This is a genomic window from Exiguobacterium sp. PvP048 (genome assembly GCF_040549175.1).
GTDB lineage: Bacteria > Bacillota > Bacilli > Exiguobacteriales > Exiguobacteriaceae > Exiguobacterium_A > Exiguobacterium_A artemiae.
Window position 1 is genome coordinate 287,346 of record NZ_JBEPSU010000001.1, and the last position, 56,370, is coordinate 343,715.

At 46.2% G+C, this 56,370-nt stretch carries 59 protein-coding genes, 1 other RNA gene and 3 other annotated features (2 of these 63 running past the window's edge); of the genes, 16 read left to right on the forward strand and 44 right to left on the reverse strand.

What is annotated here, in order from left to right:
* The 4 genes from ABIC15_RS01485 to ABIC15_RS01500 all read left to right on the forward strand — a co-directional run.
* Positions 1-434, forward strand: partial view of a hypothetical protein gene (locus ABIC15_RS01485; RefSeq protein WP_012370899.1) — the 3' portion only. 298 nt of this gene lie to the left of the window's left edge; only the last 434 of its 732 coding nucleotides appear in the window; its start codon lies beyond the left edge, outside the window; its stop codon occupies positions 432-434.
* 251 nt (positions 435-685) lie between these two features.
* Entirely contained in the window at positions 686-979 is a 294-nt protein-coding gene (locus ABIC15_RS01490) for a hypothetical protein (RefSeq protein ID WP_012370900.1), read from the forward strand.
* Positions 980-1,181: 202 nt separating this feature from the next.
* Entirely contained in the window at positions 1,182-2,504 is a 1,323-nt protein-coding gene (gene brnQ / locus ABIC15_RS01495; protein ID WP_354019546.1) for a branched-chain amino acid transport system II carrier protein, read from the forward strand.
* A 63-nt stretch (positions 2,505-2,567) separates the two neighbouring features.
* Positions 2,568-3,440: a DegV family protein gene (locus ABIC15_RS01500; RefSeq protein WP_012370902.1), complete on the forward strand. Its 873-nt coding sequence runs from the start codon at positions 2,568-2,570 to the stop codon at positions 3,438-3,440.
* Positions 3,441-3,622: 182 nt separating this feature from the next.
* Here ABIC15_RS01500 and ABIC15_RS01505 read toward each other — a convergent pair whose 3' ends face one another.
* From ABIC15_RS01505 to ABIC15_RS01515, 3 genes are read right to left on the reverse strand one after another with little or no spacing between them, the layout of a single operon-like run.
* A complete protein-coding gene (locus tag ABIC15_RS01505; protein ID WP_012370903.1) occupies positions 3,623-4,117 on the reverse strand; it encodes an HAD family hydrolase in 495 nt (164 codons plus the stop codon).
* Positions 4,104-4,739, reverse strand: a complete 636-nt coding sequence (locus ABIC15_RS01510) for a phosphatase PAP2 family protein (protein WP_012370904.1) — start codon at positions 4,737-4,739, stop codon at positions 4,104-4,106. The genes ABIC15_RS01505 and ABIC15_RS01510 overlap by 14 nt, the downstream gene beginning before the upstream one ends.
* Positions 4,739-5,284: a phosphatidylglycerophosphatase A family protein gene (locus ABIC15_RS01515; protein WP_012370905.1), complete on the reverse strand. Its 546-nt coding sequence runs from the start codon at positions 5,282-5,284 to the stop codon at positions 4,739-4,741. The genes ABIC15_RS01510 and ABIC15_RS01515 overlap by 1 nt, the downstream gene beginning before the upstream one ends.
* A gap of 145 nt (positions 5,285-5,429) precedes the next feature.
* Here ABIC15_RS01515 and ABIC15_RS01520 point away from each other — a divergent pair, with 145 nt between their 5' ends.
* Positions 5,430-5,942, forward strand: coding sequence for a YjcG family protein (locus ABIC15_RS01520; protein ID WP_012370906.1), 513 nt, complete (start codon positions 5,430-5,432; stop codon positions 5,940-5,942).
* A gap of 2 nt (positions 5,943-5,944) precedes the next feature.
* Here the strand turns inward: ABIC15_RS01520 and ABIC15_RS01525 are convergent, their stop codons facing one another.
* Positions 5,945-6,148 carry a hypothetical protein gene (locus ABIC15_RS01525; RefSeq protein WP_012370907.1) on the reverse strand — a complete coding sequence of 68 codons (204 nt, stop codon included), beginning with the start codon at positions 6,146-6,148 and terminating at the stop codon, positions 5,945-5,947.
* Positions 6,149-6,275: 127 nt separating this feature from the next.
* A complete protein-coding gene (gene fabI, locus ABIC15_RS01530) occupies positions 6,276-7,049 on the reverse strand; it encodes an enoyl-ACP reductase FabI (protein ID WP_012370908.1) in 774 nt (257 codons plus the stop codon).
* 144 nt (positions 7,050-7,193) lie between these two features.
* Between fabI and ABIC15_RS01535 the strand changes: the two genes are divergently transcribed.
* On the forward strand, positions 7,194-8,363 hold the full coding sequence (locus tag ABIC15_RS01535; protein ID WP_012370909.1) for an FtsW/RodA/SpoVE family cell cycle protein: 1,170 nt from the start codon (positions 7,194-7,196) through the stop codon (positions 8,361-8,363).
* A gap of 45 nt (positions 8,364-8,408) precedes the next feature.
* On the opposite strand, the gene ABIC15_RS01540 is transcribed toward ABIC15_RS01535, so the two are convergent.
* From ABIC15_RS01540 to yjbM, 3 genes are read right to left on the reverse strand one after another with little or no spacing between them, the layout of a single operon-like run.
* Entirely contained in the window at positions 8,409-9,290 is an 882-nt protein-coding gene (locus ABIC15_RS01540) for an RluA family pseudouridine synthase (RefSeq protein ID WP_354019547.1), read from the reverse strand.
* A gap of 17 nt (positions 9,291-9,307) precedes the next feature.
* Positions 9,308-10,111 (reverse strand): NAD kinase, encoded by an 804-nt coding sequence (locus ABIC15_RS01545; protein ID WP_012370911.1) that lies wholly within the window; start codon positions 10,109-10,111, stop codon positions 9,308-9,310.
* A 10-nt stretch (positions 10,112-10,121) separates the two neighbouring features.
* Entirely contained in the window at positions 10,122-10,772 is a 651-nt protein-coding gene (yjbM, locus tag ABIC15_RS01550; RefSeq protein ID WP_012370912.1) for a GTP diphosphokinase, read from the reverse strand.
* Between the two features lie 105 nt (positions 10,773-10,877).
* On the opposite strand from yjbM, the gene ABIC15_RS01555 reads away from it, so the two are divergent.
* Together ABIC15_RS01555 and ABIC15_RS01560 are read left to right on the forward strand one after the other, a co-directional pair.
* Entirely contained in the window at positions 10,878-11,453 is a 576-nt protein-coding gene (locus tag ABIC15_RS01555) for a CYTH domain-containing protein (RefSeq protein WP_234944530.1), read from the forward strand.
* A 91-nt stretch (positions 11,454-11,544) separates the two neighbouring features.
* Positions 11,545-12,336 carry a DsbA family protein gene (locus ABIC15_RS01560; RefSeq protein WP_012370914.1) on the forward strand — a complete coding sequence of 264 codons (792 nt, stop codon included), beginning with the start codon at positions 11,545-11,547 and terminating at the stop codon, positions 12,334-12,336.
* 169 nt (positions 12,337-12,505) lie between these two features.
* Here ABIC15_RS01560 and pepF read toward each other — a convergent pair whose 3' ends face one another.
* Genes pepF through cls form a run of 3 tightly spaced genes read right to left on the reverse strand, consistent with a single transcriptional unit; the run spans position 12,506 to position 16,904 of the window.
* The gene (gene pepF / locus ABIC15_RS01565; RefSeq protein ID WP_012370915.1) at positions 12,506-14,308 is read right to left on the reverse strand and encodes an oligoendopeptidase F; all 1,803 of its coding nucleotides are present in this window, start codon (positions 14,306-14,308) and stop codon (positions 12,506-12,508) included.
* 5 nt (positions 14,309-14,313) lie between these two features.
* Positions 14,314-15,381, reverse strand: coding sequence for a competence protein CoiA family protein (locus tag ABIC15_RS01570; protein ID WP_012370916.1), 1,068 nt, complete (start codon positions 15,379-15,381; stop codon positions 14,314-14,316).
* 11 nt (positions 15,382-15,392) lie between these two features.
* A complete protein-coding gene (gene cls, locus ABIC15_RS01575; RefSeq protein WP_214763591.1) occupies positions 15,393-16,904 on the reverse strand; it encodes a cardiolipin synthase in 1,512 nt (503 codons plus the stop codon).
* A 61-nt stretch (positions 16,905-16,965) separates the two neighbouring features.
* Here cls and ABIC15_RS01580 point away from each other — a divergent pair, with 61 nt between their 5' ends.
* Positions 16,966-17,688: an SDR family NAD(P)-dependent oxidoreductase gene (locus ABIC15_RS01580; RefSeq protein ID WP_214763588.1), complete on the forward strand. Its 723-nt coding sequence runs from the start codon at positions 16,966-16,968 to the stop codon at positions 17,686-17,688.
* A gap of 70 nt (positions 17,689-17,758) precedes the next feature.
* Here ABIC15_RS01580 and mecA read toward each other — a convergent pair whose 3' ends face one another.
* The 3 genes from mecA to ABIC15_RS01595 all read right to left on the reverse strand — a co-directional run bounded on the left by mecA (position 17,759) and on the right by ABIC15_RS01595 (position 19,265).
* Positions 17,759-18,385: an adaptor protein MecA gene (mecA, locus tag ABIC15_RS01585; protein ID WP_012370919.1), complete on the reverse strand. Its 627-nt coding sequence runs from the start codon at positions 18,383-18,385 to the stop codon at positions 17,759-17,761.
* A 169-nt stretch (positions 18,386-18,554) separates the two neighbouring features.
* Positions 18,555-18,953: a transcriptional regulator SpxA gene (gene spxA, locus ABIC15_RS01590; protein WP_012370920.1), complete on the reverse strand. Its 399-nt coding sequence runs from the start codon at positions 18,951-18,953 to the stop codon at positions 18,555-18,557.
* A 174-nt stretch (positions 18,954-19,127) separates the two neighbouring features.
* Entirely contained in the window at positions 19,128-19,265 is a 138-nt protein-coding gene (locus ABIC15_RS01595; protein ID WP_012370921.1) for a hypothetical protein, read from the reverse strand.
* Positions 19,266-19,489: 224 nt separating this feature from the next.
* Between ABIC15_RS01595 and ABIC15_RS01600 the strand changes: the two genes are divergently transcribed.
* Positions 19,490-20,023, forward strand: coding sequence for an HD domain-containing protein (locus ABIC15_RS01600; RefSeq protein ID WP_214763584.1), 534 nt, complete (start codon positions 19,490-19,492; stop codon positions 20,021-20,023).
* 49 nt (positions 20,024-20,072) lie between these two features.
* On the opposite strand, the gene ABIC15_RS01605 is transcribed toward ABIC15_RS01600, so the two are convergent.
* From ABIC15_RS01605 to ABIC15_RS01625, 5 genes are all read right to left on the reverse strand, one after another.
* Positions 20,073-21,026 carry an ABC transporter ATP-binding protein gene (locus ABIC15_RS01605; protein WP_012370923.1) on the reverse strand — a complete coding sequence of 318 codons (954 nt, stop codon included), beginning with the start codon at positions 21,024-21,026 and terminating at the stop codon, positions 20,073-20,075.
* Positions 21,026-22,099: an ABC transporter ATP-binding protein gene (locus ABIC15_RS01610; protein ID WP_012370924.1), complete on the reverse strand. Its 1,074-nt coding sequence runs from the start codon at positions 22,097-22,099 to the stop codon at positions 21,026-21,028. Before ABIC15_RS01610 ends, ABIC15_RS01605 begins: the two co-directional genes overlap by 1 nt.
* Before the next feature lie 27 nt (positions 22,100-22,126).
* Positions 22,127-23,158, reverse strand: coding sequence for an oligopeptide ABC transporter permease (gene opp3C, locus ABIC15_RS01615; RefSeq protein ID WP_012370925.1), 1,032 nt, complete (start codon positions 23,156-23,158; stop codon positions 22,127-22,129).
* Positions 23,158-24,084: an oligopeptide ABC transporter permease gene (opp3b, locus tag ABIC15_RS01620; protein WP_012370926.1), complete on the reverse strand. Its 927-nt coding sequence runs from the start codon at positions 24,082-24,084 to the stop codon at positions 23,158-23,160. Before opp3b ends, opp3C begins: the two co-directional genes overlap by 1 nt.
* A 338-nt stretch (positions 24,085-24,422) precedes the next feature.
* A complete protein-coding gene (locus ABIC15_RS01625; RefSeq protein ID WP_214763578.1) occupies positions 24,423-26,039 on the reverse strand; it encodes a peptide ABC transporter substrate-binding protein in 1,617 nt (538 codons plus the stop codon).
* A 271-nt stretch (positions 26,040-26,310) separates the two neighbouring features.
* Here ABIC15_RS01625 and ABIC15_RS01630 point away from each other — a divergent pair, with 271 nt between their 5' ends.
* From ABIC15_RS01630 to ABIC15_RS01640, 3 genes are all read left to right on the forward strand, one after another.
* Positions 26,311-26,691 (forward strand): DUF3899 domain-containing protein, encoded by a 381-nt coding sequence (locus ABIC15_RS01630; protein ID WP_214763577.1) that lies wholly within the window; start codon positions 26,311-26,313, stop codon positions 26,689-26,691.
* 55 nt (positions 26,692-26,746) lie between these two features.
* Positions 26,747-26,951: a binding site (T-box leader), on the forward strand.
* Between the two features lie 52 nt (positions 26,952-27,003).
* Positions 27,004-28,005, forward strand: coding sequence for a tryptophan--tRNA ligase (gene trpS, locus ABIC15_RS01635; protein WP_354019548.1), 1,002 nt, complete (start codon positions 27,004-27,006; stop codon positions 28,003-28,005).
* 206 nt (positions 28,006-28,211) lie between these two features.
* Positions 28,212-29,150 (forward strand): IS30 family transposase, encoded by a 939-nt coding sequence (locus ABIC15_RS01640; RefSeq protein WP_354019549.1) that lies wholly within the window; start codon positions 28,212-28,214, stop codon positions 29,148-29,150.
* A gap of 51 nt (positions 29,151-29,201) precedes the next feature.
* Here the strand turns inward: ABIC15_RS01640 and ABIC15_RS01645 are convergent, their stop codons facing one another.
* From ABIC15_RS01645 to recD2, 14 genes are all read right to left on the reverse strand, one after another.
* Positions 29,202-30,848 (reverse strand): peptide ABC transporter substrate-binding protein, encoded by a 1,647-nt coding sequence (locus ABIC15_RS01645; RefSeq protein ID WP_012370931.1) that lies wholly within the window; start codon positions 30,846-30,848, stop codon positions 29,202-29,204.
* A 304-nt stretch (positions 30,849-31,152) separates the two neighbouring features.
* Positions 31,153-32,391 carry a beta-ketoacyl-ACP synthase II gene (fabF, locus tag ABIC15_RS01650; RefSeq protein ID WP_354019550.1) on the reverse strand — a complete coding sequence of 413 codons (1,239 nt, stop codon included), beginning with the start codon at positions 32,389-32,391 and terminating at the stop codon, positions 31,153-31,155.
* A gap of 1 nt (position 32,392) precedes the next feature.
* A complete protein-coding gene (locus tag ABIC15_RS01655; RefSeq protein WP_354019551.1) occupies positions 32,393-33,337 on the reverse strand; it encodes a beta-ketoacyl-ACP synthase III in 945 nt (314 codons plus the stop codon).
* Between the two features lie 111 nt (positions 33,338-33,448).
* The gene (gene mtnN, locus ABIC15_RS01660) at positions 33,449-34,153 is read right to left on the reverse strand and encodes a 5'-methylthioadenosine/S-adenosylhomocysteine nucleosidase (RefSeq protein WP_131502701.1); all 705 of its coding nucleotides are present in this window, start codon (positions 34,151-34,153) and stop codon (positions 33,449-33,451) included.
* A 58-nt stretch (positions 34,154-34,211) separates the two neighbouring features.
* On the reverse strand, positions 34,212-34,685 hold the full coding sequence (greA, locus tag ABIC15_RS01665) for a transcription elongation factor GreA (protein ID WP_012370935.1): 474 nt from the start codon (positions 34,683-34,685) through the stop codon (positions 34,212-34,214).
* Positions 34,686-34,741: 56 nt separating this feature from the next.
* Positions 34,742-35,389 carry a uridine kinase gene (udk, locus tag ABIC15_RS01670; protein ID WP_012370936.1) on the reverse strand — a complete coding sequence of 216 codons (648 nt, stop codon included), beginning with the start codon at positions 35,387-35,389 and terminating at the stop codon, positions 34,742-34,744.
* Positions 35,390-35,409: 20 nt separating this feature from the next.
* Complete coding sequence (locus tag ABIC15_RS01675) at positions 35,410-36,051, reverse strand: O-methyltransferase (RefSeq protein ID WP_354019552.1); 642 nt, start codon at positions 36,049-36,051, stop codon at positions 35,410-35,412.
* A 72-nt stretch (positions 36,052-36,123) separates the two neighbouring features.
* On the reverse strand, positions 36,124-37,272 hold the full coding sequence (mltG, locus tag ABIC15_RS01680) for an endolytic transglycosylase MltG (RefSeq protein WP_354019553.1): 1,149 nt from the start codon (positions 37,270-37,272) through the stop codon (positions 36,124-36,126).
* Between the two features lie 81 nt (positions 37,273-37,353).
* The gene (locus tag ABIC15_RS01685; RefSeq protein WP_012370939.1) at positions 37,354-37,647 is read right to left on the reverse strand and encodes a DUF1292 domain-containing protein; all 294 of its coding nucleotides are present in this window, start codon (positions 37,645-37,647) and stop codon (positions 37,354-37,356) included.
* Positions 37,634-37,921, reverse strand: coding sequence for a DUF1292 domain-containing protein (locus ABIC15_RS01690; RefSeq protein ID WP_012370940.1), 288 nt, complete (start codon positions 37,919-37,921; stop codon positions 37,634-37,636). Before ABIC15_RS01690 ends, ABIC15_RS01685 begins: the two co-directional genes overlap by 14 nt.
* 12 nt (positions 37,922-37,933) lie before the next feature.
* Positions 37,934-38,356 (reverse strand): Holliday junction resolvase RuvX, encoded by a 423-nt coding sequence (ruvX, locus tag ABIC15_RS01695; protein WP_012370941.1) that lies wholly within the window; start codon positions 38,354-38,356, stop codon positions 37,934-37,936.
* Positions 38,353-38,622 carry an IreB family regulatory phosphoprotein gene (locus ABIC15_RS01700; protein ID WP_026827846.1) on the reverse strand — a complete coding sequence of 90 codons (270 nt, stop codon included), beginning with the start codon at positions 38,620-38,622 and terminating at the stop codon, positions 38,353-38,355. Before ABIC15_RS01700 ends, ruvX begins: the two co-directional genes overlap by 4 nt.
* Positions 38,623-38,656: 34 nt before the next feature.
* Positions 38,657-41,299, reverse strand: coding sequence for an alanine--tRNA ligase (gene alaS / locus ABIC15_RS01705; RefSeq protein WP_012370943.1), 2,643 nt, complete (start codon positions 41,297-41,299; stop codon positions 38,657-38,659).
* Between the two features lie 60 nt (positions 41,300-41,359).
* Positions 41,360-41,577 (reverse strand) — a binding site (T-box leader).
* Positions 41,578-41,619: 42 nt separating this feature from the next.
* A complete protein-coding gene (gene recD2 / locus ABIC15_RS01710; protein WP_354019556.1) occupies positions 41,620-43,845 on the reverse strand; it encodes an SF1B family DNA helicase RecD2 in 2,226 nt (741 codons plus the stop codon).
* A gap of 116 nt (positions 43,846-43,961) precedes the next feature.
* Here recD2 and ABIC15_RS01715 point away from each other — a divergent pair, with 116 nt between their 5' ends.
* Entirely contained in the window at positions 43,962-44,510 is a 549-nt protein-coding gene (locus ABIC15_RS01715) for a VOC family protein (RefSeq protein ID WP_012370945.1), read from the forward strand.
* A gap of 56 nt (positions 44,511-44,566) precedes the next feature.
* Here the strand turns inward: ABIC15_RS01715 and ABIC15_RS01720 are convergent, their stop codons facing one another.
* Genes ABIC15_RS01720 through cymR form a run of 4 tightly spaced genes read right to left on the reverse strand, consistent with a single transcriptional unit; the run spans position 44,567 to position 47,926 of the window.
* A complete protein-coding gene (locus ABIC15_RS01720) occupies positions 44,567-45,223 on the reverse strand; it encodes a tetratricopeptide repeat protein (RefSeq protein WP_012370946.1) in 657 nt (218 codons plus the stop codon).
* Positions 45,224-45,236: 13 nt separating this feature from the next.
* Positions 45,237-46,361 carry a tRNA 2-thiouridine(34) synthase MnmA gene (mnmA, locus tag ABIC15_RS01725; protein ID WP_012370947.1) on the reverse strand — a complete coding sequence of 375 codons (1,125 nt, stop codon included), beginning with the start codon at positions 46,359-46,361 and terminating at the stop codon, positions 45,237-45,239.
* 12 nt (positions 46,362-46,373) lie between these two features.
* A complete protein-coding gene (locus ABIC15_RS01730) occupies positions 46,374-47,504 on the reverse strand; it encodes a cysteine desulfurase family protein (RefSeq protein ID WP_012370948.1) in 1,131 nt (376 codons plus the stop codon).
* A gap of 14 nt (positions 47,505-47,518) precedes the next feature.
* Positions 47,519-47,926: a cysteine metabolism transcriptional regulator CymR gene (gene cymR, locus ABIC15_RS01735; protein ID WP_041261991.1), complete on the reverse strand. Its 408-nt coding sequence runs from the start codon at positions 47,924-47,926 to the stop codon at positions 47,519-47,521.
* 63 nt (positions 47,927-47,989) lie between these two features.
* On the opposite strand from cymR, the gene ABIC15_RS01740 reads away from it, so the two are divergent.
* Positions 47,990-49,303 carry a replication-associated recombination protein A gene (locus tag ABIC15_RS01740; RefSeq protein ID WP_012370950.1) on the forward strand — a complete coding sequence of 438 codons (1,314 nt, stop codon included), beginning with the start codon at positions 47,990-47,992 and terminating at the stop codon, positions 49,301-49,303.
* A 36-nt stretch (positions 49,304-49,339) separates the two neighbouring features.
* On the opposite strand, the gene ABIC15_RS01745 is transcribed toward ABIC15_RS01740, so the two are convergent.
* From ABIC15_RS01745 to ABIC15_RS01755, 3 genes are all read right to left on the reverse strand, one after another.
* Positions 49,340-50,104, reverse strand: coding sequence for a tRNA threonylcarbamoyladenosine dehydratase (locus tag ABIC15_RS01745; protein ID WP_354019559.1), 765 nt, complete (start codon positions 50,102-50,104; stop codon positions 49,340-49,342).
* A gap of 97 nt (positions 50,105-50,201) precedes the next feature.
* Positions 50,202-50,391, reverse strand: a non-coding RNA gene (ssrS, locus tag ABIC15_RS01750) — 6S RNA.
* A 67-nt stretch (positions 50,392-50,458) separates the two neighbouring features.
* Entirely contained in the window at positions 50,459-51,661 is a 1,203-nt protein-coding gene (locus ABIC15_RS01755; protein WP_012370952.1) for a DASH family cryptochrome, read from the reverse strand.
* 140 nt (positions 51,662-51,801) lie between these two features.
* On the opposite strand from ABIC15_RS01755, the gene ABIC15_RS01760 reads away from it, so the two are divergent.
* The gene (locus ABIC15_RS01760) at positions 51,802-51,924 is read left to right on the forward strand and encodes a hypothetical protein (RefSeq protein ID WP_012370953.1); all 123 of its coding nucleotides are present in this window, start codon (positions 51,802-51,804) and stop codon (positions 51,922-51,924) included.
* 85 nt (positions 51,925-52,009) lie between these two features.
* Here ABIC15_RS01760 and ABIC15_RS01765 read toward each other — a convergent pair whose 3' ends face one another.
* The 4 genes from ABIC15_RS01765 to dtd form a co-directional block, all read right to left on the reverse strand.
* Positions 52,010-52,597: a DNA-3-methyladenine glycosylase gene (locus ABIC15_RS01765; protein ID WP_012370954.1), complete on the reverse strand. Its 588-nt coding sequence runs from the start codon at positions 52,595-52,597 to the stop codon at positions 52,010-52,012.
* A gap of 59 nt (positions 52,598-52,656) precedes the next feature.
* Entirely contained in the window at positions 52,657-54,423 is a 1,767-nt protein-coding gene (aspS, locus tag ABIC15_RS01770) for an aspartate--tRNA ligase (protein ID WP_354019562.1), read from the reverse strand.
* Positions 54,420-55,700, reverse strand: coding sequence for a histidine--tRNA ligase (gene hisS, locus ABIC15_RS01775; RefSeq protein WP_251139424.1), 1,281 nt, complete (start codon positions 55,698-55,700; stop codon positions 54,420-54,422). Before hisS ends, aspS begins: the two co-directional genes overlap by 4 nt.
* A gap of 40 nt (positions 55,701-55,740) precedes the next feature.
* Positions 55,741-55,964 (reverse strand) — a binding site (T-box leader).
* Between the two features lie 56 nt (positions 55,965-56,020).
* Positions 56,021-56,370, reverse strand: partial view of a D-aminoacyl-tRNA deacylase gene (gene dtd, locus ABIC15_RS01780; RefSeq protein WP_012370957.1) — the 3' portion only. It continues 88 nt past the right edge of the window; 350 of the gene's 438 nt are visible here — the last part of the coding sequence; its start codon lies beyond the right edge, outside the window; it ends in the stop codon at positions 56,021-56,023.

A 56,370-nucleotide genomic window follows, 5' to 3' on the forward strand; every position in this document is an offset into this window, starting at 1 on the left:
TATTTTTAATGCATATGAAACGTGGAATGCCCAGTCCGTTCATGACTACCGTCGACAATGAATGGGCCTATTTCAGTGAGCACAACGGGACACAAGCAACGGCTTATTTAAAAGATTGGTCAAGTATCGAACAAGTCCTGTCAACGTTGTTGCAACAAAAAATCCGCCGGGAACTCCGCATCCCGACTGCCTCACCACTTACAGCTGAAATCATCATTAATCTTCGGCAATTGCTGCAAGAAGGAATCTTAATTGATTTCACGCATACACGGCAATCGATGTTCACACGTCAAACGACCATTCCAGTTTATATCGCCGGTCGATATGAAGACATGCATGTCCTGAAAGAAGACCTGGAAACAAAAAAAGAATCCATCGTCTTGCGCGGCGAGTTGATCCACCGCAAAAAAAGCTGGAGTTTGGAGTTACAATGATCCCAATCCTATTTATGACTTAATAACAGGATAGTTTTTTCATATTTTTCAAACTGCTATTTTTGCTCGTTTTTTGCATAATCCTCTATATGACAATACCGTTACTAATTTGTTGGAATTTTCACATAAATTAAGACTGGTATCTGCTGCAGACTTCGTTATAATGAGATTAACCTTTTGGAAGCTAGAAGTTGGAACTGATTTTCTGATGATTTAATTTAAGTCTGTATCAACCGAAGGAGGAATTTAGCATGGATCAGTTAAAAGTGAACGGTATCGGTTCATTCACCAAGTTTGCAACGAACGGAAACATCCTGAAATTGAAGGATGCGACAACCGGCGAACTGAAGGTATCATTGAATGAAGCGAGCTCAATGACTATCTCACCTATTGATGAAGAAACAGGATTATTCATTATCCGTGGTCAGCAACAAGAACCGCTCGTGGAACTGACCCTCCCTCGTCAATCGTGCGAAGTCGTTCACGCTTGGCTCCTCCATAAATTAAGACGACAAAAAAAGAGTCGCTTCATGGCGTCTAGCTAAAACCATTTACTCCTTTATTTCATCATCACTGCAACATGTTGCTCACGTCACCGTTAGAGATTTTCTAACCGTGTCGTGGGCTTTTTTTGTTGAAGTCAAAAAATAAGCCTTGAAAACAAATGAATTTTCTAAAAATTCTTTCATCATCTCGCATCCGATGATATAGTGAATAACGTAAAAAAAACAGGAGGTAAGATATATTATGAGTAAAAAAGACGTATTTGCTTTAGGTTTTATGATTTTCGCATTGTTCTTTGGTGCGGGTAATTTAATTTTCCCTCCTGAACTTGGTGCTCTGGCTGGAACAGAATTTTTCCCTGCAATGCTCGGCTTCATCGTTACCGGTGTCGGGTTACCTCTGACGGGATTAATTGCTGTCGCATGGGTCGGCGGGGGCATCAGCACGCTTGCTAATCCACTTCCAAAATTCGTCGGAGCTCTATTGACGTTTGCCTTATATGTCGCCATTGGCCCTTTTTTCGGAATTCCGCGGACTTCCGTCGTCACATACGAACTTGGTGTCGCCCCTTTCTTGAATGGACCTAGTCAAACGACACTACTGATTTCTTCTTCTCTTTTCTTTTTAGTCACGTTATATCTTGTTCTCAAACCGGGTAAACTTCTTGATATCATTGGTCGTTTCATCACCCCGTTGTTACTTTTGGCACTCGCGACACTGAGCATCAGCAGTATTTTAAAGCCATTATCGGCCGTTCAACCTCCTCATTCCTCGTACAATGGTTTTACAGATGCATTCATCCAAGGATTTCTTCAAGGATACTTGACGCTCGACGCTCTTGGCGCCCTTGTATTTGGCGTCATCGTCCTGCATACGCTACATGCTCGCGGTTTAAAAAGTCGAAAAGTCCAATTGAAGACTGTGACTCAAGCCGGATTGATTGCTGCATTATCATTGACGTTGGTTTATACCGGACTTGGTTTCATTGGTCGAAACAGCTTTGGAGCAGTCGGGATGATCGACGGCCCTTCCTTATTACAACAATACGCCGAAAGTACTTTTGGCACGATTGGTTTGATGATTTTAGGAGTTGCTATTTTGCTAGCTTGTTTAACGACATCCGTCGGTCTTGTCACAGCTTTTTCAGAATATATGATGTCACTTTCGACACGTCTCACGCTTCCGCTCACGGGTACAATCACAACCGTTCTAGGTTTCTTGATTTCCATTGTCGGACTTGATGCATTACTGGCAATTGCGGTACCTGTCTTAATGTTCCTTTATCCTATTGTCATCGTATTGATTGGTTTGACCTTTATCCGTTCATTGCTTAAAAAACCGTCGTTCGTGTACAGAGCCACTTTATCGATTACTGCCCTGTTCTCGTTATTAACTGCTCTCCACACATTAAAAGTTTTGCCGGATCCGGTAGTTACTGTATATTCTGCCTTACCGTTATCCGACAAAAGCCTAGCCTGGCTTCTGCCTGCTTTGATTATATTCTTCATCAGTTCATCGATTAGACACGATTCTTCTGATTCTATTCCTGAAAAACGGATTGGCTAGTGATGCCGCTTTCATCGCATGGTATGATTAAAAAAATGAAATTCTACTGGAGGCGTCGCTTTAATGGATAAGATTGCTTGGATTACCGATAGTATGGCCTTTTTCCCACCGGGGGAAGCTGAAAAACTCGGAGTCCATGTCGTACCAACAGTCATCATCATCAACGGAGAGTCCTATCGGGAATATACTGACTTGTCGATCGAACAACTGGATCAAAAAATGCGCGAAAGCTCTTCTGTCATCCCGACGACTTCACAGCCTTCGTTTGGTGAGTTGGTTGAACTTTACGAACATTTGCAGGCAGAAGGTTATGATTATGCGTATGCTGTTCACATCACAAGCGGATTGAGCGGTACTTATGCCAGCTCTGTCGCTGCTGCAGATGCTGTCGGCTTTAAATTATATGCCATCGACTCCTATACCGGTGCTGCCAACCAACAAAATATGTTACGCCTTTCGATCGAAATGGCGCAAGCCGGGAAACAGCCGGAAGAAGTCATGCAGGTCTTGGAACAGTTCAAACACCATTCTCATTTTTATCTGATCATCGGCAATATGGAGACGATGCGTCGAAGTGGACGTGTGTCGAGCAGTCAGTTTTTGCTTGCCAACATGCTGAACATTAAACCGATCGTTAAGTTCGATGAGGTCGGTAAACTCGTTCCGTTTAAGAAAGTGCGTTCCATCAAAAAAGCTTTTCAGGAAATGTCATCCGAGATTGCTTCTAAAATCGAACAGTTCGGATTATACAATCAGACCCTCTACATCGGCCATACACTGGCGCGGTCTTCTGCCGAACAATTACGTGATTTGTTGCAGACGAAACTGCCTCAGATTTCGATCGAAATTACACAATTCGGTCCATCTATCCTGACACATGCTGGATCTGAAACAGTCGGTGTATATTGGTTCGATGATTTGACGGTCAATCGATGATTGACGACATCTTCTCCTGGAGACCCTATCATTATAATAGTTCCGCTGATCAGGCGGCTTTGGGATGATTCCGATACCATATCGGAATCATCTTTTTTAATAATCCACATAACAAAACCGGACAAAAAAAACCGAATGGGACCTTTTATCAAGTGTCCTCATTCGGTAAATGTTATTTAAGACTAGAATTTCATCTGCTTAAAGACATCATCCAGCATCTTTGCTTCGTCTTCTTCCCGCCGAATCGTCTGATGCGGACGACGGATCCGTTCTGCCCACGCTTCCGATGGATATACCGTCCAACTCAACTGTTCCACTTCCTCCAGGTAACGGAGTACCGTTTCAAGCGAAGCCTCTTCGTCATGTTGACGCAACCAGTTTTCATAACGTTTATCCGGTTTGCCGTCTTTCAGTAAAATCCTCCCGCTTTCGAGAATCGCCCATTTCGGCTTTGCATCGATTTGAAACAACTCCAACTGACGGAATGCCTCAAACGTACGACTCGTAAATGGAATCAAGCCGTTTTTTTCGACCAGACGCTTTAATCGTAAATGCGTCCGCATCGTCATAAACCGTTTTTCTTCTCCCACTCGTTCTACCAATAAAGTAGGAACGGCAATCTTTTTCATCGCGGCTTCATCAAAAAGCAGACTGTGATCGATATCAAGTAGTAACATGATGCGTCTCCTTTTGTTTCCGTCGCGGTGAAATGAAGGCATAGGACAGACAAAGGATGAAGGCAGCAAAACAAAAACCACCGACTACATCCGAGAAGTAATGAACGTTTAAGATAATACGGGACGATCCCATGGCCAAGATCAACAGACTAAGAAAGATACCTAAGATCACTTTCCCGGATCGGTTTAAAAATCGCCAACTCAGAATCAAAAAACCACCGTACACCGCGAAAGCCATTGAAGAATGACCGCTTGGAAAACTGTAGCCGACTCCGCCGACCAACTCATTGAGTGACGGACGGTCCCGGACAAAAATTACTTTAGCGACCTGATTGAGAACAGCCACTGCCAAAAAGTTTGACAGATACCAAATACTCCCTACACGATCACGCCACAGGTAATAACTGATGGCGGTCAAAAGGACGGTCATCGTCACAGCCCCTACTCCCGAGCCTAATTGCGTGAACCAACTGACATAGTCAGCCGGTACTTGTTTCGACATACGGTTCGACAGTTGCGCGTCAAACAAAAAATATCCCGTCAATCGGATCGAGATGGCAATCCCTATGAAAATGATGAACGCAATGCCTGAAACGACTAATGCTTTTCGGTTTAATTTCATCAATACGTCCCTTTCCGTTGTTCGAGTTCTTCTGCCGAATAGTCTTCTTTATCACGCAATCGGTGCGCGAGACGACCGGACGCATTGGCAGCGATCGCGGCAACGATGTCATCCATGAACGTATTGACCCGTCCGTCATTGACCTTCGTATCGAGTTCTTTAATAATTCCGACCTTCGCCTTATCCAAATAACCAAATGTTGTGACGGCAATCGATCCGTACGTATTGACGGCTCCGATCGCAATCGTCTCATCCACGCCAAACAAACCTTCATCACTGCGAATGATGGATAAAAGCGGTTCAGACAACAGTCCTTTTTCGGCTAAAATATCGAGTTCTGCCCCAACAAGAATTGCATGTTGCAATTCCCGCTTTTCGAGAACACGCTCTACAGAGCTGAGACATGTTTCAAGCGTCAGTTCAATCGTGTATGGTGCTTGCATTTGATACACGATTTCAGCAATCGCGTGAATCGTGACGCCCCGCTCATGCAGCTTATCGATTGCTGCTTGTTTTACTTCTTTAGAATGTGCTTTTTCTTTCATGACAAAATCCACCTCTCTGACAAAGTTCTTCACAAGTATACACGGATTGCTCCTCTCTCCTCAAACTTCTTTGACATCACGCGGATAATCCGTCATGATTATCCTGTAAAGCGTTATCATTTCAGGGGAAAGTAGGGGATTTTCGATGAACATCGGGGTAGTTTTGTTTCCATCGAAACGAATTCAGGACTTTGCGAATTCATACCGCAAACGGTACGATTCCAAGTATGCGTTGATTACACCACACATTACGATGCGGGAGCGGATCAATATCGATGATACTGAACTTGATTCCATCGTAACAGCTCTCAACAAAGTAGCGGAGCAAACGAAACCAGTTTCACTTCACATTCAAGGAGCTCGTTCTTTCCACCCGACGAATAATGTCTTATTTTTAAAAGTCATGCCGACGGATGAATTGGAACAATTACATCAGGCTTTGCACACGGGTGATTTGAGTCACACACCCAAGTATGATTTCTTACCTCACATCACAATCGGTCAGGATTTATCCGATGTCGAATTATTCGACGTTCTCGAACGATTGAAGATGGAGGATATCCGCTTCCAAGAAGATGTCACTAAGATGGCTCTGCTGTATGAGCTCGAAAACGGTTCTTGGAGTGTGTACGAAACGTTCCGATTTACAGGTCAATAACATCAAACTTCCCGGTCGAACTTGCGACCGGGAAGTTTTAGTTCTGGCAAAACTCCATAAGCATTAGCTTGTTCTTCTAATTCGGCATGATACGGCTCGACACGTTTAATCGGATTGATACGGGCGACCGGTTCTGTCTTTCGTTCCAAGTCGACCCTTACTTGCCGGTTCACATACTGGACCACCGTAAAATCTACCTGGTACATATGATGTCCTCCCTCTACTTCAGCTCGTTATTCTGTTATTCCCAAAATCGCTTTAAGAAAAACAAAAAACCAGAGTTTCCCCTGGTTTCAGCTGTACCGTATCGTTCAGAATGTACCCGAAATCTTATTATAAGATATGGAAACCGCTGTCGACGTGCAGAATCTCACCTGTGACACCACTCGACATTTGGGACAAGAGGAACAATCCGCTTTGACCGATTTGTTCTGTCGTGACGTTACGGTGAAGCGGAGCCCGCTCTTCGATACTTTCAAGAATTGAATTGAAATCGCCGACACCTTTTGCAGAAACCGTCCGGACCGGACCGGCTGAAATCGCATTGACGCGAACGCCCTGCTTTCCGTATTCTGCTGCTAAGTAACGGACACTTGCATCGAGTGCCGCTTTTGCGACGCCCATCACGTTATAGTTCGGAACCATTTTTTCGCCACCGAGATACGTCAATGTAATGACAGAAGCATCTTCCGTGAAGAAGTCTTTTGCCGCTTTCACGACAGCTGTCAGGCTGTATGCCGAGATATCAAGTGCTTGCGCAAACTGTTCACGTGTCACACCCGAGAATTCACCGCGCAAGGCTTCTTTATCGGCAAAAGCAATCGAGTGGGCAATTCCTGAAATCTTCCCGTGATCAGCATGAATCGTTTCAAATACCTGTTCGATTTCAGCATCGCTCGTCACATCACATGTGTAGTAAGTAGCCGGTCGTGAAAGTTCTTGACCTAACTTTTCGAGTGGTGCCTTAAAACGTTCTCCGACATACGTAAAGGCAAGACTTGCACCTGCTGCATCAAGAGCACGTGCGATTCCCCATGCGATTGACCGTTGATTGATGACACCCATTACAACATACGTCTTTCCCTCAAGCGAAGGATAAATATTCATTATGAGTTCCCCCTTAAATTAGTACCTGGTAATAACACCTATATCTAGGTTACAAAAACGTAACGCTTCTGTCAACCATCGCTCTTGATATTGCGATTTTGATAAATTACGGTAATATAGAAAGAGACAGAAAGTAGGGATGGAATGAACCGTTTTAAATCATTTACACAACGTTATGATAACACGTTGCTTTTTTTGCTCGGTTGTTTGATGGTCGTCAGTGTCATCGCAATCTATACCGCGCAACCTTTTTTACAAGGGGCAATCAGTGAAATCAATTTCATGGCTAAGCAGATTCAGTGGTATATCATCGGATTTATCGCACTGTCTGTCGTCATTCTCATCGATTATGAGCAACTGAAACGTTTCCATTGGTACTTATACGGGGCAGGAATTGTCTCCCTGATTGGTCTTGTCGTCTTACGAGGGACACCGTTGGTCGCAAATATTAAAGGAGCCTACGGTTGGTATCAGTTCCCGGTCATCGGAACCGTTCAGCCGGCTGAGTTCATGAAGTTTTTCTTGATTGTCTCACTCGCTGCCGTCATCTCGGAACACAACGCCCGGTACGTCCAGCATGAGCGGGACTTCCTGCTCTTAGTCAAGATGGTCGCTCTCACATTGCTTCCACTCGCTTTGATTATCATTCAACCCGACTTAGGAATCGGCTTGATCCTCTGTGTCATTTTGGCTTGTGCCATGTTACTGTCCGGCTTGAACTGGAAATGGTTACTTACGATGTTCGGCTTGTTGGCTGTCGCAATCGTCGGATTCTTTTATCTGTTTTATTTCCAAAATGATTTACTTGCCACCTTCTTCCCGGGGCATGCGATGAACCGGATCATGGCTTGGTTACAACCGTTTGAATATGCGGATGACCTTTCCTATCAGTTGGTCCAGTCGATTAACGCTATCGGTTCAGGACAGATGTTTGGTGTCGGGTACGGAAAACTTCAAGTATCGGTTCCCGAACTGCACACCGATTTTATCTTCACTGCGATTTCAGCTCACTACGGCTTTATCGGTGCGGCTGTCGTTCTAATTATCCTGTTCCTATTCATCTACCGGTTGATTCAAATCGCGCTGGAAACAGCAGATCCGTTTGGAACGTATATCGTGACAGGATACGTCGCGATGTTCACATTCCAGATCTTCCAAAACATCGGGATGACGATGGGGGTCTTACCGATCACCGGTCTCCCGCTTCCCTTCATTAGTTACGGAGGGTCGACGATGATCGTTAACCTGGTTGGACTCGGCTTAATTATGGCCATCGCTTCACAGTCCCGCATCTCCATGTTTGATGAAGATTAACGTCAAAAAAGAGTGGCATCCAGTCGGGTGCCACTCTTTTTCTGTTCATGAAAGACATAAGTCGTCCGGCAACGGTGCCGTAAACGTCATCATCTCACCTGTCCCCGGATGCGGGAACGTCGCAGACGCACTGTGTAATGCTTGTCTCGCAATCAATGGTGTCCCTTTATACATCGTGTCTCCGACTAACGGATGACCAAGTGCCGCGAGGTGAACCCGGATTTGGTGCGTCCTGCCCGTTTCCAATTTAATCGTTAACCGAGACAATCCATGCGAAAACGCAGTGATTGGCTCACTGGTTAAGATATGCGTGATCGCCTGTTGCCCGTCTTCCCGGACCATTCGTTCCATAAAGGAATGATCGGTTTGACCAATCGGAAGGTCAATCGTTTGAGGCGGGAGGGTTCCTTCGATCAATGCGATGTAACGGCGATCAAGCAAGCCGTTCTGTTGCATCTTACTCAACTGATGATGCGCAAGGGCATGTTTCGCAAAAACGACCAGTCCACTTGTATCCCGGTCCAATCGATTGACGATATGAATCGCATACGGGATCTGATGTTGCCGGTAATAACCGAGAACAAAATTCGATAAAGACCGCTCCGGATGAAGTCGAGACGGAATCGAGGCCATTCCCGGCGGTTTATTGACAATCAGCAACCAGTCATCTTCAAAAAGAATATCGAGTTCTCCGCTCGTCGCATGCATATCCTGTGCAGGCTGTTCTTCCGGAAACCGGACATGAATCCGGTCTCCTGCATGAACAGGTTCGTTTACGTTGACATGTTTTTCATTCCGCAAAATATCTCCGTGGTGTTTAATCGACACTAACATTTTTCGGGAAATATGAAGACGTGTCGTACAAAAATGACCGACACTCCATCCGTCTTCAATGGAAGTTACTTGTTGTTCAATTTGAAATGCCATCACGTTACCTCTTTTAATTAACTTCTTTCTTCTGCTAAAAACGACTCCCGGACCCTTTGCCAAAACGGGAAAGAACGGAATCGAGCGAATTTGACCTTTTTATCCGATACACGACAACGAATCGATTTAACGTTTTGATGCACAATCGAAGCATAATGATCGTACGTCAATTGAAAATCAATCGGATTGACCGGCCGAATCTCGACATCATGGTGCTTCGGCAATAACATCGGGGAACCAATCGTCCGGTACACGCGATTATTGATCGATGCCATTTCTGTAATCTGAATCGCTTCGAGTGCCGGATGCACGATTGCCCCGCCAAGCGCTTTATTATAAGCTGTTGAGCCGGACGGCGTGGAGATGCATAGACCGTCTCCCCGAAACGTTTCAAAATAATCGCCACGAATCGACAGATCGCAGACGAGTGTCTGATTAAAGCTTTTAATCGTACATTCATTTAATGCCAACAGTTTATTCGTCGATCCATCAGCATAATCAATCGATAATTCAAGCAGCGGATATTCAACGGTCGCTATATTGTCGTCTGCGATATGTTGAATCAATTCATCCATCTCTTCCGGTCGCCAGTCGGCATAAAACCCGAGGTGTCCGGTGTGAATTCCGACCAGTGTGATTTCCTCGACCTGGTCCAAATAAGAGTGGAAAGCTTGCAGCATCGTACCATCCCCGCCGATTGAAATCACGATTTCAGGAGTAACGACGTCTCGATGACTTCCTCGTTCGATCAACGCCTGTTCTAATTGTTCCTTCAGCATATGGGAACGTTCATCGCCCCGCGCCGTAACCGCAAAACGCATCGTCATCCTCCTACTCTTTTGCTCGATTCTTTGCTTCGGTCGCCTCTCGTTCATGTAAAACGACTTGAGCATCTTGTATCTCTACTTTCAGCTGACTCATCTCCGCATCGAGCAGAAACGCCGCTTCAGCCGCACGTCGCAAGCGTTCCCGTGTCTCTTCCGGAATATTTCCCTGGTATTTATAATTCAAGGAATGTTCAATCGTTGCCCAAAAGTTCATTGCGAGTGTCCGGATCTGAATCTCGACGAGTGTCGGGATTTCCCCTTCAATCGTTTGGACCGGATAAGCAATGATGATGTGGTACGAACGATAGCCGCTTTCCTTCTTTTGTGTAATATAGTTTCGTTCTTCAACAATCTTAAAGTCTCCCCGGGAACGCAACAATTCTAAGACATGGATGATGTCATCCACGAATTGGCACATGATCCGGAGACCTGCTATGTCCTGCATGTCCTGTTCCAGCAACTCGATATCAATCGATTTTCGTTCAGCCTTCTGTAAGATACTCTTTACAGGTTTGACACGTCCTGTGACAAATTCAATCGGTGAATGTTCCCCACGTTGTTGAAATTGTTTTCGAATGGCTTTTAATTTTACTTTTAATTCATCCACTGCGATTTGATACGGTGCGAGAAATAAGTCCCAATTTTCTTTTGTCATCGTTATTGTCACCACTTTTAGTCTAAATTGTTAGTTCAATTCGTTCCACTACACCATTCATGGTATCATATTTTCAAGCATTCAACTAGAAAGGTGTGGTCGGAAATGAGACAAGAAATGGAAATTGAATTTAAAAACCTGTTAAACGAATCTGAATACAAAAAATTAATGGAACGGTACAATACATCCGGGTCTTCTGTGTGGCAAGCAAATGACTATTTCGATACCCCGGCGTTCGAACTTCGCAATCATGGTGCCGCTCTGCGTATCCGTGAAAAGAAAACCGGATTGGTGTTGACGTTAAAAGAACCGCAAGACGATGGATTACTGGAAACACATGTGACATTGTCCGAACAAGAGGCTGAAGATTTATTCCAGTATGGTCTGATTCACTCTGCTGAGATGAATCAACAATTGGAAAAGTTTGAATTAACGACTTCGCTTGAACATTTGGGCCGTCTTGAAACCGAACGTTTTGAAAAACAATTGCCGAGTGGGTTGTTGGTGTTGGATCAAAGTACGTATTTAGGCACGACGGATTATGAGCTTGAATTCGAAGTGACGGACTACGCAGCCGGCAAACTTGCGTTCGAAGAACTGTTGCAAACAAACGAAATTCCAGTCCGTGAAACGAAAAATAAAATCGTCCGTTTCATGGATCGTAAAGCGCTTACACGTTAATCGTGTAGAAATGTACAAGCAAAACCTTTGCTCTTTCTTTTTTTTCGTTGCTAAAATAGGGTAACGATATTAAAAGAAAAGGGGTGAACGGATGGAACACGAACAATGCAACGGATCATATTGTTCATTGGACGAACCATCAATTCAACAACCGACGAAACCACTAGAAATTTATCATTTTCTAGACGTCACACAAACGGATGGTTTACGGTTGATTCCCGTTCTCAAGAAATTAGAATTAGAATACGGTCATTTATTCCGTCTCCGGACGATTGCAACCATTCCTTGCGCACCTTCACGATCAGCGTGTGATATGTCACCACTGCTGATTCTAAAGGCGATCGAATTGCAGGGAAAAACATTTGGTATGCGGTTCATGCGTCGTTTACGCATGTTGCATAACGTCGAAGGAAAAAGCGCTTATTCGCGTTCTTCCTTGATGCGGTTAGCAGAAGCATTGACGGAATTTGGTCTGGATTTAGCGGAATTCCATCGTGATATCGAATCAGATACCATTCAATTAATGCTCGAAAAAGAGACTGAACTGGTGACAGACTGGGACGTACGTATTCTCCCAACGCTTGCTTTCGTCGGGGATGAGGAAGCCATCAAAGCAGAAGGCCATTACGAATACTTGGTTTATGTATCGATTCTGAACGAATTATTAGATCAACCGTTTGAGAAGCAGGCAAAACCTCCTCTCGAACAATTCTTGAGACGGTATGACACAGCAACCACTTCTGAAATCGCATTTATTTATGATGCAACAGAAGCACAGGTTGAACACGAATTGAAAAAGTTATTGCTTCAACAAAAATGTGTTTCACTGACGTATTGTGACGGTAAAGTGTGGCGTCACTTAAAAGATTCTGCCCATGCTTAACACAAAGAAGCTGCTTCCACGTTAATCGTAGAAGCAGCTTCTTTGTCGTTTTTTGAATCTGGATGGGGGAAAAGAGAATCATCAGGGGGAATGTGATTCGCTTCACATGATTAGTATAACCGAATCTTAACCTTCCTGACACTCTTTTGTTCACTAATTCACAAAATTGTCATTCTCCGAGTAATGCTTCAAATTCATCGAGTACCCGTTCGAATTGACGAAGAGCAGCTTCAACCGGTGCTTTCGTCGTCATATCAACGCCGGCCGCTTTCAGAACTTCAATCGGATAATCACTTGATCCTGCTTTGAGGAAGTTATTGATATACCGCTCGACCGCCGGCTCCCCTTCTTCTAGGATTTGTGAAGTCAGCGCTGCGGCAGCAGAAATGCCTGTCGCATACTGATAGACATAGTAATTGTAATAGAAATGCGGGATACGTGCCCACTCCAAACCGATTTCTTCATCTAATACAATACCATCACCGAAATACGTTTTATTTAGTGCATAATACGTCTTCGTTAAGAATTCAGGTGTCAGTGCTTGTCCAAGTCGAGCTGCCTCATGAATTTGATGTTCAAACTCGGCAAACATCGTCTGACGGAATAATGTTCCGCGGAATGTTTCCAATTGATTGTTGAGGAGATACAATTTCTCATTTTTATCTGTCACACGTTTTAACAGGTAATCATTTAAAAGTGCTTCGTTTGTCGTCGACGCAACCTCTGCTACAAAAATTGAATAATCTCCGTAGGCATAGGGTTGATTCTGACGTGTATAGTAGCTGTGAACCGAGTGTCCGAACTCGTGTGCTAACGTAAACAAGTTGTTGACGTTATCCTGCCAGTTCATCAAGATGAACGGTTGCGTATCGTACGCGCCTGAAGAATAGGCACCACTCCGTTTCCCCCGTGTTTCACGGACATCGACCCAGCGTTCTGCAAGACCTTCTTCAAGAATATGTTTGTATTCAGGTCCTAGTGGCGCTAATCCGTCCACCATCAACTGTTTTGCTTCTTCGTACGAGATCTTCATTTCCACTTCACTGACCAGTGGTGTGTACATATCATACATATGCAGTTCATCGACACCTAAAATCCGTTTACGTAAAGCAACATACCGGTGTAACAACGGAAGGTGTTCATGAACCGCTTCGATCAATCCGTCATATACCTGTTCCGGAATCGTGTTTCCATGTAACGCTGATTCGCGTGCTGTTTTAAATTTCCGGACCTCAGCATAAAAGTTATCTTTTTTGACGGAACCGGCTAACGTAGACGCCAATGTATTTGTATACTGGCTATACGTTCCATACATGGCTTTAAACGCCGCCTCACGGACGGAACGATCTTTTGACTCCATGAACGTGATGAACCGCCCGTGTGTCAATTCCGCCTCTTCCCCGTCCTCGCCTTTGATTTTCGGGAATTTCATATCCGCATTATTCAGCATGCCAAACGTCGTTCCCGACTGTCCAAGGACTTCGCCTGCTTTTGCAAGAATCGCCTCTTCCGCTTCCGATAAGACGTGTTCCCGCTCACGGTTCAACTCATCGAACGCATGACGGTAAAGGGCGAGATCCGGATTCTGATCCAAGTACGAGGCAATTGTTTCTTCTGGAACTTCCAACAGCTCGGGTGTCATGAAAGCGAGCGTCGCTCCAATTTGCGAAGCGAGCGTCCGGGCACGGTCATTCATCGCCTGATAAAAGCTGTCGGCCGTGTTCTCATCGTAACGCATATGTGCATATGTATAGAGCTTATGCAGCCGTCTTGAGATTTCGTCCCGAAGTTGAAGTCCTTCAAATAAAGTGGCATCCGACTGTGCAAGACGTCCCTTATACTCGACGAGTAGCGGAAGCATCGCTTTCACTGACTCAAACTCTTCTTCCCATTTCTCATTCGTTTCGTAAATGGATTCTAAATTCCACGTCTCTTCCTGCTTGACGTCTTTTCGTGTTAATACTTCTGCCATTTAAATCACTCCTTTACTTCATTTATACCTGTTTCCCTTTCGACAAACAAACGAAGCGCACCTGCTAACTTTTGATCTTCTTCCAAACGGGTCGACAAATCAACAGTATTGGTTTGAAAAAGTTCAGGCAGATGATTTTGGAGAAAGTCGATCATAGCCATCCATTCGTCAATCAGAAGGTGAAGATTGGATAACTCATATGAAACCTTGGACCGCGTCAAACATTCGGTGAGGAAGGCAAGCAGTTGCTCTGCGAGGTAAGTTCCTTGTAAGCGTAGATAAACAGCTACTTGAATCTCAAACGGATGGACAGATAAACACAGCAACGGGGATAAGGGCAGAAAACACCAGGACGGGAGTGTAGAAACCTGGAGGTTGGAGGAATAAAGAGGAGATTGCACGTATCGGGAAGGGAGCGAAGAAAAAAATGGACGAAGCCGATATTTTTTTATCAGTGTCGTCCATGGCCGTTCGAAGAATTGCCGGGGAACCGGACTCGGAAAGAGAAATTGTTTCGCCGATAAAGACACACGTTGGCAGAATACCAAACGTTGCGCAAACGGAAGCGGATGTACATAACGAACGATTCGTCCCCGCTCGATTAAATCGATGTAACCATTTTTCATGAATGCCGCCTTCATCCAACCGTCAAGCTTAAGAAGCTGTCCACCCGACTCATGAAAACCAATCCAGCGAACTTCGTATCCCGCTTGCTGATCAATCAACGATCGCCGTTGCCATTCTTCAGCGTTCATTTTTGAACGCTGAATCTCGACCCCGATTTCTCCGGGCGAAATGAAAAGATCAAACCGCCTTCGTCCCCGGACTGCTTCTATCTCGACCTTGAATCGTAACGTTTCAAAATAGACAGCCAGCCGTGTTTTCCAAAATTGATGTTCGGACGATTCACCGGTACATGCTGTCATATGAACAAAATGAAGACGCTTCTTGCCTTGGCGGACCCGGAGTTGCGTTCGGCAATAGGGACAGTACAGTAGTTTGTCCGTTAACGATTGGAAGGTCTCCAGTTGGCTGTTGATTCGATTTCCCTGTTCATCCATCGCCTCAAACATCTTACTCCTCCTTAGAGCAGCGGTGAGAATAACCGCGAAATGGACTCGATCAAACGTTGACTGAAACTCCTTTGAATAAAGACTTGACGCTCAACCTGTGAAGAATTGGCAAAGTCTTCATAAAAATCACGTGTTAATTCATGGACGGAATTTGTCCCGTATAAAAAGGCATTTACTTCAAAGTTCAAGTGAAAACTTCTTAAATCCATATTCGCCGTGCCAATCGTCGCAATCGCATCATCGACCACGATAACTTTTGAGTGCATGAATCCCTTGTTGTATTCGTAAATCTTCACACCTGCTAATAACAAGTCATCAAAATAAGAACGGCTGGCATAAAAAACGACTTTGTGATCCGGAAAACTCGGCAGGAGGATTCGGACATCGATCCCCGACATCGCTGCCGTCTTTAAGGCAGTCATCAGATCCTCGTCCGGAATCAAATAAGGAGAAGCAATGTAGACAGAACTCCGGGCTTCCGTAATTAAACCGAAGTAAAGGGACTTCATCGTTTCGTGGGGTTCATCCGGTCCGCTCGCAATAATTTGAACGCCTCCTATCGACTCCTCCATGACCTCGAGCGGTTTCATATAATACGGTGTAAACAACCGTTCCCCCGTCATATAGTACCAATCCTGAAGAAAAATCAATTGAAGCTCCGAGACGGCCTCTCCCCTGACGAGCAAATGCGTGTCCCGCCAAAACCCAAACATCTTATCTTTTCCCATGTACTCGTCCCCAACGTTAATTCCACCCGTGAAAGCCACAGTACCGTCAATAACAACGATTTTCCGGTGATTCCGATAATTGGATTTACTCGAGATGAAAGGCAGAACGACCGGGAAAAATGGACGGACTTCGATTCCCGCCAGCTCCATCTTTTTAAAGTAAGACTTATCCGTCGAGAAACAACCGACAGCATCATACAAAAAACGGATCTCCACTCCGGCTTTCGCCCGTTCAATTAATGCTTCCTGCAACTCTAGCGCCAGTTCGTCATCGCGGACGATATAGTATTCCAAATGGATGTGGTGTTCCGCTTGACGAATCTCGGCTAATAATAGCGGAAATTTTTCTTGTCCATTCGTTAATACTTTCGTATGACTATTATACGAAATCGGCAGGCGACTGATGGAGTCGATAAGTTTAACAACTTTCGTATAATGTCCATGTCGGAACACTTGATTGTGTATTCCATGATCAAACTGGGTACGATATTTAATGTAAGACTCTTCATCGAGCATCGCTTTCAGACGAAACATTTTTTTTCGTCTATAATTTTGACCAAAGGTGAAATATACGAAAACACCGACAACCGGAAGCGCCATCATGACAAGCGCCCAGACAAGCGTTCGTTCCGGGTTCCGATTCTCAAGCAGAATGATGACAAAAACACTCAGTACGACAAGAATGATGACGATTGAGAGCCAGCCTACCATGTACACACTCCAGTAATAGGAAAGAAAGCCAATCAGACTAATCGTCAACAGTAGCGTCATAAGTAATTGGACACGCCTTAACATGGTATCCCCTCCTTTGATTAGTTATGGATGACACACTTTTATGTAGAAGGGACGATTTAATATGAAAACGTATTTAGTGACTGGTGCAACAAGCGGAATTGGTGAAGCGACCGCCTTACAATTGGCTCAAGAAGGACATACCGTCCTTGCACTTGGACGAGACGAGGAACGCGGGAACAGCTTGGAAAGTCGTGGTGAAGGACGTATCCGCTTCTTTGCAGTCGATTTATCCGTCCCGTCAGATATCAATCAATTTTTTGAAGACACAAAAGAACAATTCCCGACACTCGATGGTATTTTCAATAATGCCGGAACTTTCGGAAAACCGGTCGCACCAGAACGGGTGACTGAACAGCAAGCCGAAGTCTTCCAAGTCAATTATCATGCACCGGAGCAAATCATTCAACAGGCTGTCAAACGGCTGAGTCGCGGTGCCTCCATCGTCAACAACAGCGCGATTGTCGGACATGTTAAATTCCCTGCCATGCTCTTACCGTATGCTTCTTCCAAAAGTGCTCTTCTTACGCTTACGAAAACATATGCCGCCCGGTTTCACGGAAAGTATCGTTTTAATGCCATTTGTCCTGGCCCTGTCGACACGAAGTTAAGCCATTCTTTATACGGTGGAAAAGATAAATTCGATTTAGCAATGAAACATCATTTACGCGGCGAAGCGGCTCATCCATCCGAAATCGCAGAAGTCGTCTGCTTTTTATTATCCGATAAAGCGAGCTACATCAACGGTCAAACCTTAATCGTCGACGGCGGTTATACTCTCACTTGATTCTTTTTACACAACAAAGGACTGCTTCCAAACACATTGGAGCAGTCCTTTGTTATAGCGTTTGATTCTGTTAATTCGGGAAATGTTTCCGGATGAACGCAAATACGTCGTTTGGTACGATAACTTTTCCGTACTCTGCCACCGGATGAATCGTCTGTTCACTGAAGTTTAAATACTCTGCAATCAGGCTCATCACATTTTCCTGTTCTTCCACTTCTGTTTCTTCTTTAAAATGAAGATGCAACAGGTACAGTCCGTCTTTTTGATAAAGAGACGTTTTCACTTCTTCGAAGATCGGTGCTTCTGCATATTGGCTAAGGGCAATGATATGCTCGAAATCTGTTGTTTCAAATAAGACATCTTGACTGAGTTCCGTTTCTTTTTCTTCCGCATCAGACATCGCGGAACGAAGTAACGAATCTAACTCATCTTCGTCAACTTGTTCTCCGTCAATCGTTGTTTTAGCGATTGTAACAGTGACTTCAAGACCTTTTTCAAATGCCTGAACTTGTATCCATAGTGGACCTTCGAAGGAGATGGACTCTTTTTCATTCGCTTCATCCATCATCTGCCAGAATAGCTGTTCTCCACGCTCACGGTTGTACCAAATCTCGTCTCGGGCGAAGCCGCGGCGTTCGATGTCCGTGTACGTAATGAAGAACTTGACGGTGTTGTCATTGACGCGTTCGATTTTCAATATGTCCACTCCTTTCCTCTCGCTCTTATCTAGTATACGAACGAGCACTTCACATAGATTCAAAAGAATCATTCAACATATAGGGTATATTCCTTTGTTAACTCTATTTTAACCTTTTTAGACGGTAACAAAAAGCACACTGCTCAGAAAGCAGCGTGCTCGGTGTATATTATTCGTTGACAAGGCGCTGTGCTTCCAATAGTTGGAATGTACGAACTTTACGTGGTAAAAATCGGCGAATTTCATCTTCATTGTATCCAACTTGAAGACGCTTTTCATCAATCAAAATCGGACGGCGTAACAACCCTGGATATTCTTGAATTAAATCATACAAGTGTTGTAATGATAAATTTTCAACCGATACATCTAGTTTTGAAAAGACTTTTGAACGGGTCGAAATGATTTCATCCGTTCCGTCCTCTGTCATACGAAGAATCTGTTTAATTTCATCAAGCGATAATGGTTCCGAGAAAATATTACGTTCCACAAATGGGATTTCATGTTCTTCAAGCCATGCGCGCGCTTTACGACAAGAAGTACAGCTTGGTGAAGTATAGAGTGTTACCATTGAAAAACATCCTCCCCCTGATTTCACATCATTTCCCCTGCGTAAATGTATTACACAGCAGCTGATGATTCTATTACTTGATAGTTTACATTGATTTCGACTGAAAGAAAACCCAATATGTTTTGAGATGAAAGAACTTTTCGTAAAAAAACTTGCCAGAGCCACCAGGTGGCTTCAGCAAGCTGGTGTGTGATCAAAGGGTTGAGAAATCGTCTCTTTTGCTTTCGGGAGTTTAATCTCTTTTAATTTTTTTTCGAAAATGTCCCGCAAAAGGCGCTTTTTCAACTTTTTCTTTTTATCACGTTCTTTCATACTCCGACACCTCACTCGGTCCGAAAAAAGAACAGTTAACCAACGAAAGCTAATTTTTTCATCTTCTACATTACTTAGTATACCACGTTTACCCGATTTCTATTCCTACTTGTGTCAATTAATTATGTGAGATTGTCGATAGACATGAGACAAACAGTTGCAATTCTTTTCAATTTCACGTAGAGTGTATAGAAATACTTACTCGTGAAAGGAGTTATTTCTTTATGTCAGTTACCCTTGTCACCATCATTGAACACCCGATTGCCCAAAAATATTTAGAACGGTCCGGCTTGAATCATGCTATTTCTGTAGCTGAACAAGCTTTGACACTTGCTACTCAACGCGGTCTTGATGCGGATACGGCAACGAAGGCTGCCTTGCTTCATGATATCGGGCATTACGAATGGTATACGGACGGCACATGGAATTATGATCTCTACCGTCAAAATGATATTCATGCAATCAAAGGAGCAGAACGCGCGCATAAGTTACTGATCCGGCTTGGTGAAGAGCCAGAACGAGCAAAAGAAATCGCTCTTGCTGTCCTCTTGCATACAGATTCTTATTTACCACCAGGTACAATCAATCGGACTCCGTTACAACAATTAGTCCATGATGCAGATACGCTCGAAGAACAACCGGGTGGTCTTCATCATTATGAGAAGATTCCATTCGAAGAAGCCGTCAATCGACTGCATGCTCTTGACTCGGTTGTCCACCGCTTTAACAACCTTCCCCGTATTGCTTCCGAAAATTAAAAAAAGGCATTCCCGAATATATTCAGGAATGCCTTTTAATTTGGTTTAATTACACAAGTTGCGCTTGATACGCTTCAAGTTCTGCATCTGTCATCGAGACGTAATGGCCCGGCTCGATTTCACGTAATGGCGGGATGCTTGAGTCTTCACTCGACTTCCCGACCGCTCCGCCTGTCGGACGGTCATAAATGATCCGCTTACGTGTCCGCTCATGCTCCGGGTCTGGAAGTGGAATCGCTGATAACAAGGATTTCGTGTACGCATGGACCGGGTTCTCATAAAGACGATCCGCATCACATAATTCTACGAGGTGACCTTGATACATGACTCCGATCCGATCCGAGATGTATTTGACCATTGATAAATCATGGGCAATGAACAGATACGTCAGACTGCGATCACGTTGCAACTGTTTCATCAAGTTGACGACCTGTGCCTGAATCGATACATCGAGTGCAGAGATTGGCTCATCGGCAATGATGAAGTCTGGTTCGACGGCTAACGCACGGGCAATCCCGATCCGCTGACGTTGTCCACCTGAGAATTCATGCGGATAACGGCTCGCGTGTTCTTTCGTCAAACCAACTGTTTCAAGAAGATCGTAGACACGGTTATTTCGCTCGTCTTTCGATTTTGCAAGACCGTGGATATCGATTCCTTCCGCGATGATATCTCCGACTGTCATCCGTGGATTCAACGATGCATATGGATCTTGGAAAATCATCTGCATCGAACGGTTGAATTTCAATTTCTCTTTACGTGATTTTTTATCATGAACATTTTCACCTTTGAAAAGAACTTCTCCGTCTGTCGCATCGTATAAACCGATGATCGAACGTCCTGTTGTCGATTTTCCGCAACCGGACTCTCCAACAAGCCCAAGGACTTCACCTTCATAAATATCGAATGATAAACCGTCAACTGCTTTGACGACACGACCACGACCGATATTAAAGTGTTGTTTCAGGTTTTTTACTTCAAGTAATTTATTACGATTCTCCATTACTTTAGACCGCCTTTCAGAAGCGATTTCGCGAATGTGCTATCTGGACGATACTTCAGCGCAAGATCGCGGATGGCTGCTGGTGGTTCCACATACGGTGCTTGCGGATGTAGCAACCAAGTTGCCGCTTCATGAGTATCTGTGATCGGGAAGAACGGAGGTTCTTTCTCGAAATCAATTTTCATTGCGTACTGATTACGTGGTGCAAATGCATCACCGACCGGCGGGTGCAATAAGTTCGGTGGTGTACCAGGAATTGCCGGCAAGTCTTGCGAACGATCGTCAGACGGTCGTGGCATGGATCCAAGAAGTCCCCATGTATAAGGATGACGTGGCTCATAGAAAATCTCATCGACAGTTCCTTTTTCAATCAACTTCCCAGCATACATTACCGCTACGCGGTCTGCCATGTTCGCTACGACACCTAGATCGTGCGTGATGAAAATGATGGCTGTACCTGTTTTTTGCTGGATGTCTTTTAACAACTCAAGAATCTGTGCTTGAATCGTAACATCGAGTGCTGTCGTCGGTTCATCGGCAATCAAGACTTTAGGATTACAAGCCAGTGCGATTGCGATAACGATCCGTTGACGCATACCGCCTGACAATTGGTGCGGGTATTGTTTGAGACGCGCTTCCGGATTCGGAATTCCGACGAGTGTCAGTAATTCAAGCGTCCGTTTTTTCGCTGCGTCGCCTGTCAATCCTTGGTGACGTTTCAAACCTTCTGCAATCTGTTTGAAGATGGTCATCGTCGGGTTTAATGATGTCATCGGATCCTGGAAGATCATCGCGATATCACGACCACGGACTTTTTGCATCTCTTTGTCAGAGAGTTTGACCAAATCACGGCCTTCAAACATGATTTCACCTTTTGTGATTTCCCCAGGAGGATTCGGAATCAAACGCATGATGGCTTTTGATGTAACCGACTTACCTGAACCGGATTCACCAACGATGGCAAGTGTCTCACCTTTTTTTAAATCAAACGATACGCCGCGGACGGCTTGAACCGTCCCAGCATACGTATGGAAAGCGACAGTCAGGTCGCGTACTGATAAAATAGTTTCCATTGTGGATGAACTCCTCTCTTATTTCCGTTAGCGACGCAGACGTGGGTCGAACGCATCACGTAATCCATCGGCTAGCATGTTGAAGCTGATCATGACAAGTACGAGGATTGTCGATGGGATGACGAGCAAGTAAGGGAATGTTTTTAATTCTTTGTATCCCTCATTGATCAATGTACCCAGTGATGGTTGCGGTGGAGCAAGACCAAGACCGATGAAGCTTAGGAAAGCCTCGAAGAAAATCGCACCTGGAATCGTGAACATCAATGAAATGATGATTGTACCGAGTGTATTTGGAATCAAATGTTTGAATACTAAACGTGCGCTAGAAGCACCAAGTGTACGTGCTGCAAGAACAAATTCCTGGTTCTTAAGTTTCAGGATTTGTCCGCGGACGAGTCGGCTCATCCCGATCCAGCCGGTGATCGTCATCGCGAGGATGATCGTCGTGATTCCCGGTTCAAGAATTAAGATGAACAAAATGATTAAGATCAAGTTCGGAATCCCTGTCAGAATTTCCGCAATCCGTTGCATGATGTTATCGACGCGTCCACCGTAGTAAGCAGAGATACCGCCGTACGTGACACCGACTAGAACGTCAATGATTGCTGCGACAAGACCGATGAAGAGTGAAATCCGTGTTCCTTCCCAGATACGTGACCATAAGTCACGTCCGAGATGGTCCGTACCGAACCAAAATGTATCTTTGACTTGTTTTGTTTCATAAAAATCGATTGGCTTTTCACCAAGTGTCGCCATTCCGTCAAAACCAGCCCATTCGAGACCAGTGATTTTTGGTGGAAGTTTAGCTTGAGTAATCGTTTGGGTATAAGCATCTCTACCGGATAACATTGGTCCGAATAGTGATAACAATGCGATGATGACGATGATAACGAGCGACAGGATCGCCGCTTTGTTTTTGCGAAGCCGTGTCCATGCATCCTGCCAGAAGTTTAAGCTTTTTCCGGCAATCCGCTCACCCGCTTGTTCATTAAATTCTACTGGTTGGAACAACGAGGAATCGAACTGCTCCGCTTTTGCGTTTGAATTTTGTTCTGCCATTATTTGCTACCCCCCAAACGAATCCGTGGATCGACGACACCATATAGAATATCGACGAGCAAGATCATAAAGATAAAGACTGCCGAGAAGAACAGTGTTGTCCCCATGATAACCGTATAGTCATTTTGTGTGATGGATGAAACGAACAACTCACCAAGACCCGGTACCGCAAAGATTTTTTCAATGACGAATGTTCCGGTAATCAAGGCTGCTGTCATTGGTCCAAGAATCGTGATTGCTGGAATCAAAGCGTTACGCACCATGTGTTTCCAAGTGATTGATTGACCATCTAGGCCTTTTGCCTTAGCGAGTGTCACGTAATCCTGACCGGTGACTTCAAGCATCTCCGTTCGAACGAAACGGGCAATCGAGGCCGTTACCCCAAGCGATAAGGATACCGTCGGAAGAATCGTATGTGCTGGACTTTCCCAGAAGGCTACTGGCAATACGCCCCATTTCACTCCGATATAATATTGAAGAAGTGACGCAAATACGAATGATGGCACGGAAATCCCAAGTACCGAAATAAACATCGCACCGTAGTCAACTGCTGTATTGTGGCGGAGAGCCGCAACAACACCGAGAACAAGACCAAGCAATACACCGAGCACGAGGGCTTGAACACCTAGTTGAGCTGATGGTCCAATTCGTTCCATGATTAAATCTGTTACTGGACGGCTGTCATATTTAAATGATACGCCGAGATCCCCTTGAACCAAGTTAACCATGTACGCTGCATAGCGTTGTGGAAGCGGATCATTCAAGTTGTATTTATCCCGCAGGATATCCAACTGTTCAGGAGAAAGTTTTTCCTGGTTTTGGAACGGTGAACCTGGTAACAGATCCATTAGGAAGAAAGTGAACGAAGCGATGAGTAAAAACGTCAGTACGCCGTAAACAAGGCGTTGAGCTAAATAACGGCCCATAGATGGCACCCCCTATAAAGATTTTCTGTTTTTTTCGAAACATCAATAAAATCAGTATGACCCAAAATTGTCGGAACATTCAAGAATTTTGTTGTAAAAATTAAAATTCTTTTTTATCTTGGACTGATTGACGCCCCCCTGGTTACTGTTTTTTCGCAGTTAACCAATATTTCAGAATTTTTCGTTTGATTCCATTATACTTTGCTAACAAAGTAATTAGAACCCATTTTTTACGAAAAGTTCACATTTCTGATAACAAAATGAGTTTCCATTCAGAAAAAAACGTATAAAACAGGAGCGTACCTTGAAAACGTTCTCAAGGACGCTCCGATTTTCAATTACTTCACATCAACGTACTTGTACTGGAAGTCAGCACCAAAGACTTGACGGTTAAAGTCTTTGACAGACGGACGGCTCAAGAAAGCAGCTCCTGCTTGATAGATCGGCGCGATGGCTTGATCTTTTTCAATCAATTGTGATTCTGCTTGCTTAAAGAGATCAAGACGTTTTGCAACATCTGATTCTTCATTGGCAGCGTTCAACAATTTATCGTAAGCAGACGATTTATACTTCACGTCGTTTTGACTGTTTGTTGATTCAAAGATCGACAAGTTTGACATTGGATCTTGGTAGTCAGGACCCCAAAGTGCATACGACATCTGATAGTCGCCTTTCGCTTCTAAGTCAAGTTTGTTTTTAAACGGTTGTTGTTTGATTGAGACGGTAACATTCGGAAGGTTTTTCTCGATTTGTCCCTTCATGTACTCACCGACTTTTTTCGCATCTTCACTGTCAAATGACAGGAGTTCGATTGTCGTTTTCTTGTTACCGTTTGCTTTTTTCCAAAGGTCAGCTGCTTCTTTTCCATCACGGTCGAACCAGTTGATGTCGCTTGTGTAGTCTTTCCCTGCGTCATCTTTGATGAATTCTTTCGGAATGAAGCTTGTTGTCGGGATCGAACCGTTCGCAAGTAACGTATCCGTAATCCCTTTCGGATCGATCGCACGGGCAATTGCTTTACGTGCATCGACGTTTTTCATTGTTGCGTCTTCGTTGTTGAATTTCAAGTAAGCAATCGATGAACGGAGTGCTGTCTTGAACTCAGGTTTTGATTCATATGTTGCTACTTGTTCAGATGTCAATCCGGCATAATCGATTTCATCCGTATCATAGAGATTCGCAACAGTTGAGTTGTCTTTGACGACGCGGATTGATACTTCATCCAATTTCACGTTGTCTTTATCCCAGTAGTTTTCGTTTTTCGTCAGAACACGTTTTGAATCCGTTTTCCAAGAAGTCCAAACGAAAGGACCATTGTAAAGTAATTTATCCGGTTGAAGCGAGAAGTCTTTTTTGTTTTTGTTATAGAAATCTTCGCTGATCGGTGTATACGTTCCGAATGATGTCAGTGAAAGGAAATACGGTGCCGGACGCTCGAGCTTAACTTCGAGAGTTTTATCGTCGATGGCTTTAACACCTAACTCATCAACCGGTTTTTTACCTTGTGAGACGTCAGATCCGTTTTTAAGCGTATCAAAAATATACGCATAACCGGAAGCCGTTTTAGGATCGACGGCACGTTTCCATGCAAACTCGAAATCCTGTGCTTTGACGGGAGTACCGTCTGACCATTTCGAATCACGAAGTGTGAATGTGTATGTGAGATTGTCACTTGAGATATCTGTTTTTTCAGCAAGTGCCGGAATCGCTTTTCCGTCTTTATCGAGACGGTAAAGACCTTCCATCGTGTTGCCGATCATGTTGAAGGCAACAGCATCTGTTGCTTGTGCCGGGTCGACCGTCGTAATATCAGAAGTATCTGTTAGACGTAAGACCTTTTTCCCGTTAGAAGAACCTGCATCTTTATCTCCGTCACCTGTTGTTGAACACCCTGCAAGAACAACGCTTCCTGCAAGCATAACTGATAACGCGAGACCGACTGTTTTTTTATTCATCGGTGAGTCATCTCCTTTTCTTTTTTAAAAACCGCTACAACTAAACGATTTTTAGACATCTCGTCGAAACTGCCTCAACGTTCCCCAAAACGCATTGACCTAGTTTCAAAATCTTAAACGAAGTGATAAATTGATTTTATGTGAGAATAACAATAACGTCAAGTGAATAGTCACACTATTTGCTATTTTACACGCTCTGAATAATACAGAGTCGTAACTGTCTTTGACTTTGCGTATAATGAAATCATCATCTTGCCGTAGGAGGTTCATCATGTCTGCCAAACTATTTCGCCCGCTTTTGATTGCCTTGATTTTAACAACGATTTACACGATTTGGGCCGTTGTTGCCGATGCGACCCACTCCCTGATGTATCACCTGTCCGGCGGTTTATTCATTGCCGGTTTTCTGTTACTCGCGATTGGATTTTTCTCTAATATGTCTGCCAATGGATTTTTTAAAGGGGTCACTGCCGGCTTCAAAAAGCAACGTGAAGCAAAATTACGCGAAGTCGACGGTGATTATTACGAAGACGAGGACGAAGAAAGTGAACTCTTGGAAGCAAAACAAAAACGGGCTTCCAACCGGACAGTTCCGTATCTCTCCAGTGGTTTTATCTGCATCGTCGTTTCATTGCTTTTGTCGTTCATTTGATTGAATTTTAATGGCGTTTTGAATAGACATGTGATAAAGTGAAGATAACGTTATAGAGAACACAGTGAAGAAGAGTAGTACATCTGATCACCACTTACAGAGAGTCCATGGATGGTGGAAATGGACAGTCGGAACAGATGGAATGGACTTCGGAGTGGCTGATTCGAAATCATGTAGAATCAGACGGGTCTGCCCGTTACAGCAAATGAGCGGCTAGTGTTCTAGCAACTTGGGTGGCAACGCGATGACTCGTCCCTTGATAATTTCAAGGAACGAGTCATCTTTTTTATTTCATTTTTTGGAGGGAATCTCATGAAAACAATTTTTTCAGGCATCAAACCAACGGGTACGGTCACGCTCGGTAACTACATCGGAGCAATGAAACACTTTGTGAATCTTCAGGATGAACATGATGCCTATTACTGCATCGTCGATTTACACTCGATTACAGTCGACATTAACCGCGTCGAACTGATGAACAATACACGGGCACTGGCTGCATTGTACATCGCAAGTGGATTAAACCCTGAAAAATCAACCATTTTCGTTCAGTCGGAGGTCAAAGCGCATGCGCAACTCGGTTGGATGCTGACATGCCTGTCCGGTATGGGTGAATTGGAACGGATGACGCAATATAAAGACAAATCGCAAGGAAAAGACCGGATTGGTGCCGGATTGTTTGTTTATCCGACCTTGATGGCGGCGGACATTCTGCTGTATGATGCAGAACTCGTGCCGGTCGGTGACGATCAAAAACAACACATTGAATTGACACGTGATTTGGCACAGCGCTTCAACAGCCGATACTACGAAACGTTTAAAATGCCCGAACCGGTTATCGCTGAAACAGGTGCCCGTATCATGAGCTTAACGTCTCCTGATAAAAAAATGTCAAAAACGGATACGAATCCAAAAGGTTATATCTCAATGCTTGATGCACCGGATGTCATTCGGAAAAAAATTAAGTCTGCCGTCACGGATTCAGAAGGCATCGTCCGATTTGACCGGGAAAACAAACCCGGCGTCTCGAACTTACTTGAAATCTATTCGCTGCTTGCCGGTATTTCCATTAAAGACTTGGAAGCGAAGTATGACGGATTAAACTACGGTGTGTTTAAAGCAGATGTTGCGGAAGTCATCGTAGCGGAACTCGAACCAATCCAGCAACGGTATCACGAGCTGATTGATTCAGAAGAACTTGATTTAATTCTTGATCAAGGGCGCGATAAAGCGGAACTGGTTGCCTCACGCAAATTGGCGAAAGTCGAAAAAGCGATGGGCCTTCAGCGTAAACGGGCAAAAGTAAAAAAATAATTTCAGTTATCTTTTAATGAAATCCGGGTGGCAGATTCCAATTCTGCCACCCGGATTTTTTTTGAAAAAATCGACTGTTGCGTCAGCCACTTTTTAACTGACGAATTGTAATATTAAGTGCAACACCTAGCTGAAAACACAAAAAAAACCCATAACGGCCTCGTGTAGAATAGAGTTACCACACAAAATTCAACGGAGGATTCGTTATGAGCTATATTCATCTTACCATATCAGAAAGAGTCAAAATAGAGACGTATCTCGAGCTAGGTTTCTCTGTCCGAAAGATTGCGGGACGCCTGGGGCGTCAACCTTCTACGATTTCACGAGAATTGAAACGAAATCCTCATTACGATTCTTCTCATGCTGACCAGCGTTATGTGGAGCGAAAAAAGAAGTGCGGTGCACGTACGAAGTTTACGCTCGAAAAAGGAATCTGCATCCTCGAAAAATTACGGGAGACGTGGTCCCCTGAACAAATTGCCGGACGATTATTCCAAGAAGAAGGACTCTCGTTCAAGACAATTTATCGTTGGATTTATAGTGGCCTCGTCGAGGCCGATTCTGGACTTCTTCGGCAAAAGGGAAAGCGTCAGAAACCACGTGAGACGCGCGGACGCTTCAACGTCGGACTGCCAATCAGTAAATGTCCGTCCGACGTCAAAGGGCGTCAAACGTTTGGACATTGGGAGCTTGATACTGTTGTATCGGGTAGAGGAACGTCAAAAGCCTGTGTCGCAACGTTCGTCGAGCGAAAGAGTCGTTTTTATCTCGCTGTACCGATGGAAAATCGGTCCGCTCAATCGATGGAGTCTGCGATTCAAGCATTACATCTTTCCTTCCCGTTGGGAACGTTCCAAACTGCGACGACAGATCGTGGAAAAGAGTTTAGCTGTCATGAACGAATTCGTGACACGTTAGGCTTACCCATGTATTTTGCAGATCCGTATTCTTCTTGGCAACGTGGTAGTAACGAGAACGCCAATGGTCTTCTCCGTGAATTTTTCCCGAAGGGGACAGATTTCGGAAAGGTCAGTCGTTCTGAAATCGCTCAAGCGCTCGCCTGGATTAATGGGAGACCACGAAAATGTCTTAACTGGAAAACTGCATACGAGGTCTTCACGGAAGAAGTGTTGCACTTAATTTGACAAACCGTCAACTAAAAAAAGCGCTCCCGGTTAAGGGAACGCTTATCATACTTATTTTCCTTCGATAGAAGCCCATTTGTAAGAGAAATCTGCGCCGAAGTTATGTTCGACAACACCTTTAACGTATGGTTTAACGAGGAATGCGCGTCCGCGCTGATAAACAGGCGAGATCGCTGCTGAATCAAGAAGGATTTTCTCTGCTTCTTGAAGTTCAGACCAACGTTTTGCTGCATCTGTTTGTGTTTGTGCATCTTTGATGAGTTTATCGTACTCTTTGTTTGACCATTTACCACGGTTGTATGGTCCGTCAGTCAAGAAGAGATCGAGGAACGTCATTGGATCTTGGTAGTCAGGACCCCAGCCGGCGAACGAGAATTCAAAGTCGCCTTTGTTTTCGAGATCCAATTTGTTTTTGAACGGTTGTTGCTTGATTGTGACTTTCATGCCTGGAAGGTTCTTCTCAAGCTCACCTTTCAAGAACTCACCGATTTTCTTCGCATCATCACTATCGTAGTTAAGGAGCTCAAGTTCAACCGATTTTTGACCGATTTCTTTTAAGCCCTCTTCCCATAGTTTTTTCGCTTCGTCTGCATTGTACTCGTTGAATGTCGGGTACTTTTCACGGAAGTCTTTTCCGTCAGCATCTTTCGCGAAGTCTTTTGGTACAATGTAGTTTGCAGGAAGCGAACCGTTCGCCAAGATGACGTCCGTGATTCCTTTTTTATTGTAACCCATGTCGATGGCACGACGGATTTTTTCATTGTTCAAAGCTTTGACTTTCGTGTTCAAGTAAAGGTAGAAGATTGTTGACTCCCCTTTAGTTTTGAACTCTTTGTTGTCTTGGAACTGGGCAACGAACTCTGAAGAAAGACCAGCACGATCGATGTCGCCTTTTTCATAAAGGTTAACGCCTGTCGCAACTTCTTTAACGACTTTAACGTTGATCGTGTTCAGCTTCACGCTGTCTTTATCCCAGTAGTTATCGTTTTTAACCATTTTCCAGCCTTGTTCACGTGTCCATTCTGTTAATTTGAATGGTCCGTTGTAAAGTGATTTATCAGCTGTTGAACCGAAGTCCTTACCGATTTTTTTCGAAAGTTCTTCTGATTTCGGCATGAATGGTCCGAATCCAGTTAAACCGAGGAAGTAATCAGCTGGTGCTTTTAATTTTACTTCGAATGTCTTGTCGTCAACTGCTTTGACGCCAACCGCATCACGCTCGCCTTTTTTCGTGTTGTATTCTTCAGCACCTTCGATGTTGTAGAAAACATACGCGTATTGCGAAGCATTATCCGGGTTCAAGACTTCTTTCCAAGCATATTCGAAGTCTTTTGCTGTGATTGGTGTACCGTCCGACCATTTTGCATCACGTAGCTTGAATGTGTAAGTCAATTTATCATCGGAAACTGTGTGACTTTCAGCAATACCCGGTGTCGGCTGTTGCTTGTCATCTAAACGATAAAGACCTTCCATTGTGTTGTTCAAAACGTTGAACGACACGGCATCCGTAGAAGTTGTTGGGTTAAGCGTTGGAATATCAGCACTTTCGATCAAGTTTAGCGTCTGCTCACTTGATTTCTTGTCCGAACCTTTGTCGCCCGATGATGTGTCATTTGAATCAGTCGTCGAACAAGCTGCGAGGAACGCGCTTGAAACGAGGGCTACAGATGTAGCCAGTGCAAAACTTTTCTTTTTCATGATACGATGACCCCCCTAAAATTTCCAAAGCTAGTAATCTAAGGTTTTTGAGCGAAAAAAAAAGTCATAACTTTTATTCGACCAAAACCTCTCGTTACAAATAGTTTACAATGTTCTGATAATTTTGCAAACCTTTTATCCGATTTTTCTAAATATTTTTTCAAAACAATTTGAAAATAAGTGGGATTTTTAGATTTTTATTTTTTTATTTATAAAATAAAGCAGAATTTTTTTATATAAAAAAAAGCGATTTAAAGGTCATCCGAACCGTTAAATCGCTTTTCCGCTTCTGCTTCGCACGAGATTATGTGTGATATCGTTTGAAGACGAGTGAAGCATTATGACCACCAAATCCAAGCGAGTTGCTGAGTGCATACTCAAGATCCCATGACCGGCTTCCCTCACGCACGTAATCGAGATTACATCCTTCACTTGGATTCTCCAAATGAATCGTCGGGTGAACGGTTTGCTCCTGCAGCGATTTAATCGTTGCGATGGCTTCCACTCCACCGGCACCGCCGAGTAAATGACCGATCATTGATTTCGTCGAGTTGACGGCTAATTTTTCAGCGTGCTCGCCGAAGACCGTATGGATTGCTTTCGTCTCTAACACATCATTCATCGGTGTACTCGTTCCGTGTGCATTGATGTATTGAACGGCAGCCGGTTCGATACCTGCATCTTTAATCGCCATCGCCATTGCGCGCGCTCCGCCGTCGCCGTCTGGATCTGGTGCTGTGATATGGTAAGCATCGGCTGTTAATCCGTATCCGCTGACTTCTGCATAGATTTTGGCACCACGGGCGACCGCATGTTCATACTCTTCAAGTACCAGGATTCCGGCACCCTCTCCCATGACGAATCCGTCACGGCCTTCATCAAACGGACGGCTTGCCGTGTTTGGATCATGGTTCGTCGACATCGCTTTATTGGCACAAAAACCAGCAAATGCAAGATTGGTAATCGGTGCTTCTGCTCCACCGGCGATCATGACGTCCGCGTCACCGCGTTCAATAACGCGTAACGCTTCACCAATCGCGTTTGTACCGGAAGCACATGCAGTGACGGAACAGTTATTCGGTCCTTTTGCGCCTGTATAAATCGAAACTTGGCCACTGGCCATGTTTGGAATCATCATTGGGATGAAGAATGGGCTGACACGACGATGGCCCCGTTCAAAATAGATTTTCGCCTGTTTTTCAATCGTCTCGACGCCGCCGATACCGGATCCGATCCAGACGCCGATACGTTCAGCATTGGCTTTAACATCCAAATCAGCATTTTTAACGGCTTCCATACTTGCGACGAGCGAATAATGAACGAAACGGTCCATTTTCCGGGCTTCCTTGGCTTCAATGAATTCCGTGACATCAAAATTCTGTAATTCTCCCGTTACTTTCGTCGGATACTCATCGATATCGAGACGTTCCATCGGACGAATCCCGTTTTCACCGGCTTTTAAGGCATTCCAGAATGTATCGACATCATTACCGATTGGCGTCAGTGCGCCCATACCTGTTACTACTACACGTTTTCTCATCATTTTATGTGTTCTCCCCTTTAGTCCAAGTAATGTAAGCTGCTCCCCATGTCAAACCTGCGCCGAATCCGGCGAGGACAAGTGTCGTCCCCGGTGACAATCTTCCTTGTCGCCGTGCCTCTTCTAGTGCAAGTGGTATTGACGCAGCAGATGTATTCGCATGTTCGTCAATCGTCACGATCACTTTCTCTTCTGCAATCCCAAGCCGTTCACGTGCTGCATCAATAATCCGTAAATTCGCTTGATGCGGAATCAGTAAATCAAGTTCGTCCAGGGTTCCGTCCGCTTTTTGAATGACTTTTTCCACGATGTCCGGTAACTTGCGGACTGCGAACTTAAAGACTTCCCGACCGTTCATTTCAATCGGACCATCCAAGTTTTTAAATAACAGATGTGCTCCGCGGCCATCCGTGCCCAGTTCAAAGGCATTCAATCCTTGTTGCTCGGTTGGACCGAGAACAACTGCTCCGGCACCGTCACCGAACAAGATGGCCGTCGACCGGTCTGACCAGTCAACGATGCTTGACATCTTCTCTGCTCCGATGACGAGTGCGTGTTTTGATCCCGTTGCCGTCATCATACTCGAAGCCGTCTGTAGGGCAAAAATGAATCCGCTGCAGGCTGCGCTGATATCAAAAGCTGTTGCACCGAGTGCACCGATCCGCTCCTGAACGATACAGGCAGTCGACGGGAAAGCACGTCCGGTTGCCGTTCCGACAACAATCAATCCGATGTCGTCTGCAGTCAGGTTAGCATCTGCTAATGCTTTTTCCGCTGCTTCCGTCGCTAAATCCGTGACATCGACTGCATCATCTGCAATCCGCCGCGCCCCGATTCCTGTACGTGTCCGAATCCATTCATCACTCGTATCGAGTGTCGCTGCTAAATCATCATTTGTCATCCGATGTTCGGGTAATGATGTACCGAGTCCTACAATTCCGATATTCATATGATTGCTCCTTTGAAATTAGTATCTGGTACTAATATAAAGCGTTAAACACATTTTGTCAAAGAGAAAAGAAGGCCTCCCATTGAGAGACCTTCCTTTACGTCATCCAGATTACTCTGAATCAGCTAATGTGCGGACGACTTCCATGACCATCTTCGCTGAATTAATCGAAGCAATCTCCAAGAATTCATCAAATGACAGAGATGCTTCTTCATCGGCACTGTCAGAAATCGAACGTGTCACGACGAACGGGACATCGAATTGATGGCAAACTTGCGCAATCGGCGCTGCTTCCATCTCAACTGCCGCGACATCCGGGAAGTTCGTTTTAATGAGGTTCGAACGCTCTGTATCATGAATGAATGAATCACCTGTTACGATCAAGCCATGGACGACCCGAATCGCATCCATCCGTTCAATGACAGCTTCCGCTGTTGCAATCAATTTCGGATCAGCTGTATAGGCAGCCGGCATTCCCGGTACTTGACCATACTCGTAACCAAACGCTGTCACGTCGACGTCGTGGTGACGGACTTCCGTCGAAACGACGACATCTCCGACTTTCAGACCGGCTCTGAATCCGCCAGCTGAACCGGTATTGATGACGGCACTCGGTTTGAAATGATCGAGTAACAACGTCGTTCCGATTGCTGCATTCACTTTTCCGATACCGGATTTTAAGATGACGACCGGTACACTGTTCAACAATCCTTCATAAAAATGATAGTTGGCAATGACGGTATCTTTTCGTTCCGATAATTCATTTCGAAGTAAGTTTACTTCTTCTTCCATTGCTCCGATAATTGCGATTGGCATCTCTTTTTCCCCCGTTCAAACAGAAAACCGGATTGCTCCGGCTGCTGTTCATTCGTATTTACTTGATTGATGTAATTTTTACAGCGAAATCTCCGCCTGGTGCTTGAACGGAAACTTGCTCGCCGACACTGTGCCCGAACAGGCTTTTCGCAATCGGTGATTCGTTCGAGATTTTCCCGGTGAATGGATCCGCTTCTGCACTACCGACAATCGTATACGTTTCTTCTTCGTTGTCTTCAAGGATCAAGAATGTAACTGTCGTCCCGATACCAACGACCGAGATATCCTTCTCATCTTCCGAGATGATGGCAACGTTGCGTAACATCTCTTCTAATTGAGCAATCCGGCCTTCGACCATTGCTTGTTCTTCTTTCGCTGAATCATATTCCGCGTTTTCCGACAAGTCACCAAATGAACGGGCGATTTTAATATTTTCGACAACTTCTTTACGGCGGACTGACTTCAGTTCGTTTAATTCGTTTTCAACATTCGCTTTACCTTCAAGCGTCATGTAATACTGTTTTTCTGCCATTTTTGTCACGCTCCTTTTTATTCCACTAGTATAGTATATTCACATCTTTTTTGGAATCAATATCCTCTTTGATCAAGTGAAGACCGATAATCGAGAATCGCACGGATCTTCGTGACGAGTAAATCAATCGCCACGTGGTTTTCGCCACCTTCAGGAACAATGATGTCTGCATACCGTTTTGTCGGTTCACAAAACTGGAGATGCATCGGACGGACAACCTTCGTATATTGCTCGACGACGGAATCAATCGACCGTCCCCGTTCATTCATATCACGTTGCATCCGGCGCAGAATCCGAACATCGGCATCTGTATCCACGAAGACTTTAATATCCATCAATTCCCGTAAACGTTCATCTTCAAGCGCTAAAATACCTTCGACGATGATGACGTCACGTGGATCAAGCGGAATCGTCTCCGTTGCCCGTGTGTGCGCAACGTAATCATAGACCGGTTTTTCAACCGCCTGGTTTTCGCGCAACGCTTTGATATGTTCAATCAGCAAATCATTGTCAAAGGCAAATGGATGATCATAGTTTGTTTGATAGCGCTCTTCCATCGATAATTCACTTTGGTCCTTATAGTAAGCATCCTGCTCGATCATGACGATGGATTCACTCGGGAATGCGTCGACAAGTGAACGTGCGACCGTCGTCTTTCCTGAACCTGTTCCTCCAGCCACACCAATTACAACCGGTTTTTGCATTGAATTCGTACCTCCATCATTCATTCCGACTTCACTTTCCGACTGACGGACACGCCGTCTCCAAGCGGGAAAATCGTCGTATCATATTGGTCTTGCTCCATCATCCATGCCGTAAATTCTTTGACCAGACGGACAAGCCGCCGTCTTCTCCGGTCAAACGTCTTCGGATCCGTCTCCAGGATATCCCCGTGCAAAAATAGGTTATCCGTATATAAAACTCCGCCTATTGGCACCAATCGCCCATAACCGTTAAAGAATTTTTTATACTGCCCTTTGGCCGCATCGATGAACACGGCATCAAATTGCTCGTCAAGGGTTTCGGCTAATTCTACTGCATCCGCAAAAACGATGTCAATCCGGTCCGCAACGTCCGAACGTTCAATGAACATCTTGGCCTCGGCGTATCGTTTCGCATTTCGTTCTACTGTCGTGATCCGGGCATCCGGCAAGGCGCGAGCCATCCGAATCGCACTGTACCCAATCGCTGTGCCGAGTTCGAGAATTCGTTTCGGTTGTTGTAACGTCAATAACGATAACAAAACTTCCGATCCCGTCAGTTCAATGATTGGAATATGGTGCTCTTTCGCATATGCTTCCATTTCCTGTAACAAGGGATCACGTGGCCGAATCATCCCTTCGACATACGCTGTAAAATCATTCATTCGGAATTCACTCCTTCTGCGCATAAACAGGTTGACCGGGAACGAACATACCGTTCCCGATCAACCTCCTGTTCATTGCTCTTTACTTGCTTCGTATTCGACCCATTCCGGTTTGTACTTCACAACATTACGTTGATGTTCCTCATAGGTTTCCTCATAAAGAATTTGACCGCGTGGATTTTTATCACTTGGTGGTCGGGCAAAGAAATAAACGTATTTCGTCTTTTTAGGATTAAGGACGGCAAGAATTGAATCTTCACTGACGGTTGAAATCGGACCGATCGGAATCCCCTCATACTTGTACGTATTGTATTTCGAATTGTTCTCCAAATCCTTTAATGTCGTCAATGCTGTATTTTCTCCTGTACCGTACCAGACCGTTGGATCCGATTGGAGTTTCATCCCGTCGTTCAGCCGGTTCGTAAAGACACCGGCAATCTCACGACGATCGTCTGGTGTTGCGGCTTCCCGCTCCACCATGGATCCGAGACTCAACACTTCATGGAAAGCCATGCCTGATTTCTTAATGGCATCGGCATTCGCATCATAAATCTTTTCCATCTCATCCAACATCGTTTCGGCAATTTGATTGATGCTTTTTCCTTTGTCGAATTCGTATGTCGCCGGGAAGAGATAGCCTTCGAGTGAATAGAGGACGCCCTGCTTCGTCACTTCATCCGTCAACATCGGATACTTTTCAATCAATGTTTTAATATATGCCTCATCTGTCAGGGATTTACGGATGAAGTCAGCTTTAAAACCGGTTGCTTTCGCGATGATGGCAATTTGACGATCCATTGTGATTCCTTCAGGGAGCGTGATTTTGACATCTGCTGCTTTCATGACTGTTCCGGTCTTCAATTCATTGATGATTTCGTCCGGTGTCATCGCTTGAGTCAACGTGTATGTCCCGGCTTGGAATGACGATTCATTCTTATAGCGGACATAATAGCGGAAAATCGTTTCGTTCGCGATTAAATCTTTTTCTTTAAGAATGCTTGAAATCGTACTTGTACCGGCGCCTAAAGGAATCTCAACCTTGACAGACTTCGTCGCCTCTTCGTTGACCGGTTCGAGTGAACTCTTTAAAAAGATGTAGATGGCTGCTCCTGCTACTAAGAAAATCGTGAACAATACTGAAAGGATGATTAACGTTATCCGGCGCGATGTCCGGCGACGTTTCTGTTCGATTTCAGCATTTTTCTTCCATTCATTCTCCATCGGTTCCTCCTTCTTCTCTTAAAACAAGGTGATATCGAAAGAGCCATTGCTCTGACGACACCACCTTATACACGAGTCGGTTTAGTCAAGCTCGTCTTCTAATGTATTAAAGACTTCTTCAATTTCATCCCAAGTTTCTGCATCGTCTTCTGCGATTGGAACGAGGTTGAAATCATCATCACCTTCACCGTACTCTTCTAACTCATAAACGAAGATGTCGACTTCTTCTGCTTCATCATAATCCGCGCCGACAGGCTCAAGGAAAATGTAAGTTTTGCTTGAGCGTGGGCTTTCATACCGTAAACGCTCGGCAAATTTAAATTCGTTGCCTTCCCCATCGGGAATTACGTAATGTGTAGGTTCATTCTGTTGCATCATTCATCCGCTCCTTTAATGCAGCCTCAAGTTCATCCCAAGTCTGCTCATCGTTTTCATCAATCAGGCTGAGTTCAAAATCATCTTCGCCTTCGCCAAACTCGTCGATTTCGCAAATGATTAAATCATCTGCGCCCTCTTCCGGATGACCGATCATTTCGAGAAATAAATAGGTCTTGCCGGTTCGCTCACTGACATAACGGTACCATTCTTCGAAAAGATGTTCGCCACCGTCTTCATCAGGAAAGAGATACTGCCGTTTTTCTTCAGACATCTCATTTCCTCCTTATCGATTTGCCCGATCCAAATAAGATTGCAGGATCATGACTGCTGCCATCTTATCGATGACTTGTTTCCGTTTTTTCCGACTGACATCGGCATCGATCAGCATACGTTCTGCCTGCATCGTCGTCAGTCTCTCGTCGACAAGAACAGTCGAAAGGCCCGTCTGGGTTTCGATTTCACGCGCGAACGCTTCACTCGCCTCAGCTCTGGGACCAATTGACCCATTCATGTTTTTCGGATGTCCGATGACGATGATTTCGACACCGTATTCCTTAATAATTGCCTCGAGTCGTTTGAAGGCGACCGGGTATTCAGGTTCTGTCCATTTGATGGTTTCGACGCCTTGTGCTGTCCAGCCCATCAAATCACTCACCGCAACACCGATCGTCTTCGAACCGACATCAAGTCCGATGGCACGCTTCATTTTTTGTCTCCACTCTCCGATAGATAAGATTTCACGAGTTCTTCCAGTAGTTCATCACGCTCAATCTTTCGGATCATATTACGTGCATCGTTATGACGAGGAATGTAAGCAGGATCACCGGAAAGTAGATATCCGACGATTTGGTTGATCGGATGATAGCCTTTTTCTTCTAAAGCATGATAGACCGTCAGCAATACTTCGCGTGTCGCCGCCTGGCTATCGTCTTCTGGAAAATTAAATTTCATCGTTTGATCCATCTGACTCACGTTAATCACCTCTTTCATTTACACTACTTCTCTATTATGCCAGTGATTGCACGTAATGTGAAGTAAACGCAAGAGCTTCGTTTAATTTTGCAGGATCTTTTCCGCCGGCCTGTGCCATGTCCGGACGACCGCCACCACCGCCGCCGCAACGTGTGGCTACTTCCTTGATCAATTTACCGGCATGGTACCCTTGATCGATTAAGTCTTTTGAGACACTCGCAACGAGGTTGACTTTGTCTCCCTGCGCACTACCGAGGACGATGATTGCCGAACCGAGACTTGACTTCAGTTCGTCCATCATGCCGCGAAGGGCATCCATATCCGAGACGTCGACTTGCTTCGCAAGCACCTGGACGCCGTTGATCTGCTCGACATCATCTTTAAGTGACGCCGCTTCGATGTTTGCAAGTTTTGCCTGCAATGATTCGTGTGCCCGTTCCGTTTCGCGAAGCTGGACTTGAAGTGCTTCGATTCGTCCCGGTACTTCCGTCGTTTTCGTTTTCAGGACACGTGCTGCCTGCTCGAGTGTCTGCAGGTGACCGTTCATGACATGGTAAGCGCCTGCTCCTGTAACAGCTTCAATCCTGCGTGTTCCGGCTCCGATGCCTGATTCGGAAACAATCTTGAACAGACCGATTTCCGCTGTATTGCGGACGTGAATCCCGCCACAGAGTTCGATCGAATAGGTTCCAGCCGAAACGACACGAACCGTCTCGCCGTATTTTTCACCAAACAGTGCCATTGCCCCTTTTGCTTTCGCATCAGCAATGTTCATCTCTTCAATTTCGACTGCAAGTGATGCCCAAATCGCTTGGTTGACATCCTGTTCGATTGTTGCTAATTCTTCGGCCGTTACTGCTCCGAAGTGCGAGAAGTCAAAGCGCAGACGTTCCGCTGAAACAAGTGAACCCGCTTGGTTGACGTGTGTTCCGAGTGTGTCTTTCAACGCTTTATGCAACAAGTGGGTTGCCGTATGGTTTTTCGTGATGGCTTGACGCGACGATGCTTCGACCGCGGCATGAACGGATGCATCCGCTAAAGCAATCCCTGTCCGGACCACAACGGTATGCAGATTTTGACCGTTTGGTGCTTTTTGGACATCTTTGACATCGAGGACGAAATCCGGACCCGTGATTGTTCCTGAGTCAGCCACTTCTCCGCCGCTCTCTGCATAAAACGGTGTAACATCAAGCAACAATTGTGCTTCCTCGCCGGCAGCGACTTCTGTTACTCGTTCTCCATCATGCAACAAAGCAATGATTTTTGCATCCGCCTCAAGGTCCGTATAACCAACGAATTGACTTGGAACAGTCAAAGTTGCCAATACTTCTGATTGTTGTTGCATCGAACCGCCGTCTTCACGGGCAGCACGGGCACGTTTACGCTGCTCATCCATCGCCCGTTTAAATCCTTCTTCATCGACCGACATCTGATGATCTTCCGCATATTCAACCGTCAGTTCAAGCGGGAAACCGTACGTATCATACAAACGGAAAGCATCTTCTCCGCTGATGATATGTTCGCCGTTATTTTTGGCAGCTTGTGCCACTGTGTTCAGAATGGCAAGACCGTCATGTAATGTCTCGTGGAATCGCTCTTCCTCGTTTTTGATGACACGTTTGATGAAATCTGCTTTTTCCGGAACTTGCGGATAAAAATCGACCATGACGCTGCCGACTGTATCAACGAGTTCGTACATGAACGGACGTTCAATCCCAAGCATTTTTGCATAACGGACAGCACGACGAAGCAATCGGCGTAAGACATAACCGCGTCCTTCGTTCGAAGGCAACGCTCCGTCTCCGATGGCAAAAGCAACCGTGCGGATGTGGTCCGCGATGACTTTGAACGCGACATCCAGTTTTGTGTCTTCGCGATAACGTTTCCCGCTGATTTCTTCCGTTTTGTGGATGATCGGCATGAACAAGTCCGTATCAAAGTTCGTCGGTACGTCCTGCATGACGCTCGCCATCCGCTCAAGACCCATTCCGGTATCGATGTTTTTACGCGGTAATTCTGTATAGTTGCCGTGTCCGTCATGATTATATTGACTGAATACGATATTCCAGATTTCAAGGTACCGTTCGTTCTCGCCGCCCGGATAGAGTTCAGAGTCGTTCGGATCATCGCCGAAAGCCGGTCCACGGTCGAAGAAAATCTCCGTGTTCGGACCTGAAGGACCTTCCCCGATTTCCCAGAAGTTATCTTCAAGCGGGATGATGCGCTCAGCCGGCACACCCAGTTCGAGCCAGATTTGACGCGCAGCATCGTCTTCCGGGTGAATCGTTACGGAAAGACGATCCGGATCAAGACCGTACCACTCGTCACTCGTCAAGAGTTCCCAGCCCCATTTGATCGCATCTTCGCGGAAGTAATCGCCGACCGAAAAGTTTCCGAGCATTTCAAAAAACGTATGGTGACGTGCTGTTTTCCCGACGTTTTCGATATCGTTCGTCCGAATGGATTTCTGTGCGTTGACAATCCGTGGATTTTGCGGAATGACCCGTCCATCAAAATATTTTTTTAACGTAGCGACACCCGAGTTGATCCAAAGTAACGTCGGATCCTCAATTGGAACGAGTGATGCGCTTGGTTCGATTGCGTGCCCTTTAGACTGGAAAAAGTCGAGATACATTTGACGGATTTGTGCACCCGTCAACGGTTTTAATGGTTTCATCGAAAATACCCCCATTGATTAATTTGTCCTGAACGCAAAAAAACGATACATTCATCCCTGAAAAGGGACGAAAGCATCGCTCTCGTGGTACCACCCTCGTTCGTAAAGACAATTGCTCCCTTTACCTCGAAAAATCCGTTAACGGAGATTACCCGCAAGTGTTTGCACTCGACTCCGGAAGGAGCTTCAATCGAATCGTCATGAAGATGGTTCCAGCAATTCCATCTCTCTCTGGTCATGAAAACTACGATTTACTTATCTTCCATCAACGTTTTGCGTCCATTCATCTACCGTGATTATTACCTATCTGATGCATTCAGTCAAGTCTTTGTCATACCGCCGAGCCGTTCAATGAGCCGTGTCCGCCGGCGCGGTTCTTCCTCTTGTGACGCTTTATGGAAGGCACGGGGATCTCCGAACAACAGCAGACTGGCTTTGGCCCGAGTGACGGCTGTATAGATGAGATTCCGGGAATGCTTGAAGGCACCGGTGAAAAAGACCGGCATCAACACAATCGGAAACTCCGATCCTTGCGCTTTATGAATCGTAATCGCGTAAGCATGCGTAAATTGATCCCAGTCACTCCGGTTATATTCAACTTCCGTCTGATCGAACCGGGCAATGATTTTATCGACTTTATCCACGTTCTCCTTCGCAAAGAAGATATTGACGATTTCACCGATGTCACCGTTGTAGACATTCTCTTCCGCATTGTTGACGAGCTGAAGAATCTTGTCTCCGCTCCGGTAAATCCGTGTCCCCTGTTTGACTTCCCGTTTTTTCGGCGCTTCCGGATTGTAGACTTTTTGCAGAACGATATTCAATTCGTCGATGCCCACCTGTCCGCGGTACGTCGGCGCTAAAATTTGAACGTCAAACTTCGAATATCCTTTCGCCAGTGCTTTTTCTGCAAAAGCCGCGATACCGCGCAACGATTCCTGCGGAGCAAGCGAATAAAAACGACGGTCGGATAAAGGGGCCAGCAAATCAGCTGACGTGACCCGGTTTTTTAAATCGTGGGCCAACCGGAGAATCGAGGAATCTTCGGCCTGCCGATGGACGACGTTGAGCCGGACGACCGGAATACCGTCCGTATCCATCAAGTCGGCAAGGACTTGCCCCGGACCGACCGACGGCAGCTGGTCCCGGTCGCCGACGAATAAAATCTTCATGCCGTTTGGCACGGCCCGTAACAAACTCGATAACAGATAGATGTCGATCATGGACGATTCATCGATGATCAGTACTTTACCGGCAATCGGTTGGTCTTCGTCCAGCTGGAAGTTCGTCCCGTCATATTTTAATAAGCGGTGAATGGTCATCGCCGGAACGTCCGTTGCTTCCGACAGCCGTTTGGCCGCCCGTCCGGTTGGTGCGACGAGCACATACGGATAGACTTCGCCTGACTTGACCTGACTTTTTTCAAGCGGCCAATCATGGATTTCCTGAAGCGCATGCAAAATCCCTTTGATGACCGTCGTCTTCCCCGTACCGGGTCCGCCCGTCAGGACCATCAGCGGTGCCTTGACCGCAAGCTCAATCGCATCCCGTTGCTGAACGGCGTATTCCATACCAAACCGTTCTTCGAGTTGACCGATGGCTGACAAAATTGTCGCCACATCGACTTCCTGCTCGGATCCGTTCGCCATGACACGGGCCAACTCTTTTGCCGCCCGGACTTCCGCATAGAAAATCGTCGGCAGATACAAACAACCTTCTTCGAGTTTGACCTTATCTTCCGTCAGCAACAGCTCGATGGCTTGTTCCAGGCGTTCCCCCGGATCCTCACCGAGTAGACGCGGTGCCCGCTGTAACAGGGATTCGACCGTCGCGAATGCATGCCCTTCTCCCGCTTCCTGCTCCAGTATATGCATGATGGATGCTGCGACCCGTTCCGGATGCAGTCCGATAAGTCCGAGATGCGAGGCAATTTGGTCGGCTGTCTTAAAACCGATTCCACTGACCTCATACATCAAGGAATAAGGATTTTCACGAATTCTCGCCATCGCATCCCCTTCGTACGCTGCATAAATCTTTGCTGCGAGTTTTGGGGTGACATCAAACGGTGCTAAAAAAAGCATCAGTTGATCGACACCGTATAAGGTCGCGAGCCGGCTGAAGATGACATCCGCCTGCTTCTGTTTTAACCCGGGGACACGATCGAGTGCTTTACTGTCCTTTAAGATGATGTCAATGGCATCTTCACCGAGCGCATCGACGATATTTTTCGCTGTTTTCGGACCAATGCCGGTAAACGATCCGTTCGTCAAAAAACGGACGGCAGCGTGTTTCGTCATCGGGACCGAACGCCGGATCAACTCTGCTTTTAGTTGTTTGCCAAATCGCGGATGATCAATCAACCGTCCGAACGCTTGATACGTTCCGCCGAGTTCGATTCCGACACCGGTTCCCGTAACGACAAGCTCCGTTTCTTTTAGTTCAAAGTTTTTTTCCTTGATCGCCATCAGGACGATGGAATGGGCTTCTTCTTCGGAGGAAAAAAGCACACGTTTGATACGACCGACTACTTGATGGGGGTGCTCCATCACTCCACCTGCTCTCTTTCTGGACTCCGTTACTCAGTTATTATCATAGCACTCGTTTAAGGGATTTTAAATGAGGGAAACATTCCTTGATATATTATCTGAATGGAGGAACAAACATGGGACGTCTACCGATCGCAGGATTATGTGAATTAGTTTTAGAAGTGCAGGACATGGACCGGGCCGTCGCCTTTTGGAACGGAACGCTCGGTATTCCAATCGTTGAACAATGGGCACCGGAAGATGCAGAGCCGAGTCATGAACAGGAAAAACAGGATGGGATTTGGGCGACATGGTTGTACATCGGAGGAAACACCCGTCTCGGGCTTTGGCTCAAACGGGACTTTACGATGGAAGAACGGACCGTCAAAAACCTTCCCGTGACAGAGTGGGACAGTCTGTATGATGAAGGCGGCGTTCATGTCCACTGTGCCTTTTATATTGAGAAAGACGAATTTAACGAAGCACTTGATTTGCTTCGGGGTGCATCGATTGACGTCAAGATTCGGGAATGGGATGAACAAGAGACGTCTAATGACAAGGAATACTCGGCTTATTTTAAAGATACGGAAAACAATGTTATTGAGCTCTATACGAAAAATATGGATGAAGCCTATGAGGAATTTTCCGGTCCGCCGCTTCGCATCGTCCGCGAGATCGGGCACTAAGAAAGACTCTGCTGTATCGATTGCCACAAGCCGTCGACAGCAGAGTCTTTTCCTGGTTATTTTAGTAAGGCATCCATTTTCGCTTTGGCATCCTGCGCCAGCGTATGGTTTGGTTGATAGGCAAGAACGGTTTCGAGCTCTGTATAACATGCTTCCTGCTGACCTAAAAAGGCCAGTGCGATGGCATAGTTGTAACGGGCATCCGTATGTGTTTCTTCGAGCAACAGAACTTGTTCGAAAATTTCAGCCGCTTCTTCGATCTGCTCGTTCTGAGCAAGAGCAAGACCATACTGGAAGGCGATTTCGACATCCACCCCGTTCAGTTCCGTCGCCTGTTTCAAACGCGGAATCCCCCGAACCGGATCCCCGAGCTTTTGATACGTCAGACCGAGCATGAAATGGAGATCGGCATCATCGAGTCCGTGCAGCAAAGCAAGACGTAACGACTCTTCCGCCTCTACCAATAAATCCGCCGAGAAGTATAAGGCGCCTTTGGCATAATGGGCACTGGCGAACGTCGGATCAATCGTCAAGGCTTTATCGTAAAACCGGAGTGCCCGGTCGGCATCGTCCATCGATTGGAGTAATGTCCCCAAGTTGACGTAACCGGTCGGGTCGTTCGGCTGTTCTTCAATGGCATCATTAAAAGCTTGAGCCGCTAATTCATAATTACCGGATTCTAAATGTCGGAATCCGACTTCGTTGTAATTCATCCCAATCTCTCCCTTATGCAAGATACGTTAATGCTTGACCTGCTTTGTAGGCATCGTCAATCGTTGCTCCGCCGAGACAGACATCTCCGTCATAAAAGACGACGGCTTGTCCGGGAGTAATCGCCCGTTGCCGTTCGTCGAATGCAACGTCCAGACGTCCGCCGTCGAGGACACGGACCGTGACCGGTGTATCCGTCTGACGGTAACGGAACTTCGCCGTACAGCGGAATTCTGTTCCGGCCGGCATCGTTGCCGTCCAGCTGATGTCAGAGGCATATAATCCTTCTGAATAAAGCAATTCATTGTGGAATCCTTGCTCAACGAACAAGATGTTGTCTTGCAGGTTTTTCCCGACGACGAACCACGGCTCACCGTCTCCACCAATTCCAAGACCGTGACGTTGTCCCATCGTGTAATACATCAGACCGTCATGACGCCCCATTGTTTTACCGTCGAGTGTCCGCATTTCACCGGGTTGTGCCGGCAGATACTGACTGAGGAACTGTTTGAAATTCCGTTCCCCGATGAAACAAATACCGGTTGAATCTTTTTTCTTGGCCGTCGCAAGGTTCGCTTCTTCGGCAATTTTCCGAACTTCTGATTTTTCCATATGTCCAATCGGGAACATCGCTTTCGCAATCTGATCCTGCGACAGTTGGTTCAGGAAATACGTTTGATCCTTATTTGTATCGACACCGCGCAATAATTTATGCTCCCCGTCTTCATAGACGGCACGGGCATAATGACCTGTCGCGACGAAATCGGCGCCTAAGCGCATCGCATGGTCAAGGAATGCTTTGAATTTGATTTCTTTATTACACATGACATCCGGATTCGGTGTCCGGCCGAGTTTATATTCATCGAGGAAGTACGTAAAGACTTTGTCCCAGTACTCTTTCTCGAAATTGACCGCATAATAGGGAATACCGATTTGGTTGGCGACGGCGATGACATCTTCGTAATCTTCCGTTGCTGTACAAAATCCGTTCTCATCTGTATCGTCCCAGTTTTTCATGAAAATCCCGATGACGTTGTAACCTTGTTGTTTTAATAAATAAGCCGTAACGGAAGAATCGACACCGCCGGACATCCCGACGACGACCGTTGTTTCCTCCGGTGCTTTAGCGCGTGTATTCATTATTTTCACCTCTTAATTGTTCTGAAACGATTTTACGACATCTATCAGGCCTTGTGCGAGCAGTTCGACTTGTGACAGGTCGTTTCCCCGGCCAAAGCTGATCCGGACCGATTGTTTCGTCCGCGGATTTTCACCATACATTGCTGACAGGACATGTGACGGTTCGACCGATCCTGCCGTACAGGCACTTCCGCTCGAAACGGCAATCCCCCGCATGTCGAGCATAATCAAAAACGGTTCGATCTCGACGTCCGGGAAGTACAGGTTGAGAACTTGCGGCAATCCGTCTGTCCCGTTGACTTCAAACTCGATCGTTGAGGAACGAAGCCGTTCGAGCAATGTACGCCGCAACAGTTGATACTGTTCAAACTGTTCTTCGCGTTCCGTTGCCGTCAGCCGGACTGCTTCCGCAAAACCGACGATACCGGCAACATTTTCCGTTCCGGCACGACGCTTTCGTTCCTGTTCCCCGCCATACGATTGAGGAGCCAGTTTGACGGCAGAACGGATATATAATAAGCCGACGCCTTTTGGTCCGTTGATTTTATGACTTGATGCCGACAGCAAATCGATTTGCATCGCTTCCACGTCAATCGGCGACTTCGCAAAGACTTGGACGGCATCGGTATGGAAAATAATCTGTTGTTCCCGGAGGAAACGACCACATGCCGCAATCGGCTGGACCGTCCCGACCTCATTGTTTCCGAACATGATCGATACTAGAATCGTATCTGGCCGAACGGCTGCCCGTAACGCCTCTTCCGTTATAATGCCGGACTCCGGTATTTCAAGATACGTCACGTCGAATCCCCGCTTTTCCAGTTCCTCGAACGCATGGAGCACGGCATGGTGTTCAAACCGTGTCGTGATGACATGACGGCCTTTCGACTGATACTGCATCGCGGCACCGATGATGGCATAGTTATCCGACTCCGTGCCGCCGCTCGTAAAGAGAATTTCCGTCGGTTTGGCGTTCAGTTCCGTTGCCATCATTCTTCGCGCCGTGTCAATCGCAGCCCGTCCCGTCCGTCCGAATGCATGGACGCTTGACGGATTCCCGAATTGCTCGAGCATGTAAGGCGTCATCTTTTCCAAAACTTCCGGCCGCATCGGCGTTGTTGCCGCGTGATCAAAATACATCATCGTTTTTTCACCTCTCATATATAAAACATGTAACCCGTGTCATCTTCTTCGGCTAAATCTTTTAATGTCGTCGTATCCAAAACTTGATCGACGGCACTTTGAATTTTATCCCACAATTTTCGTTTCGTCACTTCGTCACAATTATCGCCTTCAACGACGACAAGCGGACCTTCAAGCAGACGGATGATATCCCCTGCTGTGATTTCTTCGGCCGAACGGCCTAATTTATATCCACCGTATGCTCCGCGGACACTTTTGACGAGACCGCCGTTTCGGAGCGGGGCAATCAATTGCTCCAGATAATGTTCAGACAGGTCGTACATCTGGGCAATTTTTTTTAAAGACAACGGCTTTGCCTCGCCTCCTTTGGCGAGTGCAATCATGATTGTCAGACCATAACGGCCTTTTGTCGAGATTTTCATCATGCGAAAAGACATCCTTTCTAGTATAGTAGTAGCTAAAAGTTGAAAGAAGGAACGCTACCTATGGCTAATTTATTTGAATCACATTCTCCGGCCGGTCCGCTCGCCAATCGGATGCGCCCTCAATCACTGGACGAAATCGTTGGCCAACGCCATTTGATCGGAGAATCAACCTTGTTACGCCGGGCAATTCTCGCCGACCGGCTTGGGACGGTTATTTTTTACGGACCACCGGGAACCGGAAAAACGACGCTCGCCCGTGTCATTTCCAGTTATACGAAATCGGCATTCGAACAGCTGAATGCTGTCACGGCAAAACTGGATCAGTTGCGTGAAGTTTTAAAAGCAGCGGAATCTCGACTGCAGTTTGACCAACAAAAAACGATTTTATTTTTGGATGAAATTCATCGTTTCAATAAAATGCAACAGGATGCTTTACTGCCTGCACTCGAAGCCGGAACGATCACGCTGATTGGCGCGACGACGGAAAATCCGAGTTTTGAAGTCAATGCCGCTCTGTTATCGCGGGCAACTGTCTTCCGGTTTGAAACGCCGACGACAGAAGATTTACGGGTCGTCCTCCACCGGACGTTACACGATACAGAACGTGGTCTCGGCAAATATCCGATTACCGTCACAGAAGAAGCGGTCGATCATTATGTCAAACTGTCGGACGGGGATTACCGGGCACTGCTCAACGCACTCGAACTCGCCGTTTTGACGACACCGGAAATTGACGGTGAAATTACGATTGATCTTTCCGTAGCCGAAGAATCGATTCAGCAAAAAGCCTTGAAATACGATAAGGACGGAGACCGGCATTACGATGTCATCTCAGCTTTTATCAAATCAATTCGCGGTTCGGATCCCGATGCTGCCCTGTACTGGCTTGCCGTCATGATTGAGGCCGGGGAAAGCCCCCGCTTCATCGTCCGTCGCCTCTACGTCCACGCGGCAGAAGATATCGGATTATCGGATCCGCAGGCCTTGCTGATTGTGGATGCCTGTGCCCGGGCCTGTGAATACATCGGTTTTCCGGAGGCACGGATTCCACTCGCCGAAACGGTGCTGTATCTTGCGACGGCACCAAAATCGAACACGGTCATTACCGCGATCGACCAGGCACTTGAACTCGTCCGTCGATCGGACGGCGGTCCGGTTCCACCGCATTTACGGGACGCTCATCATGCAGGTGCTGCAGCACTTGGTAATGGTGTCGAATATCAGTATCCACACCAGTTTCCGCATGCATATGTCAAACAGAACTACTGGCCGGAAAATCTGGCACGAACCAAGCCCGTTTTTTACAAGCCAAGTCCCCGTGGGTTCGAAAAACAATTGCAGGCCCGGCTCGACTTTTGGAAAAAACAACCGTAAACGATGAGAAAAAGCGACCTCAACAGGTCGCTTTTTTTAACGGACACGTTCGATGACGACGCCGGCTTCCCGGACAATCTCATTGATGACATAACTTGCCGCAATCAATCCACCGACCGACGGGACAAACGCGTTCGAACTCGGCGGCATTTTAGCTTTTCGAATCACGGCTTCATCGTTTCCGACGACTTGACGAACTTCTTCGATGATTTTGACCGGTGGTTCATCCGAAAAGACGACCGGGACTCCTTTATGGATCCCTTCCTTACGCAGGCGCGTCCGGATCACTTTTGCGAGTGGATCGTAAGTCGTATCTTTAATATCAACGATCTTGATTCGTGTCGGATCCATCTTATTCGCCATTCCCATACTCGAAATGATTGGAATCTGACGTTGTTTACACTCTTTGATCAAATGAATCTTAAACGAGACGGTATCCGAAGCATCAATCACATAATCCGGATTTTCTGCGAAAAAGGTTTCATATGTTTCTTCGTTGTAGAACATTTTCAAACGGACGATTTCTAAATTCGGGTTGATTTGCATCAGGCGATCCGCCATTGCATCGACTTTCGGCTGACCGACCGTCGGAAGCAACGCATGGATTTGACGGTTGACGTTTGTGATATCAATATCATCTTTATCCACCAGAATCAAACGTCCGACACCGCTGCGTGCCAGGGCTTCCGCCGAAAACGAACCGACGCCGCCGATTCCTAAAATCGCTACAGACTTGGATGCCAATGCGTCAAGTCCGGTCTTACCGATTGCCAGTTCATTACGTGAAAATTGATTTAACATCTCATAACCTCACAATACTCATACTGTTTTACTCGGAATTATATCATAAAAAAAAACGTCATGCGACGTATGGTGTGATTCATCTAAAAAAGAAACGATGGGACCCGAAGTGCCGTGTCGATACCTTATTTTTGAACCTGCTGCGCAGGTGGGTGTCTTATCCGATTCCTATTCGTACGTCCTCCTGCTGTGTTACGAGGCATGTACTACTAGTTGGAACGTCAAACTCCCTATCAAAAAAGAGTGGCTCAAAGATAAAAGGCGGCTCTCGTACATCTCAGGAACCCCATCTGTTGCATTTAATATAGCATTCCCCTTATCGAAATGCAACTGGTTCCGACTCTTAAAATTTGATCATTTTTCAGTCGTTTCACTTGACATCCAACGTCGGATAAATGCTCTGTTCGGATCATATTTTTGTTGTTGAAATTCAGGATTAAACCGGGGTGTCCGGGTCGCATTTCCGACTCCTGCGATATACGCCCAGTTTCCGTAATTGGAGGCAACATCGTAATCAATCAACTGCTGTTCAAAGTACCGTGCGCCGATCCGCCAATCCTGTTTCAAGTCATGAATCAAATAACTGGCTGTAATTTGACGTCCCCGGTTTGACATCCAGCCGGTGTCCTTGATTTCCCGCATGAAGGCATCCACAAACGGTTCTCCCGTCTCGCCGGCCATCCACGAATCGATTGCCGCCTGATCCGTCTTCCACGTCAAGCGACCGTCCTTCAAACCGTTCGAGCGAAACAGCCGGTGTCCCGTCTCGCGCATCGTCAAATGGAAGAAGTCCCGCCACAATAATTCAAAGTATAGCCAGTAGGTCGATTCATTCGCGCCGTGTTCCTGTTCCGTCCGTTGCAGTTCTGCCATGACCCGTCGCGGGGACAGTGAACCGTTGGCAAGCCAGGCGGAGAGTTTGGAAGAATCATCAACGTTAAAACCGTTCCGTGTTTCTTTGTAGGTAAAAATCGGTTGTTCCAGATACGCTGCTAACCGGTTCCTGCCGGCCGCCTCGCCTCCGATGAACGGAAATGCGGTTCGCGGGTCATAACCACCTCTCGTTTGCGGCAGTTCGATATACTGTATGTTCCCGGGTGCTTCGATCGGCTCCGCGAACCGGCCATCTTGTTCGACTCGTTTCCGGAAAGCCGTAAAGACACGTTTCAGTTCGTCACTGCCGATATCGTCCCGGAGATGGAGCGTCTGGGTCTCGTACATTCTCGTGTTAAAACGCTTCTGTACTTCCTGTTCCTGTCGTGCTTCATATTCACCTGTCATCCGGTGAAAATAAACGACGTCTTCCGGTTGAATGAACGATGTCAGTTGTTCAACCGTCTCCCCTTGTAAAATCGTCAGTTCGATGCCGAGTTGTACCAAATGTTCGTTTAAGGATTGTAGAGTTTCCTCTTCAAATGTCATCTGCTGTTTGCCACGACCGTCTGCTGTCTGCCGAACGAAAACAGCACGGACTATCTTCTCTTCTTCGCATGCGCGTGTCAATGCCTCATGATCGTCGACCCGCAAATCTTTTCGGTACCATACAACTCCTGCCATATCCTCAGCTCCTTTCTCTTTTCTACCCGTACTATCTCAATCTTACTTCCTTTCGCAAAGAACCAATGTGCTAGAAAGGTTTTAAGTTTTTGTTTTCGTGGAATATGATTAGTACAACTTACTAAGGAGTGAAACATTTCATGGCTGCTAAAAAAGGGAAATTAAGAACATTGATCACGCTTGCTACGACGGTTGGACCGATCGTCTACAAATTCTATAAAAAGCAACAATCTAAAAAATCAATCAACACACCAAAACGATAAAACAGCAAACGTGTTTCTCTTCTTAGAGAAACACGTTTTTTGATGCCAGGATGTATCCATCAGCGGTACATCTTTTTTATACGGTTTATTTTTTACTGACCCCATTGCTTTCCCGTTCGTAAAACCGCCATGGATACGCTGTTGCTTCTCCCGCATTCGGAATCCCGATCCTCGTCGTCTGGACGATTTCAGTCGCTTGACCGTTCTCAATCTGAAACCGGTGATCCGTGTAGAGATCAGCACCTGAATCGTCCGTTCTCAATCCGAAGGCCTGACATAATTTAGCGGGACCGTTGACGAGATTTTTTTGCTCGGTTTTGGTCAGTTCCGCATACGGCTTCCCAAAACGGCGGTCAGCAACTAAATCGTGTCCGGTGATGATTTCCGCTCCGCGAAGCAAAATCCCATATCCTTGTCCGACTTCCCCGCAGACGATGTTCAAACAATGATGCATGCCATAGGTGAAATACACATAGATATGACCGGCCGGGCCAAACATCGGCGCGGTCCGTTTTGTCGGTCGTCCACTGTAGGAATGGGCGGCTTGATCGTGCGGACCAAGGTACGCCTCCACTTCGACAATCCGCATCGTAACGTGTTCGACCGTCAACAGACTCCCTAACAATTCTGGTGCCACCTCAACCGGTGACCGTTCAAAAAATATCCGTTCCATCTCCAGTCCCCCTTATAAAAAAACAGATTCCCTTCAGGATCGAAGGAAATCTGTTGGTATTATGATTGTTTGACTGCTGTCCGAATCGACAGTTCATTCAATTGTGCGTCTGAAACCGGGCTTGGTGCCGCTGTCAACAGATCGCTCGCAGAAGCTGTTTTCGGGAACGCAATCGTATCGCGTAAGTTCGTCCGGCCTGCAAGCAGCATGATCAGACGGTCAAGACCAAGTGCGATACCGGCGTGCGGTGGTGTGCCGTACTCGAATGCTTCCATCAGGAAACCAAATTGTTCGTTTGCTTCTTCTTCCGTGAAGCCAAGCAATTTAAACATCCGCTCTTGAATATCACGTTCGTAAATCCGTTGTGATCCGCCACCGAGCTCATAACCGTTCAAGACAAGGTCATAGGCAACAGCGAGGACACTGCCCGGGTCTGTCTCGAGTTTATCGAGATCTTCCCGACGCGGCATCGTGAACGGGTGGTGGTTCGCATAAAAACGACTGTCCGCTTCTTCAAACGTCACGAGTGGGAAGTCCGTTACCCACAGGAAGTTGAAGACGGTTTCGTCAATCAAGCCGAGTTCTTTTCCTAGTTTTTGACGAAGGGCACCCAGACTGTCGGCAACAATTGATGCTTTTGCCGCGACGAACACAAGTAAGTCACCAGCTTCCGCTGTCGTCGCTTCGACGAGTCGGGCTGTTGCTGCCTCATCAAAGAACTTCGCAATCGGCCCGTTCAGTCCGTCAGCGGTCACTTTAACCCAAGCAAGGCCTTTGGCACCATAAATTGCTGTAAACTCTTGTAATTTATCGATGTCTTTACGGGAGAACTGATCGGCTGCCCCTTTGACATTCAAGGCTTTGACTTCGCCACCTGATTCAAGCGCCATGTCGAAGACTTTGAAGCCAGCTCCTGTGACGGCTTCCGCGACATCAATCAATTCAAGACCGAAACGCGTATCCGGTTTATCTGAACCGAACCGGCTCATCGCTTCCGCATACGGCATCCGCAGAAACGGCGTCGTGATGTCTTTTCCGAGTGTTTCTTTCATGACACGCGTCATCATCGATTCCATCATCGCATACAGATCTTCGACGTCCATGAAACTTGTTTCAATATCGACTTGTGTGAATTCCGGTTGACGGTCGGCCCGTAAATCTTCATCACGGAAACAACGGGCGATTTGGAAGTACCGCTCAAAGCCGGATACCATCAATAATTGCTTAAACAACTGCGGTGATTGCGGTAAGGCGTAAAACTCACCCGGGTGAACACGACTCGGAACGAGATAGTCACGCGCGCCTTCCGGTGTCGATTTCGTTAAGATCGGTGTTTCAACTTCGAGGAAGTCCTGTTCGTCGAGGAAGTTCCGCATGATATTCGAAGCTTTCGAACGCAGACGGAATGTTTCCTGTAATGACGGACGACGGAGATCCAGGTAGCGGTATTTCAGACGAAGGTCTTCCGATGTCTGTTCCGCTTCTTCACTGATCGGGAACGGCGTCATTTTCGAAGCGTTTAAGATGATGACTTCGTCTGCGACGACTTCGACTTGGCCGGTCGGGATGTTCGGGTTCGGATTTTCACGCTGGACGACTGTCCCTTTGATGTCGAGCACGTATTCCGAGCGAATCGATTCCGCCAAACGGTGTGCCTGTTCGTTTTCCGGTTGGAAGACGACTTGGACGATACCGGTCCGGTCACGAAGATCGAGGAAAATCAATCCCCCGAGGTCACGTCGTTTTTGGACCCATCCTTTTAGTTGAACGGCTTGGCCGATCGTTTCCTCTGTTACGGTTCCGTTCATGTGTGTACGTCCGATCATTGTACTTCCTCCTTTAATTTCGCGACAATCGTATCGGCAACAGCAGATAATGGTACATCAATCTGTTCGCCGGTCGACATGTCTTTTAACGCAGCCGCTCCGCGCTCGACTTCTTCGTCTCCGAGGATGACGGTGAAACGGGCTTTCAAACGGTCTGCCGCTTTGAATTGCCCCTTAAACTTCCGTCCGAGATAATCACGGTCTGCGGCAAGTCCTTCAAGACGCATCAACTGCAACAGGCGTGTTGCCGTTTTTTCAACTTCATCGTTGCCTTGCGCGACGATGAAGACATCAATTGCATCATCGATTTCCGGCAGGACCCCTTCATTTTCAAGCGCCATCAACAGACGTTCGATTCCGATTCCAAATCCGATTCCCGGTGTGGCCGGTCCGCCGATTTGTTCAACGAGTCCGTTATAACGTCCGCCCCCGCAAAGTGTCGTAATCGCGCCGAACCCTTCTGCTTCCGACATGATTTCAAATGACGTGTGATTATAGTAATCCAGTCCGCGGACAAGGGTCGGATCAATCACGTATTCGATACCAAGCGCATCCAGGTGCAACAGGACTTGATCGAAGTACTCTTTCGAAGCCGGATTCAAAAAGTCGAGAATCGATGGGGCTGTCGCCATACTCGGGTGATTCCGGTCGACTTTACAATCGAGTACGCGAAGCGGATTCGCTTCCAGACGGTTTTGACAATCCTGACATAACTCGTGAGCGACCGGCTTAAAGTGGTTGACGAGTGCTTCCCGGTGTGCGGCACGACTTTCGCTGTCTCCGAGCGAGTTGATGACGAGCTTCAGTTTTTTCAGTCCGAATGAGCGGTAAATGCTCATCGCCAGGCTGATGACTTCTGCATCGATGGCCGGCTCTTCACTGCCGAGTGCCTCGACACCGTATTGGTGCAGTTGACGGAAACGTCCGGCTTGCGGGCGTTCATAACGGAACATCGGTCCGATGTAAAAGAGTTTGACGGGCTGATTGGCAGCACCGTACAGTTTATTCGTCACGAATGACCGAACGACTGCTGCCGTCCCTTCCGGACGAAGCGTAAATTGTTCTTTGCCGCGCTTTTCAAGCATGAACATCTCTTTTTGAACGATGTCCGTCGTCTCACCGACACCGCGTTTAAACAGCTCTGTTTCTTCGAAAATCGGTGTCCGGATTTCTTTGTAGTTATACCGTTTACTGATCTCCCGCAATTGGTTTTCAATATACTGCCAACGTTCCACTGTACCGGGAAGTACATCAAACGTTCCGCGTGGTAATTTCATCCTAATTCCTCCTTTTGAATACAAAAAAAGCCCTCGTCCGCAAAGGGACGAGAACTTAAAGATCCCGTGGTACCACCCTGGTTGCTGAAAAATCTCAGCCACTCGGTGCAGTTAACGCCTGCCTACGATTTCCCCTACTCTGTTCGTTTCAGGAAAATACCTCAAAAGGGTCTTTCATCTAGTTCGTCTGATCGCCCTTTCAGCCGGGGAGCGACTCTCTATGCAGCCGAGATCTAAATTACTCTTCTTCGTCATCGGTTCTTAATTCGTTCTGTTATCCTTTATATTGCCTCGTCCAAAAGATCCTGTCAAGACTTTGGTCACTTTTCAAGAATCAACGTCACCGGTCCGTCATTGACGAGCGCAACGTCCATCATCGCTCCGAACTGTCCGGTCTCGACGATGATTCCCTGCTGACGTAAACGAGCGTTGAACGCTTCATACAACTCATTTGCAACATCAGGTTTGGCCGCTTCTGTAAAAGCAGGGCGACGGCCCTTTTTGACGTCTCCGTATAAGGTGAACTGGGACACCGATAAAATCTTCCCCTCGACATCCTGAAGCGACCGGTTCATCCGTTCTTCTTCATCCTCGAACACACGTAACCCGGCAATCTTGTCCGCCAACCAGTTGACTTGCTCCAGCGTATCGTCATGCGTGACCCCGACGA

Excerpts from the sequence above, each read along its gene's own strand:
- ABIC15_RS01490 (WP_012370900.1), top strand. The coding sequence starts at position 686 with ATGGATCAGTTAAAAGTGAACGGTATCGGTTCATTCACCAAGTTTGCA.
- brnQ (WP_354019546.1), top strand. The coding sequence starts at position 1,182 with ATGAGTAAAAAAGACGTATTTGCTTTAGGTTTTATGATTTTCGCATTG.
- ABIC15_RS01500 (WP_012370902.1), top strand. The coding sequence starts at position 2,568 with ATGGATAAGATTGCTTGGATTACCGATAGTATGGCCTTTTTCCCACCG.
- ABIC15_RS01505 (WP_012370903.1), bottom strand. The coding sequence starts at position 4,117 with ATGTTACTACTTGATATCGATCACAGTCTGCTTTTTGATGAAGCCGCG.
- ABIC15_RS01510 (WP_012370904.1), bottom strand. The coding sequence starts at position 4,739 with ATGAAATTAAACCGAAAAGCATTAGTCGTTTCAGGCATTGCGTTCATC.
- ABIC15_RS01515 (WP_012370905.1), bottom strand. The coding sequence starts at position 5,284 with ATGAAAGAAAAAGCACATTCTAAAGAAGTAAAACAAGCAGCAATCGAT.
- ABIC15_RS01520 (WP_012370906.1), top strand. The coding sequence starts at position 5,430 with ATGAACATCGGGGTAGTTTTGTTTCCATCGAAACGAATTCAGGACTTT.
- ABIC15_RS01525 (WP_012370907.1), bottom strand. The coding sequence starts at position 6,148 with ATGTACCAGGTAGATTTTACGGTGGTCCAGTATGTGAACCGGCAAGTA.
- fabI (WP_012370908.1), bottom strand. The coding sequence starts at position 7,049 with ATGAATATTTATCCTTCGCTTGAGGGAAAGACGTATGTTGTAATGGGT.
- ABIC15_RS01535 (WP_012370909.1), top strand. The coding sequence starts at position 7,194 with ATGAACCGTTTTAAATCATTTACACAACGTTATGATAACACGTTGCTT.
- ABIC15_RS01540 (WP_354019547.1), bottom strand. The coding sequence starts at position 9,290 with ATGGCATTTCAAATTGAACAACAAGTAACTTCCATTGAAGACGGATGG.
- ABIC15_RS01545 (WP_012370911.1), bottom strand. The coding sequence starts at position 10,111 with ATGCGTTTTGCGGTTACGGCGCGGGGCGATGAACGTTCCCATATGCTG.
- yjbM (WP_012370912.1), bottom strand. The coding sequence starts at position 10,772 with ATGACAAAAGAAAATTGGGACTTATTTCTCGCACCGTATCAAATCGCA.
- ABIC15_RS01555 (WP_234944530.1), top strand. The coding sequence starts at position 10,878 with ATGAGACAAGAAATGGAAATTGAATTTAAAAACCTGTTAAACGAATCT.
- ABIC15_RS01560 (WP_012370914.1), top strand. The coding sequence starts at position 11,545 with ATGGAACACGAACAATGCAACGGATCATATTGTTCATTGGACGAACCA.
- pepF (WP_012370915.1), bottom strand. The coding sequence starts at position 14,308 with ATGGCAGAAGTATTAACACGAAAAGACGTCAAGCAGGAAGAGACGTGG.
- ABIC15_RS01570 (WP_012370916.1), bottom strand. The coding sequence starts at position 15,381 with ATGTTTGAGGCGATGGATGAACAGGGAAATCGAATCAACAGCCAACTG.
- cls (WP_214763591.1), bottom strand. The coding sequence starts at position 16,904 with ATGTTAAGGCGTGTCCAATTACTTATGACGCTACTGTTGACGATTAGT.
- ABIC15_RS01580 (WP_214763588.1), top strand. The coding sequence starts at position 16,966 with ATGAAAACGTATTTAGTGACTGGTGCAACAAGCGGAATTGGTGAAGCG.
- spxA (WP_012370920.1), bottom strand. The coding sequence starts at position 18,953 with ATGGTAACACTCTATACTTCACCAAGCTGTACTTCTTGTCGTAAAGCG.
- ABIC15_RS01595 (WP_012370921.1), bottom strand. The coding sequence starts at position 19,265 with ATGAAAGAACGTGATAAAAAGAAAAAGTTGAAAAAGCGCCTTTTGCGG.
- ABIC15_RS01600 (WP_214763584.1), top strand. The coding sequence starts at position 19,490 with ATGTCAGTTACCCTTGTCACCATCATTGAACACCCGATTGCCCAAAAA.
- ABIC15_RS01605 (WP_012370923.1), bottom strand. The coding sequence starts at position 21,026 with ATGGAGAATCGTAATAAATTACTTGAAGTAAAAAACCTGAAACAACAC.
- ABIC15_RS01610 (WP_012370924.1), bottom strand. The coding sequence starts at position 22,099 with ATGGAAACTATTTTATCAGTACGCGACCTGACTGTCGCTTTCCATACG.
- opp3C (WP_012370925.1), bottom strand. The coding sequence starts at position 23,158 with ATGGCAGAACAAAATTCAAACGCAAAAGCGGAGCAGTTCGATTCCTCG.
- opp3b (WP_012370926.1), bottom strand. The coding sequence starts at position 24,084 with ATGGGCCGTTATTTAGCTCAACGCCTTGTTTACGGCGTACTGACGTTT.
- ABIC15_RS01625 (WP_214763578.1), bottom strand. The coding sequence starts at position 26,039 with ATGAATAAAAAAACAGTCGGTCTCGCGTTATCAGTTATGCTTGCAGGA.
- ABIC15_RS01630 (WP_214763577.1), top strand. The coding sequence starts at position 26,311 with ATGTCTGCCAAACTATTTCGCCCGCTTTTGATTGCCTTGATTTTAACA.
- trpS (WP_354019548.1), top strand. The coding sequence starts at position 27,004 with ATGAAAACAATTTTTTCAGGCATCAAACCAACGGGTACGGTCACGCTC.
- ABIC15_RS01640 (WP_354019549.1), top strand. The coding sequence starts at position 28,212 with ATGAGCTATATTCATCTTACCATATCAGAAAGAGTCAAAATAGAGACG.
- ABIC15_RS01645 (WP_012370931.1), bottom strand. The coding sequence starts at position 30,848 with ATGAAAAAGAAAAGTTTTGCACTGGCTACATCTGTAGCCCTCGTTTCA.
- fabF (WP_354019550.1), bottom strand. The coding sequence starts at position 32,391 with ATGATGAGAAAACGTGTAGTAGTAACAGGTATGGGCGCACTGACGCCA.
- ABIC15_RS01655 (WP_354019551.1), bottom strand. The coding sequence starts at position 33,337 with ATGAATATCGGAATTGTAGGACTCGGTACATCATTACCCGAACATCGG.
- mtnN (WP_131502701.1), bottom strand. The coding sequence starts at position 34,153 with ATGCCAATCGCAATTATCGGAGCAATGGAAGAAGAAGTAAACTTACTT.
- greA (WP_012370935.1), bottom strand. The coding sequence starts at position 34,685 with ATGGCAGAAAAACAGTATTACATGACGCTTGAAGGTAAAGCGAATGTT.
- udk (WP_012370936.1), bottom strand. The coding sequence starts at position 35,389 with ATGCAAAAACCGGTTGTAATTGGTGTGGCTGGAGGAACAGGTTCAGGA.
- ABIC15_RS01675 (WP_354019552.1), bottom strand. The coding sequence starts at position 36,051 with ATGAATGATTTTACAGCGTATGTCGAAGGGATGATTCGGCCACGTGAT.
- mltG (WP_354019553.1), bottom strand. The coding sequence starts at position 37,272 with ATGGAGAATGAATGGAAGAAAAATGCTGAAATCGAACAGAAACGTCGC.
- ABIC15_RS01685 (WP_012370939.1), bottom strand. The coding sequence starts at position 37,647 with ATGCAACAGAATGAACCTACACATTACGTAATTCCCGATGGGGAAGGC.
- ABIC15_RS01690 (WP_012370940.1), bottom strand. The coding sequence starts at position 37,921 with ATGTCTGAAGAAAAACGGCAGTATCTCTTTCCTGATGAAGACGGTGGC.
- ruvX (WP_012370941.1), bottom strand. The coding sequence starts at position 38,356 with ATGAAGCGTGCCATCGGACTTGATGTCGGTTCGAAGACGATCGGTGTT.
- alaS (WP_012370943.1), bottom strand. The coding sequence starts at position 41,299 with ATGAAACCATTAAAACCGTTGACGGGTGCACAAATCCGTCAAATGTAT.
- recD2 (WP_354019556.1), bottom strand. The coding sequence starts at position 43,845 with ATGGAGCACCCCCATCAAGTAGTCGGTCGTATCAAACGTGTGCTTTTT.
- ABIC15_RS01715 (WP_012370945.1), top strand. The coding sequence starts at position 43,962 with ATGGGACGTCTACCGATCGCAGGATTATGTGAATTAGTTTTAGAAGTG.
- ABIC15_RS01720 (WP_012370946.1), bottom strand. The coding sequence starts at position 45,223 with ATGAATTACAACGAAGTCGGATTCCGACATTTAGAATCCGGTAATTAT.
- mnmA (WP_012370947.1), bottom strand. The coding sequence starts at position 46,361 with ATGAATACACGCGCTAAAGCACCGGAGGAAACAACGGTCGTCGTCGGG.
- ABIC15_RS01730 (WP_012370948.1), bottom strand. The coding sequence starts at position 47,504 with ATGATGTATTTTGATCACGCGGCAACAACGCCGATGCGGCCGGAAGTT.
- cymR (WP_041261991.1), bottom strand. The coding sequence starts at position 47,926 with ATGAAAATCTCGACAAAAGGCCGTTATGGTCTGACAATCATGATTGCA.
- ABIC15_RS01740 (WP_012370950.1), top strand. The coding sequence starts at position 47,990 with ATGGCTAATTTATTTGAATCACATTCTCCGGCCGGTCCGCTCGCCAAT.
- ABIC15_RS01745 (WP_354019559.1), bottom strand. The coding sequence starts at position 50,104 with ATGTTAAATCAATTTTCACGTAATGAACTGGCAATCGGTAAGACCGGA.
- ABIC15_RS01755 (WP_012370952.1), bottom strand. The coding sequence starts at position 51,661 with ATGGCAGGAGTTGTATGGTACCGAAAAGATTTGCGGGTCGACGATCAT.
- ABIC15_RS01760 (WP_012370953.1), top strand. The coding sequence starts at position 51,802 with ATGGCTGCTAAAAAAGGGAAATTAAGAACATTGATCACGCTTGCTACG.
- ABIC15_RS01765 (WP_012370954.1), bottom strand. The coding sequence starts at position 52,597 with ATGGAACGGATATTTTTTGAACGGTCACCGGTTGAGGTGGCACCAGAA.
- aspS (WP_354019562.1), bottom strand. The coding sequence starts at position 54,423 with ATGATCGGACGTACACACATGAACGGAACCGTAACAGAGGAAACGATC.
- hisS (WP_251139424.1), bottom strand. The coding sequence starts at position 55,700 with ATGAAATTACCACGCGGAACGTTTGATGTACTTCCCGGTACAGTGGAA.